38 protein-coding genes and 2 pseudogenes are annotated in these 49,220 nt (G+C 72.5%); 31 read left to right on the top strand and 9 right to left on the bottom strand.

Features of this window, described 5'->3' with window-relative positions; genetic code table 11:
* From ACZ619_RS25055 to ACZ619_RS25015, 9 genes are all read left to right on the top strand, one after another.
* Positions 1–1,509 (top strand): SWIM zinc finger family protein (locus ACZ619_RS25055; RefSeq protein ID WP_469602951.1); only part of this gene is annotated, 1,509 nt, incomplete at its 5' end.
* A gap of 219 nt (positions 1,510–1,728) precedes the next feature.
* A complete protein-coding gene (pcaDC, locus tag ACZ619_RS25050) occupies positions 1,729–3,048 on the top strand; it encodes a bifunctional 3-oxoadipate enol-lactonase/4-carboxymuconolactone decarboxylase PcaDC (protein WP_469602949.1) in 1,320 nt (439 codons plus the stop codon).
* Positions 3,049–3,076: 28 nt separating this feature from the next.
* On the top strand, positions 3,077–3,712 hold the full coding sequence (locus ACZ619_RS25045; protein WP_469602946.1) for an MBL fold metallo-hydrolase: 636 nt from the start codon (positions 3,077–3,079) through the stop codon (positions 3,710–3,712).
* 36 nt (positions 3,713–3,748) lie between these two features.
* A complete protein-coding gene (locus ACZ619_RS25040; RefSeq protein ID WP_469602945.1) occupies positions 3,749–4,528 on the top strand; it encodes an exodeoxyribonuclease III in 780 nt (259 codons plus the stop codon).
* A gap of 16 nt (positions 4,529–4,544) precedes the next feature.
* Entirely contained in the window at positions 4,545–4,952 is a 408-nt protein-coding gene (locus tag ACZ619_RS25035) for a DUF6278 family protein (protein WP_469602943.1), read from the top strand.
* Between the two features lie 110 nt (positions 4,953–5,062).
* Entirely contained in the window at positions 5,063–5,806 is a 744-nt protein-coding gene (locus tag ACZ619_RS25030) for an amino acid ABC transporter ATP-binding protein (RefSeq protein WP_469602941.1), read from the top strand.
* Between the two features lie 17 nt (positions 5,807–5,823).
* Complete coding sequence (locus ACZ619_RS25025) at positions 5,824–6,750, top strand: glutamate ABC transporter substrate-binding protein (RefSeq protein WP_469602939.1); 927 nt, start codon at positions 5,824–5,826, stop codon at positions 6,748–6,750.
* 11 nt (positions 6,751–6,761) lie between these two features.
* The gene (locus tag ACZ619_RS25020) at positions 6,762–7,406 is read left to right on the top strand and encodes an amino acid ABC transporter permease (protein ID WP_469602937.1); all 645 of its coding nucleotides are present in this window, start codon (positions 6,762–6,764) and stop codon (positions 7,404–7,406) included.
* On the top strand, positions 7,403–8,284 hold the full coding sequence (locus tag ACZ619_RS25015) for an amino acid ABC transporter permease (RefSeq protein WP_469602934.1): 882 nt from the start codon (positions 7,403–7,405) through the stop codon (positions 8,282–8,284). Before ACZ619_RS25020 ends, ACZ619_RS25015 begins: the two co-directional genes overlap by 4 nt.
* A gap of 169 nt (positions 8,285–8,453) precedes the next feature.
* Here the strand turns inward: ACZ619_RS25015 and ACZ619_RS25010 are convergent, their stop codons facing one another.
* Positions 8,454–9,218, bottom strand: coding sequence for a hypothetical protein (locus tag ACZ619_RS25010; RefSeq protein WP_469602932.1), 765 nt, complete (start codon positions 9,216–9,218; stop codon positions 8,454–8,456).
* A gap of 142 nt (positions 9,219–9,360) precedes the next feature.
* On the opposite strand from ACZ619_RS25010, the gene ggt reads away from it, so the two are divergent.
* Positions 9,361–11,157: a gamma-glutamyltransferase gene (ggt, locus tag ACZ619_RS25005; protein ID WP_469602930.1), complete on the top strand. Its 1,797-nt coding sequence runs from the start codon at positions 9,361–9,363 to the stop codon at positions 11,155–11,157.
* Positions 11,158–11,221: 64 nt separating this feature from the next.
* Here the strand turns inward: ggt and ACZ619_RS25000 are convergent, their stop codons facing one another.
* From ACZ619_RS25000 to map, 3 genes are all read right to left on the bottom strand, one after another.
* Positions 11,222–13,768, bottom strand: coding sequence for an ATP-dependent Clp protease ATP-binding subunit (locus ACZ619_RS25000; RefSeq protein WP_469602927.1), 2,547 nt, complete (start codon positions 13,766–13,768; stop codon positions 11,222–11,224).
* Positions 13,769–13,860: 92 nt separating this feature from the next.
* Positions 13,861–15,600, bottom strand: coding sequence for an ABC transporter ATP-binding protein (locus ACZ619_RS24995; protein WP_469602926.1), 1,740 nt, complete (start codon positions 15,598–15,600; stop codon positions 13,861–13,863).
* Between the two features lie 356 nt (positions 15,601–15,956).
* Positions 15,957–16,736 carry a type I methionyl aminopeptidase gene (map, locus tag ACZ619_RS24990; protein ID WP_469602924.1) on the bottom strand — a complete coding sequence of 260 codons (780 nt, stop codon included), beginning with the start codon at positions 16,734–16,736 and terminating at the stop codon, positions 15,957–15,959.
* 44 nt (positions 16,737–16,780) lie between these two features.
* Between map and ACZ619_RS24985 the strand changes: the two genes are divergently transcribed.
* The 9 genes from ACZ619_RS24985 to ACZ619_RS24945 all read left to right on the top strand — a co-directional run bounded on the left by ACZ619_RS24985 (position 16,781) and on the right by ACZ619_RS24945 (position 27,961).
* The gene (locus ACZ619_RS24985; RefSeq protein ID WP_469602922.1) at positions 16,781–17,032 is read left to right on the top strand and encodes a helix-turn-helix domain-containing protein; all 252 of its coding nucleotides are present in this window, start codon (positions 16,781–16,783) and stop codon (positions 17,030–17,032) included.
* Between the two features lie 126 nt (positions 17,033–17,158).
* Entirely contained in the window at positions 17,159–18,769 is a 1,611-nt protein-coding gene (locus tag ACZ619_RS24980; RefSeq protein WP_469602920.1) for a serine/threonine-protein kinase, read from the top strand.
* A gap of 114 nt (positions 18,770–18,883) precedes the next feature.
* Entirely contained in the window at positions 18,884–19,726 is an 843-nt protein-coding gene (locus tag ACZ619_RS24975) for a nitrilase-related carbon-nitrogen hydrolase (RefSeq protein WP_469602918.1), read from the top strand.
* Positions 19,723–21,006, top strand: coding sequence for an aspartate aminotransferase family protein (locus ACZ619_RS24970; RefSeq protein WP_469602915.1), 1,284 nt, complete (start codon positions 19,723–19,725; stop codon positions 21,004–21,006). The genes ACZ619_RS24975 and ACZ619_RS24970 overlap by 4 nt, the downstream gene beginning before the upstream one ends.
* A 189-nt stretch (positions 21,007–21,195) precedes the next feature.
* Positions 21,196–22,788 carry a PucR family transcriptional regulator gene (locus ACZ619_RS24965; RefSeq protein ID WP_469602913.1) on the top strand — a complete coding sequence of 531 codons (1,593 nt, stop codon included), beginning with the start codon at positions 21,196–21,198 and terminating at the stop codon, positions 22,786–22,788.
* A 155-nt stretch (positions 22,789–22,943) separates the two neighbouring features.
* Entirely contained in the window at positions 22,944–23,786 is an 843-nt protein-coding gene (locus tag ACZ619_RS24960; RefSeq protein WP_469602911.1) for a nitrilase-related carbon-nitrogen hydrolase, read from the top strand.
* Between the two features lie 90 nt (positions 23,787–23,876).
* Positions 23,877–25,280 (top strand): dihydropyrimidinase, encoded by a 1,404-nt coding sequence (gene hydA / locus ACZ619_RS24955; protein WP_469602908.1) that lies wholly within the window; start codon positions 23,877–23,879, stop codon positions 25,278–25,280.
* Between the two features lie 11 nt (positions 25,281–25,291).
* A complete protein-coding gene (locus ACZ619_RS24950; RefSeq protein WP_469602906.1) occupies positions 25,292–26,311 on the top strand; it encodes a TIGR03842 family LLM class F420-dependent oxidoreductase in 1,020 nt (339 codons plus the stop codon).
* A gap of 129 nt (positions 26,312–26,440) precedes the next feature.
* Positions 26,441–27,961 carry an NCS1 family nucleobase:cation symporter-1 gene (locus tag ACZ619_RS24945; RefSeq protein ID WP_469602903.1) on the top strand — a complete coding sequence of 507 codons (1,521 nt, stop codon included), beginning with the start codon at positions 26,441–26,443 and terminating at the stop codon, positions 27,959–27,961.
* A gap of 22 nt (positions 27,962–27,983) precedes the next feature.
* Here ACZ619_RS24945 and ACZ619_RS24940 read toward each other — a convergent pair whose 3' ends face one another.
* Positions 27,984–28,667: a hypothetical protein gene (locus ACZ619_RS24940; RefSeq protein ID WP_469602902.1), complete on the bottom strand. Its 684-nt coding sequence runs from the start codon at positions 28,665–28,667 to the stop codon at positions 27,984–27,986.
* 231 nt (positions 28,668–28,898) lie between these two features.
* Entirely contained in the window at positions 28,899–29,165 is a 267-nt protein-coding gene (locus tag ACZ619_RS24935) for a GlsB/YeaQ/YmgE family stress response membrane protein (protein ID WP_469602900.1), read from the bottom strand.
* A 240-nt stretch (positions 29,166–29,405) separates the two neighbouring features.
* On the opposite strand from ACZ619_RS24935, the gene ACZ619_RS24930 reads away from it, so the two are divergent.
* Entirely contained in the window at positions 29,406–29,768 is a 363-nt protein-coding gene (locus ACZ619_RS24930; protein ID WP_469602897.1) for an ArsR/SmtB family transcription factor, read from the top strand.
* A 252-nt stretch (positions 29,769–30,020) separates the two neighbouring features.
* Positions 30,021–31,724: an LCP family protein gene (locus tag ACZ619_RS24925; RefSeq protein ID WP_469602895.1), complete on the top strand. Its 1,704-nt coding sequence runs from the start codon at positions 30,021–30,023 to the stop codon at positions 31,722–31,724.
* Positions 31,725–31,773: 49 nt separating this feature from the next.
* On the opposite strand, the gene ACZ619_RS24920 is transcribed toward ACZ619_RS24925, so the two are convergent.
* Together ACZ619_RS24920 and ACZ619_RS24915 are read right to left on the bottom strand one after the other, a co-directional pair.
* Positions 31,774–32,460: an RES family NAD+ phosphorylase gene (locus ACZ619_RS24920; RefSeq protein WP_469602892.1), complete on the bottom strand. Its 687-nt coding sequence runs from the start codon at positions 32,458–32,460 to the stop codon at positions 31,774–31,776.
* Between the two features lie 4 nt (positions 32,461–32,464).
* Positions 32,465–33,244 carry a hypothetical protein gene (locus tag ACZ619_RS24915; protein WP_469602890.1) on the bottom strand — a complete coding sequence of 260 codons (780 nt, stop codon included), beginning with the start codon at positions 33,242–33,244 and terminating at the stop codon, positions 32,465–32,467.
* Positions 33,245–33,355: 111 nt separating this feature from the next.
* On the opposite strand from ACZ619_RS24915, the gene ACZ619_RS24910 reads away from it, so the two are divergent.
* The 9 genes and pseudogenes from ACZ619_RS24910 to ACZ619_RS24870 all read left to right on the top strand — a co-directional run.
* Positions 33,356–34,627: a hypothetical protein gene (locus ACZ619_RS24910; protein WP_469602887.1), complete on the top strand. Its 1,272-nt coding sequence runs from the start codon at positions 33,356–33,358 to the stop codon at positions 34,625–34,627.
* Positions 34,617–36,701, top strand: coding sequence for an AAA family ATPase (locus ACZ619_RS24905; RefSeq protein ID WP_469602884.1), 2,085 nt, complete (start codon positions 34,617–34,619; stop codon positions 36,699–36,701). Before ACZ619_RS24910 ends, ACZ619_RS24905 begins: the two co-directional genes overlap by 11 nt.
* Entirely contained in the window at positions 36,692–37,420 is a 729-nt protein-coding gene (locus ACZ619_RS24900; RefSeq protein WP_469602882.1) for a 4Fe-4S single cluster domain-containing protein, read from the top strand. Before ACZ619_RS24905 ends, ACZ619_RS24900 begins: the two co-directional genes overlap by 10 nt.
* Positions 37,408–38,169: an FHA domain-containing protein gene (locus tag ACZ619_RS24895; protein ID WP_469602879.1), complete on the top strand. Its 762-nt coding sequence runs from the start codon at positions 37,408–37,410 to the stop codon at positions 38,167–38,169. Before ACZ619_RS24900 ends, ACZ619_RS24895 begins: the two co-directional genes overlap by 13 nt.
* 87 nt (positions 38,170–38,256) lie before the next feature.
* Positions 38,257–41,550: a protein kinase domain-containing protein gene (locus tag ACZ619_RS24890; protein ID WP_469602876.1), complete on the top strand. Its 3,294-nt coding sequence runs from the start codon at positions 38,257–38,259 to the stop codon at positions 41,548–41,550.
* Positions 41,547–45,746: a CHAT domain-containing protein gene (locus ACZ619_RS24885; RefSeq protein WP_469602873.1), complete on the top strand. Its 4,200-nt coding sequence runs from the start codon at positions 41,547–41,549 to the stop codon at positions 45,744–45,746. The genes ACZ619_RS24890 and ACZ619_RS24885 overlap by 4 nt, the downstream gene beginning before the upstream one ends.
* 30 nt (positions 45,747–45,776) lie before the next feature.
* Positions 45,777–46,334, top strand: a complete 558-nt coding sequence (locus ACZ619_RS24880) for a hypothetical protein (RefSeq protein WP_469602870.1) — start codon at positions 45,777–45,779, stop codon at positions 46,332–46,334.
* Between the two features lie 552 nt (positions 46,335–46,886).
* Entirely contained in the window at positions 46,887–47,315 is a 429-nt protein-coding gene (locus tag ACZ619_RS24875) for a hypothetical protein (RefSeq protein ID WP_469602867.1), read from the top strand.
* Positions 47,316–47,626: 311 nt separating this feature from the next.
* A pseudogene (locus ACZ619_RS24870) lies at positions 47,627–47,878 on the top strand (ISKra4 family transposase); the annotation flags it as partial.
* A gap of 34 nt (positions 47,879–47,912) precedes the next feature.
* On the opposite strand, the pseudogene ACZ619_RS24865 reads toward ACZ619_RS24870, so the two are convergent.
* Positions 47,913–48,089, bottom strand: a pseudogene (locus ACZ619_RS24865) (ISL3 family transposase); the annotation flags it as partial.
* A gap of 396 nt (positions 48,090–48,485) precedes the next feature.
* On the opposite strand from ACZ619_RS24865, the gene ACZ619_RS24860 reads away from it, so the two are divergent.
* Positions 48,486–48,896 carry a hypothetical protein gene (locus tag ACZ619_RS24860; protein WP_469602864.1) on the top strand — a complete coding sequence of 137 codons (411 nt, stop codon included), beginning with the start codon at positions 48,486–48,488 and terminating at the stop codon, positions 48,894–48,896.
* Positions 48,897–49,220: the final 324 nt, after the last annotated feature.

Below are 49,220 nucleotides of genomic sequence, written 5' to 3'. Positions count from 1 at the left end.
GCCGCCTCCCACCCCGACGAGCCGTCACCCTCCACAGCCGACGCCTCCCGTCGTCCCCGGACCCTGGCCGTCCCGCACCGCGACGAGCCGTCGGGCGCCGCGCCCGACACCTCCCGCCGCCCCCGGACCCCGGCCGCCCCGCACCCCGACGAGCCGTCAGCCGACGTCGCCCCCCGGCCCCGGACCACACACGCCCCGCACCCCGACGAGCCGTCAGCCCCCGTGCCCGATGCCCCTCGGCTGCCCCGGACCATGGCCACCCCCCACCGTGACACCGAGCTCCGTCGCACCTTTGCCTCGCTCCCGGTGCGGGCCGCCGGGGGCGGTGCCGGATTCGCCGAGACCTGGTGGGGCAACGCGTGGATGCGGGCGCTGGAGGAGGGCGCGCTGGACGTCAAGCGGCTCGCGCGCGGGCGGGGTTACGCCGAGCAGGGGCACGTGGACGCGATCACGGTGACCCCCGGTCTGGTGCTGGCGTACGTGCAGGGCAGCCGGCCCCGGCCGTACCGCGTGCAGCTCCGGCTGCGCACCTTCGGCGACGACGAGTGGGAGCGGCTGCTGGAGGCCGCCGCCGACCGCCCCGCGGACATCGCCGCACTCCTCGACAAGGAACTGCCGCAGACCCTCGCCGACAGCGGGGACCCACTCCTGCCCGGCCCCGGTGAGCTCGAACCCCGGTGCAGCTGCCCGGACTTCGGTCACCCCTGCAAGCACGCGGCGGCCCTCTGCTACCAGACCGCGCGGCTGCTGGACGCCGACCCGTTCGTGCTGCTCCTGCTGCGCGGCCGGGGCGAACGCGAGGTGCTCGACGCGCTGTCCCGGCGCAGCGCGGCCCGCGCGGCCCGGGAGCGGCAGCCGTCGGTCCTGCCCGGCGTCCGGGCCACCGAGGCGCTGGTGGAGCGTCGGCTCCCGCCGCTGCCGCCCCCGTTGCCGGTCCCGCCGCATCCCGAGCAGCCTCCGGTGTACCCGGCGGTGCCCGGCGGCCCCGACCCCTTCGCCCTGGACCAGCTCGCCACCGACGCCGCCGCCCGCGCCCACGCCCTGCTCAGCACCGGACGCGACCCGGTCGGCGACCTGACCCTCTGGCAGGACGCGGTACGGCTCGCCGCGGCCCGCCCCGGTTCGGGTCTGACCGCCTCCACCCGAGCCCTCTACGCGTCGCTCGCGGACGCGGTCGGCCGTACCCCGGGCGACCTGGCACGCGCGGTCGCCGCCTGGCGCCAGGGCGGCGCGGAGGGGCTGGCGGTGCTGGAGGAGCCGTGGGATCCGCCGGCCGGCCGCTTCGACCGGGCCCGCCCGCTCCTGCTCGCCGCCGACCTGCCGGCGTTCCGCCCCTGGCACAACCACCTGACCCACCCCGGCGGCCGTATCCAGCTCCGCCTGGGCCGCGACGGGCTCTGGTACGCCTACGAGTCGGAACCGGGCGCCGAAGACTGGTGGCCCAGAGGCACCCCGGACCTGGACCCGGTCGGCGCGCTGACCGGCCTCGGAACCGCCGACGACCTCTAGCCGCCTCCCACCGGCCCCGGCCCGCCGTGTTCTCGCCCGTCAACTGACCCCGAAAGGAGATGAGTCGAGGTGTGCGGGGGCCCCTCGGCCGCCGCAGGGCGACACCGTGCGCCGCACGTACCCGGAGGATCTTCGCAAGGCTGCCACAACCGGGGACGGGTTGCACGGGGTTACGACCCGAGCACGTGGGACCGGGGGAGATGTGAGAGCGTGCAGGGCGTGAGCGAGACACCTACGAACACCCTGCAATACCGCTTTGACGGGCCAGAAGACGCACCTGTCCTGATCCTGGGTCCCTCACTCGGCACGACCTGGCACATGTGGGACAGGCAGATTCCGGAGCTGACCCAGCAGTGGCGGATCTTCCGCTACGACCTGCCGGGCCACGGCGGCGCCCCCGCGCACCCCGCCGGTTCCGTCGCCGAGCTGACCGCCCGGCTGCTGGCCACCCTCGACTCCTTCGGGGTGCAGCGCTTCGGCTACGCGGGCTGCGCGCTCGGCGGCGCCGTCGGCATGGAGCTGGCCCTGCGCCACCCGGAGCGGATCGCCTCGCTGGCGCTGGTGGCCGCCTCGCCCCGGTTCGGCACGGCGGACGAGTTCCGCCAGCGCGGCGTGATCGTGCGGACGAACGGCCTCGACCCGATCGCCCGGACCTCGCCCGAGCGCTGGTTCACCACCGGGTTCGCCGCCGCACAGCCCGCCATCACCGAGTGGGCCGTCCAGATGGTCCGCACCACCGACCCCGGCTGCTACATCGCCTCCTGCGAGGCCCTGGCCGGCTTCGACATCCGGCACGAGCTCGCCCGGATCGGCGTGCCGACGCTCGTCCTGGTCGGCTCCGACGACCAGGTCACCGGTCCGGCCGAGGCCCGTACCCTCGTCGCCGGGATACCGGACGCCCGGCTCGCGGTCGTGCCCGGCGCCTCCCACCTGGTGCCGGTCGAGCAGCCCGCCGCCGTCACCGACCTGCTGGTGCGGCACTTCTCCACCGCCTGGCAGCCGGCCTACGACTCCACCACCGGCCAGATCGCCCTGCCGGCCATCCCGGCCAAGCCGGTCCCGGCCACCGCGCAACAGGCCGTGCCGCAGGTCGCCCCGCAGGTCAAGCCCATCGCGGAGATCGCCCCGGCGGTCCTGCCGCCGCAGCCGCTCGGCCGGCCCGACCCGTACGACGCGGGGCTCAAGGTCCGCCGCGAGGTGCTCGGGGACGCGCACGTGGACCGGGCGCTGGCGCAGGCCGACGACTTCTCCGGGGACTTCCAGGAGTTCATCACCCGCTACGCCTGGGGCGAGATCTGGGACCGGCCCGGCCTCGACCGGCGCTCGCGCAGCTGCGTCACGATCACCGCGCTGGTCGCCGGCGGCCATCTGGAGGAGCTGGGCTTCCACGTCCGGGCCGCCCTGCGCAACGGGCTGACCCCGGACGAGATCAAGGAGGTACTGCTCCAGGCGGCGGTGTACTGCGGGGTACCGGCGGCCAACAGCGCGTTCCGGGTCGCCCAGCAGATCATCCGCGAGGAGACCACTCCCGAGGACTGAGACACCGGCCGGGGGCAGGATGGTGACCATGAAGCTCACCAAGAAGTCCCACGCGTGCGTGCGGCTCCAGAAGGACGGGCGCACGCTGGTCCTCGACCCCGGCGGGTACAGCGAGGAGGACGCGGCGGTCGGCGCGGACGCGATCCTCGTCACGCACGAGCACGCCGACCACTTCGACGAGGGGCGGCTGCGGACCGCGCTGGAGGCCAACCCGGCCGCCGAGATCTGGACCCTGAAGGCCGTCGCCGACCTGATCGCGGCGGCCTTCCCGGGCCGGGTGCACACGGTCGGCCACGGCGACACCTTCACCGCCGCCGGCTTCGACGTCCAGGTGCACGGCGAACTGCACGCGGTGATCCACCCGGACATCCCGCGCATCACCAACGTCGGCTACCTGATCGACGGCGGCCGGGTCTTCCACCCCGGCGACGCCCTCACCGTCCCCGGCGGGCCGGTCGAGACGCTGATGCTCCCGGTGATGGCCCCCTGGAACAAGATCTCCGAGGTCATCGACTACGTCCGCGAGGTGAAGCCGCAGCGCGCCTACGACATCCACGACGCCCTCCTCACCGACCTGGCCCGGCCGGTCTACGACCGCCAGATCGGCGCCCTGGGCGGCGCCGAGCACCTGCGGCTCGCCCCGGGGGCCTCGGCCGACGTCTGAGCGGCGTTGTCGGAGGGGCCCGGTAGGTTGTGGGGCATGCGCATCGCGACCTGGAACGTGAACTCGATCACCGCCCGCCTGCCGAGGCTCCTCGCCTGGCTGGAGAGCAGCGGCACCGACGTGCTCTGCCTCCAGGAGGCCAAGCTCGCCGAGGCGCAGTTCCCGTTCGAGCAGCTGCGCGAGCTGGGCTACGAGGCCGCGGTGAACGCCACCGGGCGGTGGAACGGCGTGGCGGTGCTCTCCAGGGTCGGCCTGGCGGACGTCGTCAAGGGACTGCCCGGCGACCCCGGCTACGACGGCGCCGAGGAGCCCCGCGCGATCTCGGCGACCTGCGGCCCGGTCCGCGTCTGGTCGGTGTACGTGCCCAACGGCCGCGAGGTGGACCACCCGCACTACGCGTACAAGCTCCAGTGGTTCGAGGCGCTCAAGGCCGCGGTCGCCGGTGACGCGGGCGGCAGCCGCCCCTTCGCCGTCCTCGGCGACTACAACGTGGCGCCGACGGACGACGACGTCTTCGACACCGCCGCCTTCGAGGGCCTCACCCACGTCACCCCCGCCGAGCGCGCCGCCCTCACCGCCCTGCGCGGGACCGGTCTCTCGGACGTCGTGCCGCGCCCGCTGAAGTACGACCACCCGTACACCTACTGGGACTACCGCCAGCTCGCCTTCCCCAAGAACCGCGGCATGCGCATCGACCTGGTGTACGGGAACGAGCCGTTCGCCAAGGCCGTCAAGGACGCCTACGTCGACCGTGAGGAGCGCAAGGGGAAAGGCGCCTCCGACCACGCCCCGGTGGTGGTGGATCTGGAGGTCTGAGTGTCAACCTGGGACCATGAACATCCCCTTCCTGGGTAACAGGCACGGTAAGACCGGTGACGTCCCCCACACCGCCGACCCCGACCTGCTGGCCGAGTGCGAGCTGCTGCGCGCCCAGGCGGCCGAGGAGGGCGTCGCGCTCGACGACACCCCGGCCTCGCTGGAGGCGCTCGACCAGTTGCTGCCCCGCTGGCGCGACGACGAGGAGACGGTGCCCTGGCTCGGCACCGACGCCGGCCTCTACCTGGGCACCGTCCTGATCCGTACCGTCCCCGGCGCGGAGTGGGAGATCCGGGCGGACGGCGAACCGGTCGTACGCCTCGCGTCCGGGCGGGAGTTCGAGGTCGTGGGGTGCGGCCAGGAGTGGGCCGCCAGTGGTGTCCCCGAGCTCTCCCAGCTCTACGCGGAGGTCGCCGAGGTCTGAACGGCGTAAATACGGCTAATGCCTGAAAAGTGCGTGTCGTGCCCCCGGCCCGGTCGCCGCTGGATAGTTTGCGGCGACCACGACACGGCTGAGAGTGGGTAGGGCTGCGTATGGCCGTCGATCCTCTGATCGAACTGCGGGACGTCAACAAGTACTACGGCGAGCTGCATGTCCTGCGGGACATCGATCTCACCGTCGGCAAGGGCGAGGTGGTCGTGGTCATCGGCCCCTCGGGGTCGGGGAAGTCCACGCTGTGCCGGACCATCAACCGGCTGGAGACCGTCCAGTCCGGCACCATCACGCTCGACGGGCAGCCGCTGCCCCAGGAGGGCAAGGCCCTCGCGCGGCTCCGTGCCGAGGTCGGCATGGTCTTCCAGTCCTTCAACCTGTTCGCCCACAAGACGGTCCTGCAGAACGTCTCCCTGGCCCAGATCAAGGTCCGCAGGCGCAAGAAGGACCAGGCCGACCGGCGCTCCCGCGAACTCCTCGACCGCGTCGGCCTGTCGGCGCACGCCGACAAGTACCCCGCACAGCTCTCCGGCGGCCAGCAGCAGCGCGTGGCCATCGCCCGCGCCCTCGCCATGGAACCCAAGGCCCTGCTCTTCGACGAGCCCACCTCGGCCCTCGACCCCGAGATGATCAACGAGGTCCTGGAGGTCATGCGGCAGCTCGCCCGCGACGGCATGACCATGGTCGTCGTCACCCACGAGATGGGCTTCGCCCGCTCCGCCGCCAACCGCGTGGTGTTCATGGCCGACGGCCGCATCATCGAGGACCGCGCCCCCGAGGAGTTCTTCACCGCCCCGCGCACCGAGCGCGCCAAGGACTTCCTCTCCAAGATCCTCAAGCACTGAGCGGGGGAGCGTCACCCATGTTCCGTACCACCCGTGTGCCCGCGGCCGTCCTGGCCCTGCTCACCGTGCTGCTCGCGGCCCTCGCGGCGGCCGGCTGCGGCAAGGAGGGCAGCCCGCCCGGCAAGGGCCCCGAGCCCGGGACGCTCCCCGAGTACCAGGTCGCACAGGACTTCCGGCTGCCCGGCTCACCGACCTGGACCCGGGCGAAGAAGCGCGGCCACCTCGTCGTCGGCGTCAAGGAGGACCAGCCCTACCTCGGCGAACGGGACCCGGCCACCGGCGCCTACTCCGGCTTCGACATCGAGATCGCCAGGATGATGTCCGCGTCCCTCGGCTTCGACCCGAGGACGACCCGCTTCAAGACCATCGCCTCCGCCAACCGCGAGACGGCGCTTCAGAACGGCCAGATCGACTTCTACGTCGGCACCTACACCATCAACGACAACCGCAAGAAGCTGGTGGGTTTCGCCGGCCCCTACTACATGGCGGGCCAGTCGCTGCTCGTGCGCCGCGACGAGAACGACATCCACGGTCCCGCCGACCTCGACGGCAAACGGGTCTGCTCGGCGGCCGGCTCGACGCCGTACCAGCGCATCGAGGCCGACTACCCGAAGGCGGTCCTCGTCGCCTACGACACCTACTCCGTGTGCGTCGACAACCTGCTCACCTACCAGGTCGACGCCGTCACCACCGACGACGCCATCCTCATCGGCTACGCGGCCAAGGCCCCCGACGAACTCAAGGTCGTCGGCAGGCCCTTCTCGAAGGAGCCCTACGGCATCGGCGTACCGCACGGCGACACCGCCCTGCGGTACGCCCTCGACGACGCGCTGGAGGCACGTGAGAAGAACGGCGACTGGAAGAAGGCGTACGAGGCGACGCTCGGCCTGTCCGGCGTACCCGCCCCCGACCCGCCCGCGATCGACCGCTACCCGGCGAGCTGAGCGAGGACGGCATGAACGTACTGACAGACAACTTCTCCACCTACGCCGAGGGTTTCCTCGGCACCCTCGAACTGACCGTCTACTCCTCGGTCCTGGCCCTTCTGCTCGGCTTCCTGATGGCCTCCTTCCGGGTCGCCCCGGTCGGCTCGCTGCGCGTCTTCGGCACGGCCTGGGTCACCGTGCTCCGCAACACCCCGCTGACCCTGCTGTTCTTCGCGGTGCTGCTCGGCCTGCCGCGGTTCGGACTCGTCCTGCCGTTCCAGGTGTTCGCGGTCATCGCACTGGGCTGCTACACCTCCGCGTTCATCTGCGAGGCGCTGCGCTCCGGTATCAACACCGTGCCCAGGGGCCAGGGCGAGGCGGCCCGCAGCCTCGGCATGACGTTCGGGCAGACCCTCAACCTGGTGGTCCTGCCCCAGGCGTTCCGGTCGGTCATCCCGCCGGTCGGCTCCACCCTGATCGCGCTCGCCAAGAACTCCGCGATCGCGGGCGCCTTCAGCGTCAACGAACTCCTCGGCACCTACCGGACGCTGAGCGAGCTCGGCTACAACATCGTCTGGACCTTCGTCTGGATCGCCGTCGGCTACCTCGTCATCACCCTGGCGATCAGCGCCCTGTTCAACCTGATGGAGCGCAAGTGGGGAGTCGCCCGATGACCGAGGCCGCCACCGCGCTCTACGACGTCCCCGGGCCCCGGACCCGCGAGCGGCACCGCCTCTACGGCGTCCTGGCCACCGTCCTGATCCTCGGCCTGCTCGCCTGGGTCCTCTACCTTCTCTTCGACACCGGACAGTTCACCTACACGAAGTGGATGCCCTTCGCCTACAAGGGCATCCAGGAACTCCTCCTGCGGGGCCTCGGCAACACCCTGAAGGCCTTCGCGGCGGCGGCCGTCCTCTCCCTCGCCCTGGGCGGGCTGCTGGCCGCCGGGCGGCTCTCGGAGCACCGGCCGGTGCGCTGGGCGGCCACCGCCGTCGTGGAGTTCTTCCGCGCCATGCCCGTACTGGTGATGATCTTCTTCATCTTCGTGGCGCTGAAGGTCCAGCCGCTGCCCGCCCTGGTCGCCGGACTCACCCTCTACAACGGCTCGGTGCTCGCCGAGGTCTTCCGCTCCGGGGTGAACAGCGTCGAACGGGGCCAGCGGGAGGCCGCGTACGCGCTCGGCATGCGCAAGACCCAGGCCATGTCGTACGTCCTGGTGCCCCAGGCCGTACGGGCGATGCTGCCCGCCATCATCAGCCAGCTCGTGGTCGCCCTCAAGGACACCTCGCTCGGCTATCTCATCACCTACGAGGAGTTCCTCCATGCCGGGAAGCTGATCGCGTCGAACCTCGACTACGATTTGCCCTTCATCCCTGTGGTGATGGTGATCTCGCCGATCTACATCGGGATGTGCATGTTGCTCTCGTGGTTCGCCGGCTGGGTGGCCCGACGGGAGCGACGCAGTCCCAAGACCGGGGCCGTCGCGGCGGTCCCGGCCGAACCAGGGACGCTGCTGCCCGGTGGGGGAGCCCCCACGGCTCCCCGGCCGTAGGAGCAGCAGCCAGGGCCAGGCCCGGCCGGCGGCAGCCGGAGATCACTGCTCGCGCAGCGGAACGGACACGCAGGACGGGTCGTTCGCCGGCGGGGAGAAGGTCAGCTGCGCGCCGGACGGGTTGTGCTCGGCCCGCAGCGGGTCCGCCCCGGGCGGGGTGTCCCGCTCGTCAGGAGGCCCGGTGGGAACTGCGGGCGGGCTCGGCCGAGGCGGGCGGCAGCGGCACCTGCGCGGGCCGGCTCACGTCCGCGACCAGTTCGACCACGTCCGGGCCGTACGCCTGCGAGTTGACGACCTTCAGCAGCAGCACGAACGAGTTGTTGCCGTGCTTGCGGGAGAGCCGCTCGTGGTTGCGGGCGAGGTAACGGGTGGCCGCCTGGTTGGTGATGGCCCGCTGCCCGCAGAACAGGAACACCGGCCGGGCGTCCGGGCGCTGCCCGGCGGTGAGGCGGGCCAGCAGCACGTACTCCGTGATCCCCGGATCCAGCCGGTAGCGCTCGGCGCCGATCTGGAAGGCGCCGCGGTCCGGGCCCGGCTCCGGGTCGACGTTGACCCGGACCCCGGGCAGCATCGCCGACATGTGCGCCAGCATGCGGCGGTTCGAGCCCGGACCGCCCACACAGAACTCGGTGCGCTCGCCGAACCCCTGCTGGACGTTGTCCTGCGTCACCATCTGGAGGTTCGCCCCGCAGTCCTTGATCAGCGCGGCCAGCTCCAGCAGCGCGAACACGTCGAAGCGGTGCACCGCCGGCTCGGAGGTGGCCGGATCACGGTTGACGACCAGCAGGGACTCCGAGTTCTCCGGCAGCCCGAAGAAGGCCTGCTTGCGGCGGAGCTTGCGCCGCCAGACATAGGTGCGGGCCAGCCAGCCGAGGGCGGCGCTGATGCCGGCCGCCACCACACCGAGGACAATGTTGCGCAGGTCGTCATTCATGGGCGCGCATGCTAGCGGGCACAGGTGGCGGGAACGTACCCGTGTTCGAAGTGTGGCGGTCGTATGACAGTGCCCTGAATGAGCCTGTCGGGCCCCATGCCCGGTGGATACGCTGCGCTGACGTTCGTCACTGGAGGTGCGGATGCGTCGCCCTGTCGCGCGGAAACTGACGGTTCTGGCGGTCTCGGCCGCCGTGGTGTCGGTGGCGGCGGCAGCCCCGCCGGGTGCCTCCGGCGGCACGGCCGCCACGAAGGTCCCGGTGGCCGTCGGCTACGGCGGCGCGGTCTCCAGCGTCGACGCGGACGCCTCCGCCGCCGGTATCGAGGTCCTGCGCGCGGGCGGCAACGCGGTCGACGCGGCCGTCGCCACCGCCGCCGCGCTCGGCGTCACCGAGCCCTACTCCTCCGGCATCGGCGGCGGTGGCTACTTCGTCTACTACGACGCCAAGTCCCGTACCGTGCACACGATCGACGGCCGCGAGACGGCGCCGCTCACCGCCGACTCCGGGCTCTTCACGGAGAACGGGCAGCCGCTCGCCTTCGCGGACGCCGTGACCAGCGGACTGAGCGTCGGCACCCCGGGGACCCCGGCCACCTGGCAGACGGCCCTGGACCAGTGGGGCACGCGGCGCCTCGGGTCGGTGCTGAAGCCCGCCGAACGGATAGCACGGAACGGGTTCGTCGTCGACGACACCTTCCGGTCACAGACCGCCGCGAACGAGACCCGGTTCCGCTACTTCCCGGCCACCGCCCGGCTCTTCCTGCCGGACGGCCGGCTGCCGGCGGTCGGCTCGACGTTCAAGAACCCCGACCTGGCCCGGACCTACGAGGAACTCGGGAAGAAGGGGATCGGCGCGGTCTACCGGGGCGACCTCGGCAAGGACATCGTCTCCACGGTCAACAACCCCCCGGTCGACCCGGGTTCGGGATGGAACGCGCGGGCGGGCAAGCTGTCCGCGAAGGACCTGGCCGCGTACCGCGCCAAGGTGCAGGCGCCGACCGAGACGTCGTACCGCGGACTGAAGGTGTACTCGATCGCCCCGTCGTCCTCGGGCGGCACGACCGTCGGGGAAGCCCTCAACATCCTGGAGAACACCGACCTCTCCAAGGCCGACGAGGTGCAGTACCTGCACCACTTCATCGAGGCCAGCCGGATCTCCTTCGCGGACCGGGGCCGGTGGGTCGGCGACCCCGCGTTCGAGGACGTGCCGACGAAGGGGCTGCTGTCGCAGCGGTACGCCGACGAGCGGGCCGCGCTCATCCACGACGACTCGGTGCTGACCAGCCCGGTCGCACCGGGCGACCCCGACGCGCCGGGCTCCACCGGCACGGCGGCGCCGACCACGTACGAGGGCGAGAACACCACGCACCTCACGGTCGCCGACAAGTGGGGGAACGTCGTCTCCTACACGCTGACCATCGAGCAGACCGGCGGCAGCGCGATCACGGTGCCGGGTCGCGGGTTCCTGCTCAACAACGAGCTCACCGACTTCTCCTTCGCCCCGGCGAACCCCGCGGTGCACGACCCGAACCTGCCCGGTCCCGGGAAGCGGCCGCGGTCGTCGATCTCACCGACCATCGTGCTGGACAAGGCCGACCGGCCCGTGGTGGCCGTGGGATCGCCCGGCGGGGCGTCCATCATCACCACCGTGCTCCAGGTGCTGACCGAGTTCATCGACCGTCGTCTGCCGCTGGTGGACGCGATCGCCGCGCCCAGGGCCTCGCAGCGCAACGCGGCGAAGACGGAGCTGGAGCCGGCGCTGTACGACGACCCCGAACTGCGGGGGAAGCTGGAGGCGATCGGGCACTCGTTCTCGCTGAACGCGGAGATCGGGGCGGCCACCGGCGTGCAGCGGCTGCCGGGCGGGAAGTGGCTGGCGGCCGCCGAGACCGTGCGGCGGGGCGGGGGGTCCGCTCAAGTGGTGGATCCGGCACGGTAGTCCGGGGCACGGCAGCTCGTGGGCGGCGGGTGCGCGGGGGCTGCTCGCGCAGTTCCCCGCACCCCTAGCCGGGCGCCTTCGCCGGCCGGAATTCCAGGCGGCCGCCCGCCACGTCCACCGTCACCTCGCCGCCCTCCGCGACCGTGCCGTCCAGGAGCAGGCGGGACAGCTGGTTGTCGACCTCGCGCTGGATGGTGCGGCGCAGCGGCCGGGCGCCGTACTCCGGCTGGTAGCCGTGTTCCGCCAGCCAGTTGACGGCCGGGTCCGTGAAGTGCGCCGTGATGCCCTGGGCGTGGAGCATGCGCCGGGTGTGTTCCAGGAGCAGCTCGGTGATCTGCCGCAGCTGCTCGCCGGTGAGCTGGCGGAAGACGACGACCTCGTCGATGCGGTTGAGGAACTCGGGGCGGAAGTGTTCGCGCAGCGGGCGCAGGATCTGCTCGCGGCGGGCCTCCTCCGTCGCCTCCTCCCCGCCGGGGCCGAAGCCGATTCCCGCGCTCCGCCTGATGATCGCGTCCGAGCCCAGGTTGCTCGTCATCACGATGACCGTGTTGGTGAAGTCGACCGTGCGGCCCTGGGAGTCGGTGAGGCGGCCGTCGTCCAGGACCTGGAGCAGGATGTTGAAGACGTCCGGGTGGGCCTTCTCCACCTCGTCCAGCAGGAGGAGCGAGTACGGGTGGCGGCGGACCACCTCGGTGAGCTGGCCGGCCTCCTCGTGGCCGACGTACCCGGGCGGGGCGCCGACCAGCCGGGAGACGGTGTGGCGCTCCTGGTACTCGCTCATGTCCAGGCGGACCATCCGCTCCTCGCTGCCGAACAGCACCTCGGCCAGGGCGCGGGCCAGTTCGGTCTTGCCGACACCGGTCGGGCCGAGGAAGAGGAAGCTGCCGATCGGGCGGTGGGGGCTCGCCAGCCCGGCCCGGGAACGCAGGACCGCCTCCGAGACGGCCGCCACCGCCTCTTCCTGGCCGATGACCCGCTGGTGCAGATGGGCCTCCAGGCCGAGCAGCCGCTCCTTCTCCTCCTGGGTGAGGCTGCTGACCGGGATGCCGGTCCGCCGGGAGACCACCTCGGCGATCGCCTCGGCCGTCACCTCCAGGTGCTGTCCCTCGTCGGCCTCGTCCTCGCCGGAGACCTCGGCGATGCGCGTCTTCAGCTCGCCGATCCGGTCCCGCAGCTGGGTGGCGCGTTCGTACTGCTCGTCGGCGACCGCCTGGTCCTTGTCCCGGGTGACCTGCTCGATCTCGCGTTCCATCGCCCGTACGTCGCTGCCCTTGGTGCGGGAGCCGAGCCGGACCCGGGCACCCGCCTGGTCGATCAGGTCGATCGCCTTGTCGGGCAGCCTGCGGTCGGTCAGGTAGCGGTCGGAGAGCTCCACGGCGGCGACCAGGGCCTCGTCGGTGTAGCGGACCTGGTGGTGGGCCTCGTAGCGGTCGCGCAGGCCGCGCAGGATCTCGACGGTGTCCGGGACCGTAGGTTCCGGCACCAGGATCGGCTGGAAGCGGCGGGCCAGCGCCGCGTCCTTCTCGATCTTGCGGAACTCCTCCAGCGTGGTCGCGCCCACGATGTGCAGCTCGCCGCGGGCGAGGGCGGGCTTGAGGATGTTGCCGGCGTCCATCGCGCCGCCCTCGCCGCCCCCGCCGGCGCCGACCACGGTGTGCAGTTCGTCGATGAAGACGATCAGCTGGTCGGAGTGTGCGCGGATCTCGTTGACGATGGTGTTGAGCCGCTCCTCGAAGTCGCCCCGGAACCGGGTGCCCGCCACCACGCCGGGCAGGTCGAGGGCGATCACCCGGCGGCACGACAGGACGTCCGGCACGTCCCCGTCGACGATCCGCTGGGCCAGGCCCTCGACGATCGCGGTCTTGCCGACGCCGGCGTCGCCGATCAGCACGGGGTTGTTCTTGCCTCGCCGGGACAGCACCTCGATGGTCTGCTCGATCTCGTCGTCGCGGCCGATGACCGGGTCGATCCGGCCCTGCCCGGCGAGTTCCGTGAGATCGCGGCCGTACTTGTCGAGGGTGGGTGTGTTGGTGCGGCGCCGGGCGTCCGTGCCCGGGAGGGAGCGGTCGGTCTCGGGGGCGTCGGCCGGCAGTCCCGCGGCGGCGAACCGGGCGGCGTTCAGGATGTGCCCGGCGGCCGAGTCGGGGTTCGCGGCGAGCGCGCCCAGGACGTGTTCGGGGCCGATGTATCCGGCGCCGGCGGCCCGCGACAGGTCGTGCGCGTCCAGCAGGGCCCGCTTCACGGCCGGCGTCAGGGACAGCGAGGTCGGCGGCGGCGCCTCGCCGGGCGGGTGCTGGACGGGGCCCGCGCGGTCGTCGATCTGGGTCGCCAGCGAGTCGGGGTCCGCGCCCGACCTGCTGAGCAGGGAGCGGGTGGGCTCGGCGGTCAGGGCCGCGCGCAGCAGGTGCTCGGTGTCCAGGTCCCGGCTGCCGTGCTCGGCCGCGTACTGGGCGGCGCCCTTGACCAGTTCCCTGGCCGGCTGGCTCAGCATCCTGCCGATGTCGACCTGCCGGGGGCCCTGGCGCGCTCCGCCGCCGCCGAAGAAGCGTGCGAGGAAGTCGCCGAAGGGGTCCTGCCCGTGGTCGCCCGGTCCGGGATAGCCGCTGGTCATGAGCGTTCGTTCCGTTCCGGCGTCCCGGCGCCTTCGGGGACGCGCTCGCTGGTCGACGTGCCGGTCCACGCGGGTGCCCCTGCAGGGCCCGGTCACACCACCTTCGCACGCCCGCCCGAGGGGGGCATGTCCAGTGGTTCGGGCGGCGGACCCACGGGCAGCACCACGTCCGCCAGGGCGGCCAGCCGGGGATCGTGCGTGATCAGGAAGGTGGTGCGGGAGGCCATGAGACGGCCGAGCGGTTCCATCACCCGGCGGGCCGACTCGGCGTCCAGACCCGTGGTCGGCTCGTCCAGGACCAGCACCGGGGTGTCGCGCACCAGCGCCCGCGCGATGGCCACCCGTCGCCGCTGCCCGCCCGACAGCTGCCGTCCGCCGGGGCCGACCGCGGTGTCGTAGCCGTCCGGCAGGCGTCCGGCGAAGCTGTCCACGTCGGCGGAGGCGGCGGCCCGCAGGACGCTCTGCTCGTCGGCGCCGGGACGGCCGTAGGCGATGTTCTCGCGGATCGTGCCGTCGAGGAGCATGGGGTCCTGCGGCACGAGGGTGACCAGCTCGCGCAGTCTGCGCAGCGGGAGGCCCGCGATGTCGCGGCCGTCCAGCAGGATGCGGCCCTCGGTGGGGTCGTAGAAGCGCAGCAGCAGCTTGGCGAGCGTGGACTTGCCCGAGCCGCTGGGGCCGTCGACGAGGACCAGCTGGCCGGGGCGGGCGGTGAAGTGCAGGCCGCTGACGATCCGGTGCCTCCCGCCGGGGTAGGTGAAGCCGACGGTGTCCAGGGTGACCACGCCGGGTCCGGCGCCGTGCGCGGGCCGCGGCGCGGGGCCGTCGGCGCGGGGCGTGGTCCGGGTGACGGCGGGGCGGGTGTCGAGCACCTCGAAGAGGCGCTCGCAGGCGGCGGTGGCGGAGGAGAGGCTGACGGCGAGGCCGCCGAGCGCCTGCACCTGTGGATAGAGGTGGCCGAGGTAGGCGGCGAAGGCCAGCAGCCCGCCGACGGTCAGCCGGCCGGCGGCGATCTCCCAGGCGCCCGCGGCGACGACGGCCAGCACGGACACCGACTCGACCACGTTCGCCAGCGGCAGGTAGGCGTTGGATAGCCGGGCGCGGGCCAGGCTGCTGCGCATCCGGGCGGCGCCGCGTCCGTGCACCCGGTCGCGCTCGGTGTCCTGCCGGTTGTACGCCTGGACGACCGGCATGTTGGCCAGGTTCTCGTCGAGCGCGTCGACCAGTTCCCCGTACCGGTCGCGCTCCGCCCGCGAGAGCCCCCGGACGGGCCGGGAGAGCCGGCGCGTGCCCAGCCACAGGACCGGGGCCGCGGCGAAGGTGAGCAGGGCCAGTTCCCAGCGCAGCCAGAGCGCGGCACCCGCGAAGAGGAGCAGCCCGATCGCCGTGTGGAGCAACTGCACCGGGCCCGAGACCACCACGTGCTCCGCCTCGTCGACGTCCCCGGTGAACCGGGCCAGCAGGTCGCCCGGCGGGTTGTCCTCGTAGTAGTGCGGGGGCAGCCGCTGCGCGTGCTGGAAGACCTCGTCACGGCAGCGCAGCCGGAACGCCTCCTCGGCGCGGCTGGTCAGCTGGTGGGCGGCGAAGGTGGCGGCCGCGCCCAGCAGGGCCACCGCGAGCCACAGCGCGGCCGGTCCCCAGAATTTCGCCGGCTCGGCCGAGGTGAGTACCTCGTCGGTGAGATAGGAGAAAACCTGAATTGCCGCGGTGTCGCAGCCGACGGAAATCGTCTGGAATGCCACCGCGGCCCAGAGATGAATTCTCTCCGGCTCGGTGAGCGGCCACAGCCTGCGAAACGCGGTGGCCGGTGACGTCTTCGCGTGCCGCCGGAACATCGCCCTCCCTGTGCCGCGGGTCGCCCCGGGCGCGGACCGGCGGGAGAGCGGAGTTCCCTCGCCGGTCCGCCTGCCACGGGTGATGTCACGTCACGCGATCAGCGGCCGTTGGTGTTCGGCCGGGGCGGTCGCTGCCCCTGCAGCGGGGGCGGCGGGGGCACCGGGCGCCGCCGCGTGGGCCGGGGGACCGGTACTCGCATGCGCACGTTTTCCATGAGAACTCCTTCGCTGCCGCGGGCGGCCTTTTCTCCGCCCGTCACGGACATGTGTACGGGCGCATTACGGCGGCCATTCAGCGGCACAGGGAATTCATGGCCCGGCATGCCGGAATAGGTGAAGCTCGGGGGCGGGCTGTGTCACACCTTTGAATTCCGCTCGGTGAGGACGCGCGGTCCGGACTCCGTGATCGCCACCGTGTGCTCGGCGTGGGCCGCCCGGGAGCCGTCGTTCGTGCGCAGGGTCCAGCCGTCGGAGGCCGCGTGGTAGTCGTCCCGGCCGCCGCCGAGCAGCATCGGCTCGATCGCGATGGCCATGCCGTGGCGCAGGCGCAGTCCGCGCCCGGGGCGGCCCTCGTTCGGCACCCCCGGGTCCTCGTGCATGCGGCGGCCGATGCCGTGTCCGCCGAAGTCCTGCGGGATGCCGTAGCCGGCCTCCCGGCACACCCGGCCGATCGCGTGCGCGATGTCGCCGATGCGGTTGCCGACCACGGCCGCCGCGATGCCCGCGGCCAGCGCCCGCTCCGCCGTCCCGACGAGCCGCAGGTCCGCCGGGCGGGGCGTGCCGACGACGAAGCTGATCGCCGAGTCGCCCACCCAGCCGCCCAGTTCGGCGCCGCAGTCGATGGAGACCAGGTCGCCGTCGCGCAGCCGGTACCCGGTCGGGATGCCGTGCACGATCGCGTCGTTCACGGAGGCGCAGATCACCGCCGGGAACGGGGTGGGCGCGAAGCCGGGCCGGTAGCCCAGGAACGGGGAGGAGGCCCCGGCCTCCCGCAGCACCTCCCGTGCCACCTCGTCCAGCTCCAGCAGGGAGACGCCTACGGCCGAGGCCGCGCGCACGGCCGTCAGGGCCCGCCCGACGACCTGCCCGGCCTCGTACATGGCGTCGATCGATGTGTCTGTCTTCAGCTCTACCATGCCAATTAATATACCGGCTTACTCGACCGGGTTAGAATGGCGACATGGTGCGCACCCCTCTCACCCCGGAAGAGCGTGAACGCGGCGAACGGCTCGGGCGGTTGCTGCGCGAGGCGCGCGGCGACCGGAGCATGACGGAGGTGGCGGCCGAGGCCGGCATCTCCGCCGAGACGCTCCGCAAGATCGAGACCGGCCGGGCCCCGACCCCCGCCTTCTTCACCGTCGCCGCGCTGGCCCGTGCCCTCGGGCTGTCCATGGACGAACTGGTGCACCGCTGCGCCCTGGTCGTCGTGTGACGCCCCTCGGTCAAGAGCGGGCAATGAGCGCTCTGCGCGCCCGCCGAAAACTCCCCGTAGCAGCGTCGTAACACAACTGGTGTTGCCTACGGAACCGGAGTGTTCCGGTCAGGCGGGAGTCGAGCGATGGCTGTGGATCAACTCCCGGGCCAGGTGCGGGAGTTCGCGAACTACCTGAACGGTCTGCTGACGCGCCTGGACCAGGGCGGCGGCTGGTGCGCGGTGTTCTGGCAGCGCGACCCCGACGGTATGCAGGCCTGCCTCGACGGGCGCGAACTGCCGCCCTGGGACGTCGTCGAGGCGGTCCTCCAGGACCTCGCGACCGCCTACGGCCACGGTGCCGCCGCACCCGAGGCCGAACGGGCCCGCACCCTGCACGCGGAGGCGCTCGCCGCGTACGACGCCCGGCCCGGTGCCCGCGACGACCTCGGCGACCGCCTCGACATCATGCTCCGCGAACAGCGCTACGCGGCGGAACGGCTGGCCCAGCTGGGCCGCGCCCTCGGCTCCGCGCACTCCCACGCGGAGGCCGAGGCGCTCGACGTCGACCTCGCCTGGGCCCGAGACGACCACGACCGGGCATCCGCCCGCTGCGCCGAACTCCGCGCCCGCATCACCCGCCTGGACGAGCGCCCCGACCTCCGGCCGCGACTGCGCGGGGCCCGCGAGATCCACCGCCGGGAGCACGCCCCGCGAACCGGCGGCCGACCCGACCCGACCCCGACGGAAACCGCTCCGCCCCCCACCACCCACGACGGCTCCGGCGTTCATGGTGGCCCTGATACCCATGGCGCCCCCGGCGTTCACGACGGACTGAGCGTTCACGACGGCCTCGGTATGCACGACGGCCTCGGTATGCACGACGGCCCCGGTATCCATGACGGTCCCGCTGCCCGCGACGGCTCCGGTGCGGTCGAGGGCGGGGCCGTGGTCCGGGCCGAGGGTGGGCAGGGTGGTTCGGGTGCCGGTTCCGAGGCGGATGCCGTGCCGGGCGGGGTTTCCGCCAAGCAGCGCAAGCGGCGGCGGGGCAGTGCCCGGTTCGCCGGGATGGCCGAGGAGCGGGACGGCGCCGACACCGTACCGCGGGCCCCGGCGGCGGCCGTGTCCACGGCGCCCGCGGGCCGGCGCACGCCGCGCGGGGCCCGGTTCGCCGGGGCCGCCGAGGCGCCCGTGCTCCCGGAACCGGCGGCGCGGCGGCCCGACGAGGACGCGGAGCGGGCCGTGACCGGCGCCGTGGAACGGCTCGTACGGCTGCGCGCCGAGGGTCGCACCGGCGAGGCGCACGCGCTGCTCGCCGAGGCCACGCGGTGGCCCGCCGCCCGGCTCCCGCTGCTCGCCGACACGCTCCAGCGCGCAGGACTGGGCGCCGAGTGGACCACGCTGCTGTGGGAGGCCGCGTCACTGCCGCCCGACCGGCTCGTGGCGGCGGCCGACGCCCTGAGCGCCGAGGGCAGGACCGCCGACGCCCGGCAGATCCTGCGCCAGGGCGTGGCCCGCCCCGCCACGGAGATCGGCGAGGCCGTGCTCGCCCTGGACACGGACGGCCGCCACCGCGAGGTCCGGGCCCTGCTGGACGCGTACGTCCAGGTCCGCACCCCGGAACAGGCGGCCCACAGCGCGGAGCCCGATCCCCGGCGCCTGGTGCCGCTGCTGCTCGGCGCGGCCCGGGAGATCTCCGACCAGTGCCACTGGGATCTGCTGCACGCCCTGCGGGTGGCCGGCCTCGCCGCCCCCTGACTCCTCCACCGGGGTAAGAAACGCGATGGACTCGGCGGCTTGACGACGATGGTCTTGGCAAGGACTCCGAGGAGGCTTACTTTCGACCCTCTACGGGCGTAGAAGGAGCAGCACATGGCCAACGTCGTACGCGCCGCTCTGGTCCAGGCCACCTGGACCGGCGACACCGAGTCCATGGTGGCGAAACACGAGGAGCACGCCCGGGAGGCGGCCCGCCGGGGTGCGAAGATCATCGGATTCCAGGAAGTCTTCAACGCCCCCTACTTCTGCCAGGTCCAGGACGCCGAGCACTACCGGTGGGCCGAGCCGGTCCCCGACGGCCCGACCGTCGGCCGGATGCGGGAGCTGGCCCGCGAGACCGGCATGGTGATCGTCGTACCGGTCTTCGAGGTCGAGCAGTCCGGCTTCTACTACAACACCGCCGCCGTGATCGACGCGGACGGCACCTACCTCGGCAAGTACCGCAAGCACCACATCCCGCAGGTCAAGGGCTTCTGGGAGAAGTTCTACTTCAAGCCCGGGAACGCCGGCTGGCCGGTCTTCGACACCGCCGTCGGCAAGGTCGGCGTCTACATCTGCTACGACCGCCACTTCCCCGAGGGCTGGCGGCAACTCGGCCTCAACGGGGCCCAGCTGGTGTACAACCCGTCGGCCACCTCGCGCGGTCTGTCGGCCTACCTGTGGCAGCTGGAGCAGCCCGCGGCCGCCGTCGCCAACGAGTACTTCGTCGCCGCCATCAACCGGGTGGGGCAGGAGGAGTACGGCGACAACGACTTCTACGGAATGAGCTACTTCGTCGACCCGCGCGGGCAGTTCGTGGGGGAGGTCGCCAGCGACAAGGGCGAGGAACTCGTCGTCCGCGACCTCGATCTCGACCTGATCGAGGAAGTGCGGCAGCAGTGGGCCTTCTACCGCGACCGCCGCCCCGACGCCTACGAAGGACTGGTGCAGCCGTGACCGACCTCTTCGCCCGCCACCGCCAGGTCCTGCCCGACTGGCTGGCCCTCTACTACGACGACCCGCTGGAGATCACCCACGGCGAGGGCCGCCACGTCTGGGACGCGGACGGCAACCGCTACCTGGACTTCTTCGGCGGCATCCTCACCACGATGACCGCCCACGCGCTCCCCGAGGTGACGAAGGCGGTGAGCGAGCAGGCCGGCCGGATCATTCACTCCTCCACGCTCTACCTCAACCGTCCGATGGTCGAACTCGCCGAACGCATCGCCCAGTTGAGCGGCATCCCGGACGCCCGGGTGTTCTTCACCACCTCCGGCACCGAGGCCAACGACACGGCCCTGCTGCTGGCGACGACGTACCGCCGGACGAACACGATCCTGGCGATGCGCAACAGCTACCACGGCCGCTCCTTCAGCTCGGTCGGGATCACCGGCAACAAGGGCTGGTCGCCGACCTCCCTGTCGCCGCTCCAGACGCTCTACGTCCACGGCGGCGTCCGCAGCCGCGGCCCGTTCGCCGAGCTGAACGACCGCGACTTCATCGCGGCCTGCGTCGCCGACCTGCGCGACCTCCTCGGCCACACCCGTCCGCCGGCCGCGCTGATCACCGAGCCCATCCAGGGCGTCGGCGGCTTCACCTCCCCGCCCGACGGGCTCTACGCGGCCTTCCGCAAGGTCCTCCAGGAGCAGGGCATCCTCTGGATCGCCGACGAGGTGCAGACCGGCTGGGGCCGGACCGGCGAGCACTTCTGGGGCTGGCAGGCACACGGCCAGAGCGGCCCGCCGGACATCCTCACCTTCGCCAAGGGCATCGGCAACGGCATGTCCATCGGCGGGGTGGTGGCCCGCTCCGAGATCATGAACTGCCTCGACTCCAACAGCATCTCGACGTTCGGCGGCACCCAGATCACCATGGCCGCGGGCCTGGCCAACCTGTCGTACCTCCTGGAGCACGACCTCCAGGGCAACGCCCGCCGGGTGGGCGGCCTGCTCATCGAGCGCCTGCGCGCCGTCGCCGCCCAGCTGCCCGGCGTACGGGAGGTCCGGGGCCGCGGGCTGATGATCGGCGTCGAACTCGTCAAACCCGGCACGGACGAGGCCGATCCGAAGTCCGCCTCGGCCGTCCTGGAGGCGGCCCGCGAACGCGGCCTCCTCATCGGCAAGGGCGGCGGCCACAACACCAGCGCCCTGCGTATCGCCCCGCCCCTCTCCCTGACGGTGACAGAGGCGGAAGAGGGCGCGGCGATCCTCGAACAGGCATTGAGGAGTGCCTACTAGGCGCTCCGCCGGAGGCGCCTGACACGCCGTGTGGGGACCTGCGGACCGGCGGGGGCCGGTCACGCGGTTCCCCGAGCCCCTCGCAGGGGCCTCAGGCCGCGCCCCGTCAGGGGCGCGGGGAACCGCGCCACCGGCCACGACGGCGCCGCAGCCGACACACGCACCGCACCCGATCAAGGGACACGCAAGATGACCGCCACGTGGGATCCCCCGAAGTCCACCGACCCCATACTGTCGGTCCGTCAGGTCCTGTCCCTGGAACGGGTCCTCGCCGGCGATCCCGAGGTGGTCGCCGGCGCCACCCACCTCGACCGCCCGGTCCGCTGGGTGCACGTCGCCGAGGCGCCCGACGTCGGCGTCATGCTCATCGGCGGCGAGATGGTCCTCACCACCGGCGTGCTGCTCGCGGGCGACGACGCCAAGCAGGCCGAGTACATCCAGTCCCTGCACCGCTCCGAGGCCGCCGCGGTCGTCCTCGGCCTCGGCCGCGCCTTCCCCGCCCCGCCCGACGCGATGCGCCGCGCCGCGGACCGCTGCGGCCTCCCCCTGGTGGTCCTGCACCGCCCCTTCCCCTTCGCGGAGCTGACCGAGGAGGTCCAGTCCCGGCTGGTGCGGCGGAAGTTCGCCGCCGTCAGTCTCTCCGAGGCCGTACGCACCGCCCTCACCGGCCTCATCACCGCCGGCGCCCCTCTCCAACGACTCCTCGACGAGGTCGCCGTGCACAGCGCCTGCCCGGTGGTCGTCACCAACCTCGCGCACCGCGTCCTCGCCACCGCGGGGGAGCGGTCCGCGGTCGACGACGTGCTGCGGGACTGGGAGCGCATCGCCCGGCAGGCCGGCGGCCGCGAGGGCGACGGCTGGATCCGCGCCGAACTGGGCGGCCGCGGCGAGCGGTGGGGGCAGATCACGCTCTGCGGGTACCGGGGCGACACCGGCACCGGACGGCTCCTCGCGGACCGCGCCGCCGAGGCCCTCGTCCTGCACCGCATGCTCGGCGGGGGCTCGGCCCACACCTGGGAGGAGCAGTCCGCGCAGAGCCTGCTGACCGACCTGGTCTCCGGTGTCGTACCGGCCCGGCACCTGCTGCCCAGGGCACGGGCGGCCGGGCTGCCGGTCAATCGGCGCACCTTCGTCCCGCTCGTCGTACGGGACATCGGGCCGGCCCAGCTCGAGAGGATGCTCCGTCTGCTGGGGCTGCCCGGGCTGGTCGCCGAGCTGGCCGAGGGCGCCACCGCGGTCCTGCTCAGCCTCGCCCGCGACCAGGACGCCGACGCCCTCACCGCGCACTTCGCCGCCCGGCTGCACGGCGAGTCGGCCGGGCCGCCGGCGGTGGTCGCCGCCGCCGGGCCGCGCACCGCCTGGGACGAGGTGCCCGCCGGGCTGCGCGAGGCCCAGCACGTCGCCGACGCCGTCGCCGACTCCTCGGCCGCCCTCGACCTGCCCGGCGTCGTACGGCTCAGGGACGTGCATCTGCGTGGCCTGATCCGGCTGCTGCGCGACGACCCGCATGTGCAGTCCTTCGCGGAGCGGGAGCTGGACGGACTGCTGCGCACGACGGGAAGCACCACGAGCACCGACCAGGACCTGCTGGGCGTCCTGCGGACCTACCTCGCCACCGGCCGCAACAAGTCCCGCACCGCCCAGCTCCACCACGTCTCCCGGCCCGCCCTGTACCGGCGCCTGGAGGCGATACAGGCCCGGCTCGGCGTCGACCTGGACGACTTCGAACAGGCGGCCTCGGTGCACATCGCGCTCCTCGCGCATGACGCGCAACAGGGGTGAAACATGCGACGACCTGGGAAAACGGCGGTGAAACATGGGTCATCGGCAGCGTGACACGGTGGCACGCCGAGCGCCCGCAGACGTGACACCGTGGCAATCGAAGCCCGCTTTCGGACTTTCTAGGCTCCTCGCACACCGAGTGACCGGAGGTCCCGATGAGCAGAGTGATCCGTGCCGCCCTCTTCCAGACCGCCTGGACCGGCGACAAGGAGTCCATGATCCAGGTCCACGAACAGGCGGCCCGCGACGCGGCCGCGCAGGGCGCCCAGGTGCTGTGCTTCCAGGAACTGTTCTACGGACCCTACTTCTGCCAGGTCCAGGACAAGGCGTTCTACGAGTACGCCGAGCAGGTCCCGGACGGCCCGGTGGTCCAGCGCTTCCAGGCCCTCGCCCGCGAACTGGGCCTGGTCCTGATCCTTCCGGTGTACGAGGAGGAGCAGCCCGGCGTCCTCTACAACACCGCGGCGGTGATCGACGCCGACGGTTCGTACCTCGGCAAGTACCGCAAGCATCACATCCCCCAAGTGCCCGGGTTCTGGGAGAAGTTCTACTTCCGTCCGGGGAACGCGGGCTGGCCGGTCTTCGAGACCGCGGTCGGGAAGATCGGCGTCTACATCTGCTACGACCGCCACTTCCCGGAGGGCTGGCGGGCGTTGGGCCTCGCGGGCGCCGAGATCGTCTTCAACCCGTCGGCCACCTCGCGCGGACTCTCCCGCTACCTGTGGCAGCTGGAGCAGCCGGCGGCGGCCGTCGCCAACGAGTACTTCGTCGGCGCGATCAACCGGGTCGGCGTCGAGGAACTGGGCGACAACGACTTCTACGGGACCTCGTACTTCGTGGACCCGGAAGGCCAGTTCGCCGGCGAGGTGGCCTCCGACAAGGAGACCGAACTCGTCGTCCGCGACCTGGACCTGGCCAAGCTCCGCGAGGTCCGCGACCGCTGGCAGTTCTTCCGGGACCGCCGCCCGGACGCGTACGGCCCGCTGACCGCACCGTAGAACCGGCGTTCACGGCGCCCCGCCAGGGGCGCGGGGGACCGCGCTACCAGCCACGTCGGACCCGCACGTGACCACGAACGAGAGGACCCCATGACCGGCCGTACAGTAATCCGCGGCGGACTCGTCATCACCGCGTCCGACGAGATCCACGCCGACGTCCTGATCGAGGACGGCCGGATCGCCGCTCTCGCGGCGACCGGCACCCCCGCCGCCGAGGCCTTCACCGCCGAGAGGACCATCGACGCCACCGGCAAGTACGTCATCCCGGGCGGCGTCGACGCCCACACCCACATGGAGCTGCCGTTCGGCGGCACCTTCGCCTCCGACACCTTCGAGACCGGCACCCGGGCCGCCGCCTGGGGCGGCACGACCACCATCGTCGACTTCGCCGTGCAGAGCGTCGGCCACAGCCTGCGCGAGGGCCTGGACACCTGGCACGCCAAGGCCGAGGGCAACTGCGCGATCGACTACGGCTTCCACATGATCGTCTCCGACGTGAACCAGGAGACGCTCAAGGAGATGGACCTGCTGGTCGAGGAGGGGGTGACCTCCTTCAAGCAGTTCATGGCCTACCCCGGCGTCTTCTACTCCGACGACGGCCAGATCCTGCGCGCCATGCAGCGCTCCGCCGAGAACGGCGGCCTGATCATGATGCACGCCGAGAACGGCATCGCCATCGACGTCCTGGTGGAGCAGGCGCTGGCCCGCGGCGAGACCGACCCCCGCTACCACGGCGAGGTGCGCAAGGCGCTCCTGGAGGCCGAGGCCACGCACCGCGCCATCAGACTCGCGCAGGTGGCGGGCGCGCCCCTGTACGTCGTCCACGTCTCGGCGATGGAGGCGGTCGCGGAGCTGGCCCGGGCCCGGGACGAGGGGCTCCCGGTGTTCGGCGAGACCTGTCCGCAGTACCTGTTCCTGTCCACCGACAACCTCGCCGAACCGGACTTCGAGGGCTCGAAGTACGTGTGCTCGACACCGCTGCGCCCCAAGGAGCACCAGGCCAAGCTCTGGCAGGGCCTGCGCACCAACGACCTCCAGGTCGTCTCCACCGACCACTGCCCCTTCTGCTTCACCGGCCAGAAGGAACTCGGCCGCGGCGACTTCTCGAAGATCCCCAACGGTCTGCCCGGCGTCGAGAACCGCATGGACCTGCTCCACCAGGCCGTCGTCGACGGACACATCTCGCGCCGCCGCTGGATCGAGATCGCCTGCGCCACCCCGGCCCGGATGTTCGGCATGTATCCGAAGAAGGGCACCATCACCCCCGGCGCGGACGCCGACGTCGTCATCTACGACCCGCACGCCGAGCAGACCGTCTCCGCCGAGACCCACCACATGAACGTCGACTACTCGGCGTACGAGGGCAAGCGCCTCACCGGCCGGGTGGACACGGTCCTCTCGCGCGGCGAACTCGTCATCACCGAGCGGGAGTACACCGGACACGCCGGGCACGGCGTCTACACCCCGCGCTCCACCTGTCAGTACCTCAACTAGGAGTGGTGCCGATGGACTTCGGACTCGTTCTGCAAACCGATCCGCCCGCCTCCCGGGTCATCAGCCTGATGAAACGGGCCGAACGCAACGGCTTCTCGTACGGCTGGACCTTCGACTCCGCCGTGCTCTGGCAGGAGCCGTTCGTGATCTACAGCCAGATCCTGGCCAACACCACGAAGCTGACGGTCGGGCCGATGGTCACCAACCCGGGCACCCGCACCTGGGAGGTGACCGCCTCCACCTTCGCCACCCTCAACGACATGTTCGGCAACCGGACCGTCTGCGGCATCGGCCGCGGTGACTCCGCGATGCGGGTGGCGGGCCGCAAGCCCAACACCCTCGCCCGGATCAGCGAGGCCATGAAGGTCATCCGCGCCCTCGGCCGGGGCGAGGAGGCCGACCTCGGCGGCACCGTGGTCAGGTTCCCCTGGATCACGCCGGGCGCCGAACTCCCCGTCTGGATGGCCGCGTACGGCCCGAAGGCGCTGAAGATGACCGGCGAGGAGGCGGACGGCTTCATCCTCCAGCTCTCCGACCTCTACCTCACCGAGTACATGGTCAAGGCGGTGAAGGAGGCGGCCGTCGCCGCCGGACGCGACCCGTCCGAGGTCAGGATCTGCGTCGCCGCCCCCGCCTACGTCACCGAGGACGACTCGCCCGAGGCCCTCGCCCACGCCCGCGACCAGTGCCGCTGGTTCGGCGGCATGGTCGGCAACCACGTAGCCGACCTGGTCGACAAGTACGGCGAGCACTCGGCCGCCGTCCCCGAGGAACTCACCGACTACATCAAGGCCCGCCAGGGGTACGACTACTCGCACCACGGGCGCAGCGGCAACCCCGACACCGAGTTCGTGCCCGACGAGATCGTCGACCGGTTCTGCGTCGTCGGACCGGTGGAGAAGCACATCGAGAAGCTGAACGCGCTGCGCGAGCTGGGCGTCGACCAGTTCGCCGTCTACGACATGCACGACGCCCAGGAGGCCACCATCGACGCGTACGGGACGAAGGTCATCCCGGCCGTCAACGGCTAGTCCTCTCCTGGCAGTTGGTCTCCCCCTTCCCGCCGTCCCGGGAAGGGGGTCAGGGCGCACCCCACACGCGTACCCCCCGCTCCGCCCGCACGGCCTTTCCCGTCCCGCCTCACCCTGATTGGCCTGCCCATGACCGACACCGCTCCCACGTCCATACCGCCGTCCGGCCAAGTCACCGCCTCCGACGGGCGCGTCGAGCTCGCCCCCGGCTCGCCGCCGCCGAGCGGCGCGTACGCCAACGAGGACCTGCTGCCGGTCCCCGTCGCCAAGCGCACCTGGACCACGTACAACTTCTCCGCGCTCTGGGTCGGCATGGCCCACAACACGGCGTCCTGGACCCTGGCCTCCGGCCTCATCGCGGTGGGCATGGACTGGAAGCAGGCCGTGTTCACCATCGCCCTCGCCAACCTGATCGTCCTGGTCCCGATGCTGCTCACCGGGCACGCGGGACCCAAGTACGGCATCCCGTTCCCGGTCTTCGCCCGCGCCAGCTTCGGCGTCCGCGGCGCCAACCTCCCAGCCGTCGTACGGGCGTTGGTGGCCTGCGGCTGGTTCGGCATCCAGACCTGGATCGGCGGCGAGGCCATCTTCTTCCTCGCGGGCAAGCTGATCGGCAGCGGCTGGTCCGACGCCGGCAAGGTCGGCGGCTACGCCTGGACGATGTGGCTGTCGTTCGCGATCTTCTGGGCGCTCCAGGTCGCCATCATCTACCGGGGCATGGAGACCATCCGCCGCTTCGAGAACTGGGCGGCCCCCTTCGTGCTGGTCGGCGCGATCGTCATGCTGGTCTGGATGAGCGACAAGGCCGGCGGTGTCGGCCCGCTCTTCGACCAGCCCTCGAAGCTCGGCTGGGGCGGCGACTTCTGGAAGCTGTTCTGGCCCTCGCTGATGGGCATGATCGGCTTCTGGTCCACACTGAGCCTGAACATCCCCGACTTCACCCGCTACGGCAGGAGCCAGAAGGCACAGACCCGCGGCCAGGCCCTCGGCCTGCCGACCACGATGACGCTGTTCGCGTTCCTGTCCGTGCTGGTGACCTCCGGCTCCCAGGCCGTCTACGGCGAGCCGATCTGGGACCCGGTCCAGCTGGCCGCCAAGACGGACAACGTGGTGGGCCTGCTCTACGCGCTGGTCACCGTGCTGGTCGCGACGCTGTCCGTGAACATCGCGGCCAACCTGGTCTCGCCCGCCTTCGACTTCTCCAACATCGCGCCCCGGAGGATCAGTTTCCGTACCGGCGCGCTGATCACCTCGGTCCTCGCGGTGCTGATCTTCCCGTGGAAGCTCTACTCCGACCCGCAGGGCTACATCTTCACCTGGCTCGGCCTGGTCGGCGGTCTGCTCGGCACGGTGGCCGGCATCCTCATCGCCGACTACTGGATCCTGCGCCGCACCCGCCTGGACCTGACCGACCTGTACCGCACGGGCGGCCGCTACTGGTACGACGGCGGCTGGAACTGGCGGGCGGTCGTCGCCTTCCTGGTCGGCGGTGTCCTCGCCGTCGGCGGCGCCAGCTTCAAACCGCTGATCGACGGCCGGCCGATCCCGGCCCTGTCCTCGCTCGCCGACTACGGCTGGGCGGTGGGCCTGGGCACGTCCCTGCTGCTGTACCTGGGGCTGACCGCACTGAAGCGGCCCGCCGAGGTGTGAGACGCCGAAGGGCGGCCGGTTCCTACCGGCTGCCCTTCAGCGCGGTCACCGCGCTCTTCGCCGCCTGGATCGCGCCCTTGTTGATCACATCCGTGCTCGGCGCCTTCTTCGTCTCGAAGTCGCTGCCGTTGTAGGTGACGACCACCAGCGCGTTGGAGACCTGGGCCATCACCACGCCCTCGCGGGTCTGCTGCTTGTCCTCGGTGGTGAGGTTCACCACCGAGTAGCCGTTGTCCCCGAGCCCCGGGACGGCCCCGCCGCCGCTCTTCTCGGCGACCCGGTCCTGGTACTCCTTCGCCGCCGCCGCGTTCGTGTCCATGATCTCGAAGGACACGTCGAGCCAGCGGTAGTCGTACCCCTTGAGGGCGTTCCAGGAGCAGGTGCGGCGCAGCTTGGTGTCCGTGGAGGGGATCTCCTTCCCGGCCGTCTTCGCGCCGGGCACCAGCGACTTGACGGTGGCCACGGCGATGCTCCCGCAGGGCGCGGGCGCGGCCGAGTACGTCTTGACGGCCGCCGTCGACGACGAGGACGACGAGGGGGTGTCGCCGGCCGGCTGGGTGGCCGTCTGCTGGGTCGAGGAGCTACCGGTGGAGGTGTCGGACGTGTCGTCCGGACCCGACGTCATCACCCAGCCCGCACAGGCGAGCACGGCGACCGGCGTCAGGCGCGCGGTGAGGGCGAGCGGCAGTGGCAGGGAACGTCGCAAGTCGCACTTCTCGTGGGGGACGGTGTGCGGAGAGGGTCCGCACTGCGGACGGGACGCCAGTCTCACACGAGACCCTGTGGGGTGGAAGTGGAATCGTCGCCTTGCCTGTGCGCCGGGTGTGGCGCCGTGTTGACGACCGGGGCAGGCCGTCCCTGCACATCCGGAATGTCGTGACTGGGCCCCGGCCGGGGGGGTGACCGGTGTCACGGCCGGCCGCGGACCGCGGGGCGTTCAGTCGCGTGAGTTGCCGAACAGCACCCGGTAGCCGATGAGCAGGACCAGGGAGCCGGCGATGGCGGCGCCCCAGGTGTAGAGGTCGAAGAAGTGGTTCTCCACCGGGCGGTCGAGGAAGCGGGAGGAGAGCCAGCCGCCCACGAAGGCGCCCGCGATACCGATGAGGGTGGTGCCGATCAGGCCACCCGGGTCGCGTCCGGGCAGCAGGATCTTGGCGATGCCTCCGGCGAGGAGGCCGAGGATGATCCAGCCGATGATGCCCACGTTCGTATTCCTCCCAGTGCGGGGTGTTGCCAGGCTGAGTTGCCTTGTTGCGCAAGCTTAGGAACGGCGGAGGGCTTGCGGGGCCTCTGACGCCGACCCGTCGATGATCTGTCACCGGCTCATGACAATGCGGACAACAGATGACGGAGGGCGGGAGGAGGTGGTGCGGGGGCCCGTGACCGCGCGCCTACACTGAGTGGGCTTCTGTGCGGATGCTGTGATGAGGGGAGGGAGCGGGCTGTGGGGGAGAACACCGAGGGCTTCACGGACCCCTCCGAAGGGGTGCTGACGGAGGCGGCCGCGGTGTTCGGGCTGCTCGCCTCGCCGGCCCGGCTGCACATCATGTGGGCCCTGTCCCAGGGGGAGAGCGACGTGACCCGCCTCGCCGACCGGGTCGGCGGCGCACTGCCCGCGGTCAGCCAGCACCTGGCGAAGCTCAGGCTGGCGGGCCTGGTGCGGTCCCGGAGGGAGGGGCGGCGGCAGATCTACTACGTGGACGATCCGGACATCGTGACCGTGGTCCGGGTGACCGTCGGCCAGCTCACCGCGCGCTCGCACCAGGTTCCGCCACCGGTTCGCCGGCTGACCGAGGCCGGGGTCTGACCGCGCGGCGCGGGGCCCGATCCGCACCGCGCGGCACGGGGGCGGTCCGCCGGGGCCGACGGCACATATGTCCGGGAGGTTTCATGAGATCCCTCACCTGTGAATTCGGGTGGGGTCTGTGCTGTCCGGGCTGTGGGTTTGTTAGATTGCGCAATCACGCAACTCAAGTAGTCCCACCCGACGCCTGCCCGTGCACCACCGCGCACGCCCGACCGTACCCCCTGCGGGCCCTACCGTTCCTGGGAGTGGAAGATGACCGACCCGTGGGACGGCCCGGGAGGCCAGGCCACGTGCAGCCGCACCGGCCGGGTGCCGGGCCAGCGCGGATCGCTGCCCGACGGGACCCGGCCGACCGGTGGCCGGGCCGCGGCCCGGCAGGCGGCCAAGTCCCGCGGCGGCAGACGCTCCCGGCGGGCCAGGCAGGCCGGGCGCGGCGGGCGGGTGATGAAGGTCCTCGGCCTCGTCACGGCCGTCCTGGTCCTGGTCACGGCCGGGGTCGGCTGGTGGTTCTACCAGCACCTCAACGGCAACATCAACAGCGTCTCCCTCGACGGCAAGGGCGGCACCGAGAAGGCCGACGCCTTCGGCCGGACCCCGATCAACATCCTGGTCATCGGTTCCGACGGCCGCACCAGCAAGGCGGACTGCAAGCTGGGCGGCGGGTGCAGTTCGACCGGCGTGCAGACCGGCAACGGCAACGCCGACGTCGAAATGGTCGTCCACATATCCGCGGACCGCTCCAACGCCACCGTCATGAGCATCCCCCGCGACACCATGGTCGACGTTCCCGCCTGCAAGGACAGCGACAGCGGCCAGTCCACCTCCGGCTTCTACGGCCAGGTCAACAGCGCCCTCCAGTACGGCCCCTCCTGCCAGGTCGCCACCATCCACCAGCTCACCGGCATCCCCATCGACCACTTCGTGAAGCTGGACTTCTCCGGCGTGGTCAAGATGTCCGACGCGGTCGGCGGTGTCTCCGTGTGCGTCAACGACAACGTGTACGACACCTACTCGCACCTGAAGCTGTCCAAGGGCACCCACACCCTCAAGGGCGAGGCCGCCCTTCAGTTCGTCCGCTCCCGGCACGGCTTCGGCGACGGCAGCGACCTCGGCCGTACCGTCTCCCAGCACATCTTCCTCAGCGCGATGATCCGCAAGTTCAAGAGCGCGGGCACGCTCACCGACCCCACCGCGGTCTACAAGCTCGCGGACGCCGCCACCAAGGCGCTCACCGTCGACGACGGCCTCGGCAGCGTCAAGAAGCTGATCTCGCTGGCCGCCGACGTGAACAAGGTCCCCACCAAGCGGATGACCTTCACCACCATGCAGACCGCGCCCGACCCCAACAACAGCAACCGCGTGGTGGTCGGATCGGGCGCCAAGGACCTCTTCGCCACGATGGCCAACGACCAGTCGCTGACCACCGGTTCGGGCAAGAAGTCCGCGGCGGCCTCGGCGACGGCGAGCGCGAAGCCCACGGCGACCGCGACCGTCCCCGCCTCCGAGATCGCCGTCACCGTCGAGAACGGCACCGACATCACCGGCCGCGCCTCCGCCATCGCGAACTCCCTGATCTCGCAGGGCTTCAGCTCCGGCACCACCACGGCCAACGCCCCCACCTCCGCGACCAGCACCACCGTGAGCTACGGCAGCGGCGACAAGGCCGAGGCGCAGACCGTCGCCAAGGCCCTGGACGTGCCCAGCTCGCACGTCAAGGCCGGCACCGGCACCGGCGTCGTCCTGGTGATCGGCAGCGACTGGACCACCGGCACCTCCTACCCGGCCAGTTCCGGCGACACCAAGGCGGCCGTGTCCAACGCCAACGCCTCGACCGCCGACGACGCCAAGACCTGCGCCAAGGTCAGCCAGTACAAGACGGTCAGCCTCAACGGGGTGCCGATGACCCCGGCCCAGGCCTACGCGGCGGCGACCAGCAAGCCCGACTCGGACGACTGAGTCCGCCGATTCCGGGGCCGGCTTGCCGGCCGGGCGCGCAGGCGTGGCGCTACGGCCGGTTGCGGGGGTGCTCGACACGGATGCGCAGCGGTGCGAGCAGGTCGTTCACGTAGTCGCGGCCGGCCGGGGTGTCCAGCTGGAGCGGGGCCTCGGACGACGGCTTGAGCAGGGCGGGGCCGTCCTCGCGCTCGTACAGGGCGCACACCTCGCCGGACAGCAGGCCCGAGTCCTGGCGCGAGGGCCAGCGCAGGCCCACCGCCCAGCCGGCCTGACCGCGGATCCAGGAGCCCCAGCGCCGGGTGCGCGGATAGGCCGGGGCCTCCGACTGCACGAGCCAGATGTCCTGGCGGACCGCCGCGAGACGGGCGTTGTCCGTGAGGTCGACCAGCGGCAGGTCGGCGGCCGCGACGACCTTCGACAGCAGCATGCCCCGCACCCTGGGCCGGGTGATGCGCCGCCGCCCGTTCGGCTGCACGCGCAGATCACGGGCCAGGGTCTCGCACAGGGCGGTCAGCGGTGACAGACCGGCGTACAGGTAGGGCAGCCGCTCCGGGCTCAACTCGTCCCGGATGTGGCAGAACCGGCCGCCGCCCCAGTGCAGGTCGGCCGGTACGGCCTTGAACTCGGTGGCGGCACGGCGTTCGCTGTGCACCCGCCACAACTCGGTGCCGGCGGGCAGCACATGCCGGTGCGGGGCCGCGCGGACGGCGGGGGCGGGGATCATCTGGTCGGGCACGTGCTCACCACTCCGGGATCTCGGCTCGCGCGGCGGACAGCAGGGCGTCGTCGGCCCCGGTGCCCAGCAGCCTCGCGGGCGCGGCGTCCAGCCACACGTTCGACCCCAGCCACCAGTCCGCGGCGCCCCACGGGTCCTCGTCGGCCGACAGCATCCTGTTGATCTCCACGACCACCGGGTACGGGGTTTTGGACACCGGGTCCAGCTGGAAGGCGGGCACGTGCTCCTCGTCCCCGCCGTCGGTGAGCGTGATCAGATACCGCAGCTCCTCCACCGTGAGGACCAGGGAAGGACGGGAGACCGAGGGTTCGGCGAGGAGCCAGGAGTCCTCGGGGTCGGGAAGGTGCGCGGGGACGGCGGGGTCGGGAAGGTACGCGGGGACGGCGGGGTCGGGAAGGTGCGCGGGGGCGCCGGGGTCGGGAAGGTGTGCGGGGGCGGCCGGCTCGTCCGCGCCCCCGGGGGCCACCGTGCCGGTCCGCAGCCGCAGCAGCGACGCCAGCAGCGACGGCTCCGCCACCGTCGGCGAGGACCCCGGGCTGAAGCGGACCCCGGACGGAGTCAGCGCCTCGCGCAGCGGATGACCGGGCGGCAGGAAGGGCTTGACGAGCGTGCGCAGTTCGTCGGCGGCGGCCTCGGGGTCCGACTCGGCCTCGGCCAGGATCTCCCGGAGCTCCGCACGCGCGGGGTCGTCCAACAGGCCTTCCAACTCGGCCCAGTTGGCCCGGATCGCCTCGACCGCGTCCGCCAGGAACGTCAACTCCACCACCCCCTCTCCGCCAGGCACCGTAACAGTGCAAAAAGAACCCTGGACCGGGATCGGCGAACAGGGCTCGTGGGAACCGTCAGTGATGCATCATTGCCTCCTGTTACGTAACGGCCCTGGGGGAGGGTCACTTTGAGCAACTCTGCGGCATACCAGTGGACCTACGTCGACGTCGAGGCGGAACGCCGGCGGGAACTGCGTGCCCGACTGGCACAGGAGACGACCCGCTCACGCCATCTGCGCGGACAGGCCAAGGCCCTGCGCCGCGCGTACGGCACGGCCAGGATCGACGTGCACATCGTCAGCGTGGCGGGCTCCGCCGACTCGGCCGAACTGGCCGCCGCGCTGGACTCGGCCCAATCGGTCAACCAGCGGGCGGAGGCCGAACTGGCCCGCGCGGCAACCGACGTGTGGTCGCTGCCAGCCGCCGAGAAGCACGCGGAGCAGGCGGGGAAGACGGACAGGACGGCGAGGACCGCGCGAACGGCGAAGGCCGGCCGGCCGGGGTCCGCTCCCGCGGCCCGGCCGAACACCGACCGCACCGACCGGGTCAGGGCCGCCGCCCTGGTCGAGGCCGAAGCGCTCCTCACCCGTGACGGGCCGTCCTGCGAACCCGACGACCTGCCCCTCTTCGCACGGCGTCTGGACGCCCTGCGCCGGGCCGGCAGCACCGAGGAGGCCCGGACCCTCCTGCACGACCTCGGCGTGCTCGTGCACAAGTCCACCCGGCGGCAGCGTGATTCGGCCCGTACGGCCGCGCTGCGGGCCCGGCTGCTCGACCGCCTGGAAGACGTCGGACCGGCGGAGCGGGAGCCGCTGGAGCGGGCCGTGCGCGAGGCACCCGACCCGTCCCACCTGGAGAACGAGGTCGACCTGGCCGTCGCCCGCGCGGACACCGCCCGGCACCGGTCCACGGTCGCCGACACCCTGATGCGGGTCCTGCGCGAACGCGACTACGCCGTCGGAGACGACTTCGCCGACCTGCTGGAGGAGAACGGCAGCGTCGTCGTGCCCTTCGGCGGGGCGGACGGCTACGGGCTGCGGCTGGCGCTCGCGCCCGACCGCCCCGGGCTCACCACGGTGCTGGTCGCCGAGTCGGAGACCGACCCGGAGACCGACCTCGACGTCCAGCACCGGTTCTGCGAGGAGCAGTTGCCCGACATCGAGGAGGCGGTGCGCGCCCACGGCGTCGACCTGGCGCGCACGTCGGTGCTGCCGCCCGGGGTGCGGCCCACGGCCGTGGTGCCCGACGGTTCCTGGCCCGACACGGGCCTCGCCCACGACCGGGACGCCGAGGACACCGAGGACGCCCAGCGGGACGAGCGGCCGGAGCGGCGCCGCAGGAAGCGGGCCAGGCCCGCGCGGTCCACCACGTACGGGCAGGAGCGCGGGCGTGAGCACTGACACCACGGGGGCCTTCCGCAAGGACGAGGCGCCGGCCGGGCCACCGGCACCCGCCCCGGCCTGGATCCGCGAGCTGGACATGGCGCTCACCGTCTATCCGCAGATCCTCCTCACCGGCAACGTGCGCGATGTCTTCCTGCTGCCCGAGGACGCCGAGGGCGGGGTCGCCGCACCCGAACCGGGTCTCCCGGCAACGCCGTTCGGCCTGGAGGAGATCATCGAGTCGCTCTGCCGTACCCGGGGCTACGGCGCCCTGGCCCGGCAGAGCATGGTCAACGACCGGGTGGTCGCCTGGCGGCTCACCAACGACCCGTTCTCCCTCCCGCCCGCCCTGCGCCGCATGGCCGAGGAGGACGCCCGCGCCGACCGCGAACGCGCCGCACGCGACGCGGGCACCGCGGCCGTCGAGGACCGGGACGACGGCGAGGACGACGGCGACATCGAGGCCGGCATCGCCCGCTTCCGGGAGATCATGATCGGCACGGTCCAGCACACGGGCCCCGCGATCGGCCTGATCATCCCCTACACCGCCCGACTCGGCTCCCCGCGCGGCCCGGTGGCCGGCGAGGCCGCCCGATTACTCGCCGCAGCCGAGGAGTTGGGCCATACCGCGCGCCCGGTCCGCGGCACCGGGGGCGTGACGCCGTACAACACGGTCTTCTGGGTGGTCGAGAAACAGGAGGACCTGCCGCTCGAATTCGCCATCGGCAGCCGGGCGTTACGGGTGATCACGGTGCCCGAGCCGCCCCACGACCAGCGGCACGCGGCCGCCCGGTTCGTGGTCGAGCGACTCGCCGGGCGCCGGCCCGGGGAACCCGAGGACACGGCACCGGCGACACCGGACGAGCAGGTGCAGGCGACCGACGCGCTGGCCCGCTCCTCGTACGGCATGGGCGTCGGGGAGATCCTCGCGGTGGGACGGATGGCCGCCGACCGGGGACTGCCGCTGAGCCGGCTCGACGAGGCCGCCCGGCTGTACCGGGTCGGGGTGCTCGACAACCCCTGGGCCACCCGGGCCGTCCGGGAGAACATCCTCCACGGCGAGGAGTACCTGAACGCGGCGGTCATCGGCCAGCCGCACGCCGTCCGGCGGACCATCGAGATCTTCATGCGCTCGGCGGCCGGACTGACCGGTGCCCAGTCCTCCAGTTCGCCCAGCAGGCCGCGCGGCACGCTCTTCCTGTCCGGGCCGACCGGGGTCGGCAAGACCGAACTCGCCAAGGGCGTCGCCAAGATGATCCTCGGCGAGGACGCCCGCCCGATCCGCTTCGACATGAGCGAGTTCGCCGAGGAGCACGCCAGGGACCGGCTGATCGGCGCCCCGCCCGGCTTCGTCGGGCACAGCGCGGGCGGCGAACTGACCAACGCCGTAAGGGCGTCGCCGATGAGCGTGCTGCTCTTCGACGAGATCGACAAGGCGCACCCCCGGCTGTTCGACCTGTTCCTGCAGATCCTGGAGGACGGCAGGCTGACCGACGGACAGGGCGCCACGGTCCACTTCACCGAGTGCGTCCTGATCTTCACCTCCAACCTGGGGGTGTCGGCCGAGGTGGTGCGGCCCAGGGGCCGGCGCGGGGAGAAGGACGCGCCGCAGGACGCCGACCCGGAGGCCGAGACGGCGAAGCGACAGCCCCGGCTCACCCGGCACGACAAGCCCGAGGACGTGCGCGAGGCATTGCGCGCGGCCTTCGACCTCTTCTTCAACGACCACATCGGACGGCCCGAACTGCGCAACCGGTTCGGCGACAGCTTCGTGCCCATGGACTTCATCCAGCCCGACTCGGTCCCGCTCATCCTCAACAAGGCGCTCGCCTCGGTGACCGGCCGGGTCCGGGAGGTGCACGGCGCCGAGCTGACGCTGGCCGACGACCCCTGGGAGGTGCTGCGCGTCGAGGCCGTCCGCCGCCTCGACCACGGCGGCCGAGGAGTGGTGACCGCCGTGGAGTCCGCGCTGGTCAACCCGCTCTCCAGAGAGCTGTTCCACGAACCCGCCCGGCCCGGCGAGCACATCGAGATCGAGGCCGTGGACGGCCGGGACGAGGCGTACACGCTGAAGGTACGGCGATGGACGTGAGGGACGTGAGGGACGAGGGCCGTCCGGGAGCGCCGCGGACCGTGCCGGAGCCGCCGGGGCCCGTGCTGCGCGTGTCCCAGGTGCTCGGACCCGTCACCGCGCTCGGCCCGGGCCGACGGCTCGGTGTGTGGGTGCAGGGCTGCCCGCTCGCCTGCGCCGGCTGCATGTCACGCCAGACCTGGGACCCCCGCGGCGGCCACGACGTGGACGTGGCCCGGCTGGCCCTGCTGTGGCGGCGCGGCCTGGCCGAGGGCTACGACGGGCTGACCGTCAGCGGCGGTGAACCGCTGGAGCAGCCGGCCGCCCTGGCCGCGCTGCTCGACGCCGCCGACCGGGTGCGCGTCGCCGACGGCCGGGCCGACGCCGACCTGCTCGTCTACACCGGCTGGGAGGACGCCGAGATCGCCGCCTCGCCCGAGGCCGCGGACGTACTGGGCCGCGCGGACGCCGTCGTCACCGGGCGGTACCGGGCGGGCGAACCCACCGCACTGGTCTGGCGCGGCTCCGCCAACCAGCGGCTGGTCGCGCGCACCGCGCTCGGCCGCCGCCGCTACGGCCCCCACCTGCGCCGCACGGCCGACCGGCCCGAACTCCAGGTGCGGGTGACGGACGGGGACGTGCACATCATCGGCGTACCGAGACCCGGCGAACTCGGCGCGCTGGAACGGGACCTGGCCGCACGCGGGGTGACCTTCCGGGAGAACACATGGCGTCCGTGACCACCCGCTACCGCTGCCCGGTGACCCCGGACGAGTGCCCGTCGTCGCCTCGGCGCGGCTTCTGCACGGTCCACGAATGGGAACGGCTCGTTCCCGAACGGGTCTACGTGACGGCGGAGCCGGAGCCGGAGGCCGGCGCGGCCGCAGGCCCCGGCGCGCGTCCCGGGGCCGGCGCCGGGACCCGGGAGGGAGCCGGCCGGACCCGGGGCCGTCCCCAGGCACCGGCCGACAGCCCCCGGGACCGCACCGCCCGCCCGGAGGCCGAACCGGACCGTCGTGCGCCTCGGGAGCGGACGGCCCGCCCGGAGGCCGAACCGGACCGCCGTACGTCCGGGGCGCGGAGCGCCGGGCCCGTCACCCGGCGGCAGCCCCCACCGGCGTCCGGTCGCGGGGCCGCATCCGCGCCCGCCGGGCCCGCCGCACCCTGCCTCGCCCTCGTGCTCGGCGGCGCCCTCGTCCCCGTGCGCGCCGAAGGGCAGGCCCCCACCCGGCTGGGCCGGGACGCCCCCGACTGCGCCCACGTACCGGGCCTGGCCGGGCTCGACCAGCTCTCCCGGCACCACGCCGAGCTGGCCTGGCACGCGGGCCGGCTCTACATCACCGACCTGGGCTCGGCCAACGGCACGTACGTCGACGGACAGTCCGTCACCCGCCCCGCCCAGCTCTGGCCGGGCACCCACCGCCTCCGGCTGGCCGAGGACGTGGACGTGACCCTCGTGGAACTCGACGAGTACGGCGCGCCCCGCTGACCCGCCCGCCGCGGACTCCCCGCACCACAGCCACCCGTACGACGCCCGCCAACGCGCCGGGCACCCAGGATCATTCGAGGACCCCGTATGGCCGAGAACCCGACCGAGGAGCCCGAGGGCCCCGCCGACCCGCCGGGCCGGGCACCGAGCCCGCCGACCCGCCGGCAACGGCGGCCCAGGACCACCCCCGCGAGCCCGCCGACACGAGTGCAGCGTCAGAGCCCGGCCCACCAGGGCCCGTCGGACCCGGCCGCCGCGCCCCCGTCGCCGCAGAGCCCGCCCACCCGTGTCCAGCGCCCGGACCCGGGGCGCCAGGGCCCACCGGACCCGGCCGCCGGGCCCGCCGCCCCGCAGAGCCCGCCCACCCGGGTGCAGCGGTCCGGCACCGCGTCCCCGGCGAGCCCGCCGACCCCGGTGCAGGGGGCCCGGCCCGCGGAGTCGTCCCCGGAGGCCCGGACCCGTCCCGCCCGCTCCACGCAGCCGCCCACCCGCCGCGATCCCACCACCGCCCACGCCGAGTTCCCCCAGGCCCTGCGCGACCGCTACGAGCCGCACGGCATCGCGGGCGCCGGCAGCGAGGGGGTGGTCTGGCACGTGCGCAGGCTGACCGACGGCACCGACGCGGCGGTGAAGATCGCCCACCCGGGCCAGGCCATGGACCTGGACACCCTCGAACACCTCGCGACCCCCGCCTTCCGCCGGCACGTCCCGCGCATCCACGAGTTCGGCGACATCGCGATCGGCGGGACGGTGTGCGGCTGGGTGGCGATGGAGTACCTGCCGACCACGTTCGAGGACCACCTCGCCCGCAGACTGCGCGACGGGAAACCGCGCGAGGAACGGGCCCGGACCGAGCGGACCGTACGCGAACTCGCCGACCTGCTCGACTTCTGGCAGACCCGCATCGACCGCAACCCGCTGGACCTGAAGCCCGCCAACATCCTCGTCCGGCAGAGCCACGGCGGCACCGGGAAGGAGAACGACGGCCGGTTCCAGCTGGTCGTCGCGGACTTCGGCGGCGTGGCCAGGTTCACCGTCAGCCAGAGCTACCGCGACTTCCAGATCACCGCGCTCTACATGGCGCCCGAGCAGATCGTGAACCAGAACCTCAAGGCCACCCCGTGGTGGACCCTCGGCCTCGTCCTGTACCAGGTGTTCACCGGACGCCCGCTGTACGTCCTCGGCGACGACGCCCGCATCACCGACGAGGCGTGGACCCGCGCCCTGATCGTCAACCACGAGGTCGACCTGTCCGCCGTCACGGACGCCCGGCAGAACCTGCTGCTCCAGGGCCTGCTCACCAAGGACCCCGACGACCGCTGGACCGCCGCCGAGGTACGCCGCTGGCTCAAGGGCGACACACCGCAGGTCGTCCGCCCCGCCGCACCGGACGCCGCGCCCACCGCCGCCCGCCACGCCAACAGCCCCATCACCTTCCGCGGCACCGCCCACCACGAGGCCGAGAGCCTCGCCGCGGCGATGGCGCGGCACTCCCAGGAGGCGGCGGACTGGCTCGCCGCGGACGGCGGGCAGCGGCTGGCGACCTGGCTGACGAAGGAACTCAAGGACACCTCGTACGACAGCGGTCAGCTGCTCGAACTCAAGCGCGGACCGGACCGGCCGGTACGTGCCGCGGTGGCCGCGCTCGCCTTCGTCGCCGTGTTCGCGCCGACCGCGACCCCGCAGTACCGGGGCCGGCGCGTGGACGCGGACGGCATCGCGCGGATCGCCCAGGGGCAGGGCGCGGTCGCGTTCATCGACGAGCTGCTCAAGGCCAACGTGCCGACGGTGGCCGCCGGTTTCCGCTGCGGCCACACCGGGTGCGCCGACGGCCGCTGCGAGGTGCTGCTCGCGCTGGCCGAGGAACTCCCGCGCACCATCGAGGACGTCCGCGCCCGGGCCCGCACGCTGGGCCGCCGTACCGGCGGCGACGGCGGCCGCGCCGGCCGGCTGGACCAGCGTGAGACGAACGCCGCCTACGGGCTGGCCGCCGCGCTCATCGTGCACCCGGGACAGCGCGGGCGGGCCCTGCTGCCGCTCACCGGACTGCCCGGTCCGCTGGCCGCGTTCCTTGCGAAGGCGCCCGTGGGGGTGCTCGCCCTGCTGGCCCGTCTCGGTACGCTGCGCCACCGGTCGAACGCGCTGATCCACGGCCGGGCGGCGGACGCCGGGTTCCTGCGGCGCTGGGCGGAGCTGCACCGCCGGGCGGCCGGCGGCGATGTGCGGACCGTGCCCGGCCGGGCGGCGCTGGTCGCCGCGGCCGTGCTGCTGCCGAGAGCGCTGCGCGCCGACGCGATCGGACAGGACCACACGGTCACCCTCACCGAGTGGTGGGCCACGGCCTGGCCCCCGCTGGCCCGCCGCCTGACCGCGGGCGCCGCCCTGTTCACCGCGTTCTGGCTGCTGATCTGGTCCGGCGCGATGCTGCGCTTCGTGCACGACAGCGGGCTCGGCGGCGACGCCCTCGACCCCGCCGACCGGCTCGTCGCCCCGCTGGCCCGCGCCGCCGACCTCGCCTCCGCGGCCCAGACCGGGCTGTGCGCGGTGGCCCTGGCCGGCGCGGTGGCGTACGCGGCGGCCCCGGCCAGGATCTCCGGCCGGCTGCTGCTGGCGGGGGCGGCCGTGGCGGCGTACGCCGGCTGGGCACGCCCCGATCTGCCTCCGCTGCACCCGTTGCACGCCCCCGACTGGCTGACCGGGCGCATGCGTGACTTCCTGGGCGGCTGGAAGAGCTGGAACGGCGTCACGGCCCTGCTGCTCGTCCCGCTGGTCTGTGTGCTGCTGGCGGTCGTGGCCCGCCGCCAACTCGGCCTGGCCCGCACCGCAGAGGAGGAGCAGGCCCGGCTGCGGCGCGAGCGGGCCGAGCAGCGCCGGGCCCGGGCCGGGCTGCCCAGGCGCCCGTACGAGAACCCGACGCGCTGGCGCACCGGCCCGCGCGGCACCCGCGACCGCGCGCTGTTCGCGGTGTCCGCGCTGTTCACCCTGCTCGCCCTGTTGTGGGCGGCGGTCGAGACCCGGGTCGCGCTCGACGGCGACCATCCGACGCTCGCCTCCTGGGGGACCGGGCGGCAGGGCGCCTCCTACCAGTCGCAGTACCTGCTGGTCTGCGCGGCGGTCTGCGCCCTGGCCGCGTGCGCCGCACCGGCGCTCGCCCGCCGGGTGCTGGGGTGGGCGGCGGTCGCGGTGACTCTGCTCGGCCTGTGGCCCCCGCCCGTGGAACCCGCCCGCGCGCTGAGCCTGCCCGTGGCGCCCGACCTGTTCACCGGCCTCGCGGAGGTGTGGGGGCACGCGGCCTTCTGGGCGGCGCTGCTGCTCGCGCTGCCGCTGAGCCTGTACGCGGCGGGATTCGCGGTACGCCGGACCCGGCGCGCGGCACGATGACGGCGCCGGCCGCCGGGCCGCTCGAACTCCTCGATCACGCCGAGGAACTGCTCGAACTCCACGACGAGCAGGACCGCCCGGAGGAGGCCGGCGGGTCCTGGCGGCGCTGCCGCGACGTCCTGCTGCACGCCCGCGACCTGCTGGAGGAAGAGGCGGCGGACGCGGACCCGAGGGCGCTGGCCCGGGCCCGGTTCCTGCTGGGTCTCACCCTGTCGGTGGGCTTCTGGCAGGCCGTGGCGGGCCACGCCGAGGCCTACGGCGTCCAGGACCCGCCGGGCCTGCGTGACCGGGCCGCACCTCTGCTCGCCCTGGCCCGCGCGACCCTGCCCCCGGACACCCCGGAGTACGCGACCGCCTGCGTCCGCCTCGGCCTCCTGCTGCACGCCCGGCACGAGGCCGCAGGAGCCCCGGACGCGGACCGGGACGATCCCGCGCCGGGCGCTCAGACCGACGAGACCGGGCCCCCCACCGGAACCGGCGCTCCGACAGCCACAGCCACAGCCACCGCCGATGCCGAAACCGACGACACCACGCGGGACGGAGCCAGCCCCGGCGACATCACCCCTGATGGCTCCCGTTCTGGTGACATCACGCGGGACGCCGCCCGTTCTGGTGACATCACGCGGGACGGCGCCCGTTCTGCTGACACCACGCCTGACGGCGCCCGCCTCCGCGGCATCACCCCCGACGGCTCCCGCCCCGACGATCTCGACGATGCTCTCGTCGCCTTCGGGGACGGGCTGCCGCTGCTCGGGGACGACGTGCATCCCGGTCTCTTCGTCAGCTACGGCTGCGCGCTCGCCGACCGTCACGACCGGGACCGGGCCGGGAACGACCTGCGGGAGGCGGCCGGCGTGCTCGGGGCGGTGCTCGACGCGCTGCGGCCGGCCGAGTGGGAGCCCGCAGAGGACGGCGGCGGCTCCTGGGCGGACGAGGCCGACGAGATCGAGACCGAGGCCCGGGTCCGCCTCGCCCGGCTCTTCCTGGACTCCTCAGACACCCCCGAACTCGCCCACCCGCACCTTGAGCTGCTCGCCGCGACGCTGCCGGAGGAGCACGGCTCACGGGTCTTCGCCGCCGCGCACCTCGTGGACGTCTACCGCGAACGCGGTGACGGCCGGGTCGCCCCCGGGGACCGCCCCGCCTATGTCGCCCGGCTGCGCGACCTGTACCGGCTGCTCGACCGCGAGAGCCCCTACCACGCCCAGGCGACCGCGATGCTCGGCGCGGCACTCGCCGAGCGGGACGAGTCCGCCGGGTCCGGCACCGCACCGACCGCGGAGAACGAAGAGGCGGTGGGGCTGCTGCGGGAGGCGCTCGACACCCTCGCCGAGGACGACGACCGGCGCCCGCCCAGCCACGCCGTCCTCGGCTGCCTGCTGAACTCCCTGCGCGAACGCCACCCCGACCGGTACGACAACGACGAGGCGCTGCGCCACCTGGAACGGGCCGTCGAGCTGTACCCGCCCGACGACCCGGTGCGCAGCGACCTGCTCAACCAGCTCGCGCACGCGGCCATCGTCAGGGACGACCGGGGCCACGGCGACCTCGAAGGCGTCGACCGTACGATCGCGCTGCTCAACGAGTCGATGCGGGTGCCGTCGCACACACCGGGGTTCGGCTCGCAGGCGCACGGCGCGTACGCCGCCGCGCTCAGCCAGCGCCACGCCCTGTCCCACTCCGCCGACGACCTGGACGCGGCGATCCGTCATCTCACCCTGGCGTTCCGGCAGACCGCGCTGGACGACGTGAACCGGGTCGTGTACCTCCAGAACCTGGCCGTCAACCTCTACCAGCGCTACCAGACCGGCGGCGACCTCCAGGACCTGGAGGCCGCGGTCCGCTACATGCAGGAGGTCGGTGCCGTCCTCGACGGCGGCGACACCGGGGCGTCCATCGACCTGTACCTGATCGAGCGGGACCGGGCCCACCTCGAACACGGCCTGGTGCAGCTCCAGTTCATGTACGCCGTCACCGCCCGCTCCCGGTCCGGGACGGCGGCGGCCGTCGAGTCGATGCGCCGGCTGCGGGAGACCCTGGACGAGGACGACCCCGAACGCCTGCCGATCGACGCGGACTTCGGCCTGATGTTGCTCATCCTGTCCTTCAGCGGCGGCAGCACGCGGGACCGGGTGGAGGGCCTGGCCCTCATGGCGGAGACCGCCCAGGCGCTGCCCGAGAACCATCCCGACCGGCCCAGGATGCTGCTGCGCACGGCGGGCGCGCTGCTGATGACGTCGTTCTCGCCGTACAACAGGCGGGGCGTCGAGTCGGCCGAGAAGATGCTCCAGGACATCCTCGACGCCGTGCCGCAGGAGAGCCAGGAGGGCCTCAGGGCCGCCGCGTTGACCGCCGTGCTGAGCCGCAACCGCTTCCTGCAAGGGCGTGCCCCCGCCGACGCCGACCGGGCCGTCGAGGTGGCGCGGGCCGCCCGCGAGCACCTCGCGGACCGGCCCCCGTCCCCGGTGGGCACCTTCCTCACCAACGTCCTCGCCGACTCCCTGCGGCTGCGCTCGGCCCCCGGCGACGACGCGGACGGGCGGCGCACGGGTATCGCCGGGCTGCGCGAGGCGGCGACCGTCGTCCTGCTCCAGGCCGCCGCCGAACCGGCGCTCCAGATGGCCCGCTCCGCCGCCGACCGGGCGCTGCACATCGCCCGCTGGTGTCTTGGGGACGGCGAACTGGCCGCCGCGGTGGAGGCGTTGGAGCTGGGGCGCGGGCAGGTGCTGCACGCCTCCACGACCACCGCCGACGTGCCCGCGCTGCTGCGCGAGGCCGACCGGGCCGACCTCGCCGAGGAGTGGGAGAGCGGCGGCCGGCCGGCACCGGCCGGCGGCCTGGCGGCGCTGGTCGACGGCCCCGGCTCGCTGCTCGGCACGCTCGGCGAGGGCGCCGAACTCCCGCTCCCCGACGACCTCCGCCGCCGTACGCTCACCGCGCTGGCCCGCTCCCGTGCGGGCACGGTCCTGATGGCGCCGCCCACGGTCGACGAGATCGCCGCCGCCCTGCGCGGCACCGGGGCCCATGCGCTGGTCTACCTGCTGCCACCCGGAGGATCCCGCGCCGGCACGGCGGTGGTGGTGACACACGAATCCCACGTCGGCACGGTCGAGTTCGGCCTGCTCCAGAGCGGCGGACTGGACATCCTCGCCACCTGCCGCACCGCCCACCGCGACCGCCAGGAGGCCCTGGACCACTCCGGCGACCCGGACGTCCACGAGGCCGCGCACACCCGCTGGCGCTCCGCGCTCACCGAACTCTGCGACTGGGCGGGCCCGGTGGTGATGGGCCCGCTCATCCGCTCGCCCCTGATCCGCGAGGCGGGCCCCGAACCCCACCTGGTCCTGGTCCCGTTCGGCGACCTCGGCGGCATCCCCTGGCACGCGGCCCTGCTCAGCAGCGGACTGCGGCACGGCGGCCGTCCGGTGCGCGCGCTGGAGCGCCTGACGATCTCGTACGCGGCCTCGGCCCGCCAGCTCCACGAGGTGGTGAGCCGCCCGCGCCTGCCCTTCGACGCCCGCCCGGTGATCGTCGGCAACCCCGACGGCACGCTGCCCGGCGCGGCCACCGAGGCCCGCCAGATCCACGCGGCGCTCTACGCGTCGGGCCGGCTCCTCGGCCGGGTGCGCCGGGCCGCCGGCCCCGGTACCCCCGCCGAGATCCTGGCCGCGCTCCCCGGCGCCGCAGGGGCCGGAGCCTCCGTCCTCCACCTCGCCTGCCACGCCCGCCCGTCGGGCAACTCACCTCTGGACGCCTGTCTGTTGCTGGCCCCGCCTGCGGACGGCGGCACCGGACGGCTGCCGGTCCGCGAGATCCTCCGCCAGGCCCGGGGCCGCCCGCCCGGTTCCCCCGGCGGCCTGGTCGTGCTCGACGCCTGCGTCAGCGACCACACCACCGGCGACTTCGACGAGGCCCTCACCCTGTCCACGGCGTTCCTGGCCGCCGGTGCGACCGGGGTCGTCGGCTCGCGCTGGGAGGTACCGGACGGTCTGACGGCGCTGATGATGTACGTCTTCCACGACCGCCTCCGTACCGGCGCGACACCCGTACGGGCCCTGCGCCAGGCCCAGTTGTGGCTCCTCGACCCGGACCGTGTGCTCCCGGGCGACATGCCCCGCCCGATCGCGGACATCCTTCACGACGGGGACCCTTCGGCCCTGGAACTGTGGGCGGCCTTCGCCTGTCAGGGACACTGAAACCAACCGGTGAGACGGGGGAGGGGGACGATGGACTCGGCCGTGACGGGCCTGCTGGTGGCGGTCGTCGGCGTGGGCGGCACACTCGGTTCGGCCTGGCTGACCCAGCGCCACGGGGACGGGCTGCGGCGCGAGGAGCTGGACCGGCTCGAACGCGTCCGCCTCGCCGAACTCGCCGACCGGCGGAGGCAGTCGGGGCGGGAGGCCCGCCAGACCGCGTACACGGAACTCAACGCGGCGGCCCGCCACTACCTGGCGACCCTCAACGACCACGCGCACGTGCTGGACATCGGGGGCGACCCGGAGGTGTCCCTGGCCGAGGTGGAGACGGCCCGGGTGGACTACCGCCGCCGCTACGCCGAGGCCCAGATGATCGTGCCGGACACGGTGCTGGCGGAGGTACGGAAGGTCGACAGGGGACTGGGCTCGGTCTACGGCAGCCTGGCCCGCGCCACCCGCGACAGGGCCCGCGACGGCGACGAACCGGACCGCGTCCGCACGGTGGTCAGGCAGGGCTGGCGGGACCTGTCGGGCATGCGCGCGGCCATGCGGACCGACCTGGACGTGACGGGCCCGACGTACGACTGAGGCCGCCGTGCGGATCCGTGCGGATCCGTGCGGCTACCCGCCGGCACGGGGTCCGTGACAGAGTCCTGCTGCATGATCAGGGCGATCGGACCCGACCCGCGCGCGCGAACACCGAGGTGAGAGATGCGTTTCACCACCCGCCCCACCCTCCAGGGCACCTTCGGCATGGAGTTGTCCACGGGGTGGGGCTGACCTGCGTTGATGCCACCGCATCAGGGGCTTACCTGCGCGGATGCGTCTTTCAGAGCGTTTCAGGTTCGTGCTGCGTTATGCAGCCGATCCTCCCCACGCGCTCCCCGGCGGAGCGGATACTCCCCAGATTCTCCCCGGGGAAAGCCGGCGTGACCTGCGACAGGGCAGCGGAACCAATTGGTTAGGCGAACACGACAAGTGACTGTCGCCGATGTCCGCTCCCTGCCGGGTAGTTTCGACTGCGGTCAGATGTCCCGGAAGAGACCAGTCACTCGGCTGATCTGCAGGAACGATCGACCACCAGTCGCTGACCTGCGGAAACGACCGGAGTTGGCTGGTCGTGTTGCCGAGCGGGAGGCTGTGCTGTCCCGGCTGGAGATCACCCGGGAGTCGATGACGATGACGGAGATCCTGTCCGGCGAGGGGGCGGTGACGGTGTCCGTGGACGAGGCCACGGAGGAAGTCTTGCTGCCGGTGGAGGAGAGCGGGGCGGGATCGCCGGTCGGGGTGCGGTTGGTGCCGCAGTGGGAGCCGGGGGTCGAGGCGGATGTGCTGCCTCGCTCGTACCGGGACGTCGTGGAGGTGTTGCAGGACGCGGTGCATCCGATGCGGGCGCATCATCTGTGCGCCGCGCTGGGGTTGCCGACGGACAAGAACAAGGTGGAGGGGTTCCGTTCGAAGCTGAAACGGCTGGTGGAGCGGGGCTGGCTGGCCGAGGACGAGCCGGGCCTGTTCGCGTGGGGCGGTGCGGGGCGGGCGGGCGCGGGTGCGCCTGAACGCAGCGTATGAAACGGCCGCGGCGGCTGACCCCTTTGCCCGCGTGTTTTCTTCCCTCACTTCTCTGGCCACCCGCCTCTCCAGCCCCGAAGCACTCACCGCGACGCATGAACAGACTGAGGCCGACGTCGAAGCGGGCTCCCGGGAACTGGGGCGACTGCTCCTGCAGGCCCATCTCGAGTGGCGGGCCCGCCACGAGGAGGACCACCTGTCCGCTCTCGGTCCGCATGAGCGGGCCGCGCTCGTCGGCGGCCGGAGCAGGCTGGAGAAGGGCCACCGGCGGCAACGGGCCACCGTGCCGGGGCCGGTGACCGTGACCCGATTACGACCAGGCCCTGGCAACGGGCTGGCCGATCGCCAGCGGCGCCGTCGAAGGAGCAGCCCGCCATCTGGTCGCCGACAGAGTCGACATCACCGGCAGCAGGTGGACAGTCCCCGGCGCCGAAGCCGTCCTCACCCTCCGCACCGTCATCAGCAACGACGACTTCCCCGGCTACTGGATCTTCCACGCGCGGAAAGAGCACGAACGGCTCCATCCCCTACCCGACCAGCACATCTACGCACTTCAAGCCTGACACGGGAACTCACTCAGACAGAGCCGCACCCATCCCTCATGCCTGAGGCCAGTTGGGTCATCTCGGGGCAAGCGGCGGTGAGTTTGGCCAGGAGCTCGTACTGCTCGGCCTTGAGGTTGTCGGGCCTGGTCAGCAGCATCCGGGCGAGTCGACGTGGTGATATATGGCTTCAGTCGGCGTCTGCGCGGCCTTGGTTGACGTACTTGAGCAGGTAGTAGAACACAGCTCGCTCCTCTACCAGCTCCCCGCTGGAGCTGGTCTTTCCCCAGGCCAGGCCAGTCGTAGCGCGCCCGGAGTGGTGTGCACCTGTCGTCATGTGTGGCCATGTTCGGTCGTGTCGATGCTGACCCATTGCTGAGTTCCTTGATGGATCGTCAGGCAATCTGTGCTTGGGGGTGAGGCAGGTGGGACCCTGTTTCCCGGTCACCGTGCCTCCTGTCAGCTCCAAGACCTCGACCTCGCAGAAACGTCGCTCGGTTGGAAGCGGACCGACGTGTCTGCCGCCCCTTCGGGTGCGGTCGTTGACCGTTCTTGTGGCGACGTGGCGGGTCAGACATAGTCTCATTGGTTTTCGTTCCAACAGGGCGGGTGCGATCTCGCCTTCGAAGTGCACGGACGTCAGCGCCCGCTGGTCACCCGCACTCGCGAACGCCACCAGCAGATCCACGAACGCATCGAACGCGGCGACGGCCTGCGCGCCATCGCCCGTGAACTACGCCTCAGCCGCGGCACCGTCCTGCGCTTCGCACGGGCCGCCGATGTCGAGCAGCTCCTCGTCGCGGCAACCCACCGCCCCTGCGTGATCGATGACTACCGGCTCTACCTGCATCACCGGTGGATGGAGGGCTGCACCAACGCCGCCGCACTCACCCGTGAAATCCAGCAACTGGGTTACCGCGACGACATCAGCACCGTCCGCCGCCACCTGCAGCCCTACCGCACCGGGGCAGTCCCAACGGATTCTCCGCTGCCCCACCTGACCATCCGCCGGGTCACCGATTGGATCACGCGCTGGTGATGGCGATTCGTGAAAGTTCAGCGATATGCCTGACAGCTACACGAGGGGTGTTCAGGCATCTCGGCGATGACTCGATGGGCTCGCTGTTTCCGGGGCCTGTGCTGGTTCAGTCCAAAACGTTCCACGTCCACGCAAGGGCAGCGCTCCTGTCAGGCTCACGTCCGAATTGGAATTTCCGCTGGTTTCCTTGGAGGTTGATGAACAGATTGAAGTGTCCTGCGACAGCAAGCGGGCCTTGACCCCGGAGTTTGAACACGTCTATGCGGCTCGGGCCAGGGTAGTTGGTGTTGGGTGGACGGTGATCTCGTAGGTGATCGGGGCTCG

This window comes from Streptomyces sp. NPDC104367 (assembly GCF_055583825.1).
Note: the sequence above shows the minus strand (reverse complement) of the source record. Positions and strands in the feature narration are given on the sequence as shown.

Excerpts from the sequence above, each read along its gene's own strand:
- ACZ619_RS24945 (WP_469602903.1), top strand. The coding sequence starts at position 26,441 with ATGACCGACACCGCTCCCACGTCCATACCGCCGTCCGGCCAAGTCACC.
- ACZ619_RS24890 (WP_469602876.1), top strand. The coding sequence starts at position 38,257 with ATGGCCGAGAACCCGACCGAGGAGCCCGAGGGCCCCGCCGACCCGCCG.
- ACZ619_RS24885 (WP_469602873.1), top strand. The coding sequence starts at position 41,547 with ATGACGGCGCCGGCCGCCGGGCCGCTCGAACTCCTCGATCACGCCGAG.
- ACZ619_RS24900 (WP_469602882.1), top strand. The coding sequence starts at position 36,692 with ATGGACGTGAGGGACGTGAGGGACGAGGGCCGTCCGGGAGCGCCGCGG.
- ACZ619_RS25035 (WP_469602943.1), top strand. The coding sequence starts at position 4,545 with ATGAACATCCCCTTCCTGGGTAACAGGCACGGTAAGACCGGTGACGTC.
- ACZ619_RS25045 (WP_469602946.1), top strand. The coding sequence starts at position 3,077 with ATGAAGCTCACCAAGAAGTCCCACGCGTGCGTGCGGCTCCAGAAGGAC.
- ACZ619_RS24975 (WP_469602918.1), top strand. The coding sequence starts at position 18,884 with ATGGCCAACGTCGTACGCGCCGCTCTGGTCCAGGCCACCTGGACCGGC.
- ACZ619_RS24950 (WP_469602906.1), top strand. The coding sequence starts at position 25,292 with ATGGACTTCGGACTCGTTCTGCAAACCGATCCGCCCGCCTCCCGGGTC.
- ACZ619_RS24985 (WP_469602922.1), top strand. The coding sequence starts at position 16,781 with ATGGTGCGCACCCCTCTCACCCCGGAAGAGCGTGAACGCGGCGAACGG.
- ACZ619_RS24965 (WP_469602913.1), top strand. The coding sequence starts at position 21,196 with ATGACCGCCACGTGGGATCCCCCGAAGTCCACCGACCCCATACTGTCG.
- ACZ619_RS25040 (WP_469602945.1), top strand. The coding sequence starts at position 3,749 with ATGCGCATCGCGACCTGGAACGTGAACTCGATCACCGCCCGCCTGCCG.
- ACZ619_RS25030 (WP_469602941.1), top strand. The coding sequence starts at position 5,063 with ATGGCCGTCGATCCTCTGATCGAACTGCGGGACGTCAACAAGTACTAC.
- ACZ619_RS25020 (WP_469602937.1), top strand. The coding sequence starts at position 6,762 with ATGAACGTACTGACAGACAACTTCTCCACCTACGCCGAGGGTTTCCTC.
- ACZ619_RS24895 (WP_469602879.1), top strand. The coding sequence starts at position 37,408 with ATGGCGTCCGTGACCACCCGCTACCGCTGCCCGGTGACCCCGGACGAG.
- ACZ619_RS24880 (WP_469602870.1), top strand. The coding sequence starts at position 45,777 with ATGGACTCGGCCGTGACGGGCCTGCTGGTGGCGGTCGTCGGCGTGGGC.
- ACZ619_RS25015 (WP_469602934.1), top strand. The coding sequence starts at position 7,403 with ATGACCGAGGCCGCCACCGCGCTCTACGACGTCCCCGGGCCCCGGACC.
- map (WP_469602924.1), bottom strand. The coding sequence starts at position 16,736 with ATGGTAGAGCTGAAGACAGACACATCGATCGACGCCATGTACGAGGCC.
- hydA (WP_469602908.1), top strand. The coding sequence starts at position 23,877 with ATGACCGGCCGTACAGTAATCCGCGGCGGACTCGTCATCACCGCGTCC.
- ACZ619_RS24960 (WP_469602911.1), top strand. The coding sequence starts at position 22,944 with ATGAGCAGAGTGATCCGTGCCGCCCTCTTCCAGACCGCCTGGACCGGC.
- ACZ619_RS25010 (WP_469602932.1), bottom strand. The coding sequence starts at position 9,218 with ATGAATGACGACCTGCGCAACATTGTCCTCGGTGTGGTGGCGGCCGGC.
- ACZ619_RS24980 (WP_469602920.1), top strand. The coding sequence starts at position 17,159 with ATGGCTGTGGATCAACTCCCGGGCCAGGTGCGGGAGTTCGCGAACTAC.
- ACZ619_RS24995 (WP_469602926.1), bottom strand. The coding sequence starts at position 15,600 with ATGTTCCGGCGGCACGCGAAGACGTCACCGGCCACCGCGTTTCGCAGG.
- ACZ619_RS25000 (WP_469602927.1), bottom strand. The coding sequence starts at position 13,768 with ATGACCAGCGGCTATCCCGGACCGGGCGACCACGGGCAGGACCCCTTC.
- ACZ619_RS25025 (WP_469602939.1), top strand. The coding sequence starts at position 5,824 with ATGTTCCGTACCACCCGTGTGCCCGCGGCCGTCCTGGCCCTGCTCACC.
- ggt (WP_469602930.1), top strand. The coding sequence starts at position 9,361 with ATGCGTCGCCCTGTCGCGCGGAAACTGACGGTTCTGGCGGTCTCGGCC.
- ACZ619_RS24925 (WP_469602895.1), top strand. The coding sequence starts at position 30,021 with ATGACCGACCCGTGGGACGGCCCGGGAGGCCAGGCCACGTGCAGCCGC.